Origin of the sequence: Microcoleus sp. PH2017_28_MFU_U_A (assembly GCF_020738035.1) — a bacterium.
GTDB lineage: Bacteria > Cyanobacteriota > Cyanobacteriia > Cyanobacteriales > Microcoleaceae > Microcoleus.
Genome location: NZ_JAEQCX010000038.1, coordinates 56880 through 97433, shown reverse-complemented (window position 1 = coordinate 97433; position 40554 = coordinate 56880). Strand labels below are relative to the sequence as shown.

The following is a 40554-nucleotide window of genomic DNA, read 5'->3' as shown; positions in this document are numbered from 1 at the left end:
TCACTTTAGTTATACGTGAGCATATTTTTGCGAACCTTCAGAGTGATGCTATGGCCGAGAGTACATAGATAATGCTTTTTGTCAATGCGTAAGTCCTAGCTACGTTAAAAATCTAACACAAAGCCGTCCTAGAAGGACGGGGCTTTAAACCCAAGTTTTTGGTAAAGCGAAGCTAAAACCTATTTGTTCGGTACGAGTGCCTCAACCCAACCTAATTTCTAAGAGGCTTTTCCCGTTTGGCGAAAATCTTGTTTAACAAAAACCCAGGTCTCATCCCCATGCCTGAAGTTAGCGGATGTTAGTTGTATACTCCTTAACAAGGCAGCAGTAGAGTGCGTCACACAAGAAACTGGAAATATCCGAGAAAATGTGAGGCTACGGGGCACCCTACAATACTCCCTCTCGGGAGACTGGTGCAGCGCCAGCAGCCAGGATTCAGGAAACAGCAGTAAAATTGCTCCTGAGTTGAGAATTTCAGACGGACATCACACACTCGGCAAGATGAAACTGCGTCGGAAAACACTATCAATAGTTGGCATTACCATCGCTGGACTGACTGGCATTCTCTATGCAGCCTCCTCCAGCATCCTTTTGGGCAGCCTTGTCAAAGCAGAGGAACAAGAAGCCACACAGGTTGTCAAGGGAGTGCTCAGCGTGTTCGGGCAAACCGCAGACGACTTCAACTCGCGCTTTGCTGACTGGTCTGCGTGGGATGACACCTACACTTTTATCCAAAACCGCAACTCAGAATTCATTGCCTCGAATTTAGTTCCAGAAGGGCTGAATAATTTGAGAGTTCATCTAGCCATATTTGTCAATACTTCTGGCAAAATAGTTTACGGTACGGGTTTAGACAGCGACAAGATGAAACTAACGCCTGTTCCAGAAGCATTAAAAGAGCATATTTCTCTCAACGACCCGCTGTTGCAGCACCCCAACGCCAAAAGCAGCCTCGCTGGTGTCCTGCTGCTGCCCTCAGGGCCGATACTGATTACTTCCCGGCCAATTCTCACTACAAAAAGCACCGGCCCGATTCGGGGCACGCTGGTATTCGGGCGCAATTTCGATGCTGCGGGCATTGAGAAGCTTTCTAAAATTACTCGGTTGCCGCTGATTGTACACAGCGTTAATGAAGCTCATTTACCGGCTGACTTTCTGAAAGCGCGACACAAACTGTCGGGAAAAAAACCGATTTTTGTGCGTCCTGTCAGCGAAGATTTGATGGCAGGTTATGCTTTGATCCGGGATATTTACGATCGACCGGCGCTACTTCTACGGGTGGATATGCCCAGAGAAATCTACCGCCAAGGTCAAACCAGTTTAATGTACCTGCTGGTGTCTGTAGGGTTAGCGGGAATAGGATTTATCGGCTGCACTCTGCTGCTGATTGAGCGTTTGGTGCTGTCTCGGTTGAGCAGTTTGGCGAAAGCAGTTAACCGCGTCAGCAGCAGCCAAGACCTCTCGGTGCGACTGCCGGTCACGGGCGCAGACGAGTTGGCCGACCTTGCCCATACTATCAATGGAATGCTCGGGACGATCGCGATCGCCGAAAGCGAACAACTTGAGGAAAAAGCCCGCTACCAAGCCGTAGTCGAGCAAGCTACAGACTGCATTTTCCTGTGGGACGCTCAAACCAAACGCATTTTAGAAGCCAATACAGCCTTTAGAAACTTGCTCGATTACAGTCTTGATGCAATTTCGCAACTGAGTGTTTACGATATCGTCGCCTATTCCAAAGACCTAGTTGACCGAAATATCCTGTTCCTGCTAAGAGAGAAACAACTCAGAATTGGCGAAGTTCTCTACCGCCGCCGAGACGGTTCCTGCGTGGATGTGGAAGTAAGCGCCAGCCTGATTTCCTACGGCGGCCGCGAGATTATTTGCACTGTTATCCGCGACATTACCGAGCGCAAGCAAGCCGAAGCCGAACTCCGAGCCTCGGAAGAACGCTACAGACTTTTGTTTAAAAACAACCCCCATCCGATGTGGGTTTACGACTTAGAAACTCTGGAATTTATAGCCGTCAATCACGCTGCTGTAGAGCACTACGGGTACACTCGCCACGAATTTCTCAACATGACCGTTGCGGATATTCGTCCGCGCCAAGAACTGTCCAGATTGCTAGAAGATATATCCCAAGTAGATGCCGGAATTGATTTTGGGGGTGTGTGGCAGCACCAGACAAAAAACGGCACAATTATTGATGTAGAAATTACTTCTTATACCCTGATATTTGACAGCAGAAATGCTGAATTAGTGCTGGCTCACGACGTAACCGACCGCTTGCAAGCCGAGGCAGAACTTTACAAAGCCAAGGAAGCAGCAGAAGCAGCTAATTTCGCGAAAAGTCAGTTTTTGGCTAACATGAGCCACGAACTGCGAACTCCTCTGAATGCGATTATCGGTTACAGCGAGATTCTGCAAGAAGATGCTTTAGATATTGGCGAAGAAGACTTTGTGTCGGATTTGGAAAGAATTCACAATGCAGGCAACCATTTACTCGGATTGATTAATGATATTCTGGATTTGTCGAAGATTGAAGCAGGTCACGGGGAACTTGAATTAGAAACTTTTGACGTATTCGAGACAATTAAAGATGTAGTAAAAACTGTTGAGCCGTTATTTTTCCGAAACAACAATCGCCTGAATGTTGAATGCGATCCTAATATTGGCCAATTGCATTCCGATAAAACTAAGTTAACTCAAATTTTATTTAATTTGCTCAGCAATGCAGCGAAGTTTACTCAGCAAGGGATTGTTACACTCAGCGTTAAAAAAAATCAAAATGACGAGAATAGTTGGGATGTTGAAGAGTTAATTTTTAATTGTACTGATACGGGAATTGGGATGACTCCGGAACAGCTAGAAAAGTTATTTCAACCTTTTACGCAAGCTGATGCTTCGACTACCCGCAAGTACGGAGGTACGGGTTTGGGTTTGGCTATAGCGCAGAAATACTCTGAGATGCTGGGGGGAGAAATTACTGTTAATAGCGAGTTAGGCAAGGGGTCAACTTTTACTCTCATGTTGCCGACACTATTGTAATCTATCCCAATACGTTTGGATTACTGTGATATTAATAAATAAAGGTACGTTGTTGGGGTTGAGCCTCCTTTATACCTGTAGATCAAAGAGGGCTTAAGCCCAACAACGTACCTAATTTGAAATCATTTGAGACCCAAAATGCTCGTCCTACTTCGCATCAGCAGGGATCAAAACTTTGTCAATTACGTGAATAACGCCGTTGCTAGCTTTGATGTCAGCTTTCACAACATTAGCGCCGCTAACAGTAACTTTGCCTGCGGCAACTACCACCTTCAGCGAGCCGCCTTCCACACTTTTAACATCGCCGGATTTGAGGCTGGTAGATAAAACTGAACCAGAAACAACGTGGTAAGTCAAAACCTTAACAAGTTTGGCTTTATTTGCTGGTTTGAGCAAATCATCCAAAGTTGCTTTTGGCACAGCAGCAAATGCCGCGTCTGTCGGTGCAAAAACAGTGAAAGGCCCTTTTCCTTGGAGGGTTTTAACTAAATCTGCGGCTGTCAAGGCTTTAGTCAATGTCTTAAATTGAGCGTCGCCAGATGCAATAGCGACAATATCCTTAGTAGCGGCTGTTGGTGCTGGTGAAGTGGTTGATTTCGGTGAGGCTGTTGGTGCTGGTGAAGCAGCAATTTTCACATTTCCTGCAACTTGTTGAGTTGGTGTTGTATTGCTAACAGTTGTGCTGGAGTTGATGTGAGCCCAAGCGGGGAAACCAATCAACGCACTAGCGCCGATTACTCCTGCGAAACCTGTGAGTTGTTTCATCCAGCTAGGTAAATTTTGATTTTTCATTGTGCTTGCTTTTCCTTATGACAATAAAACGGTGAACGTGAATTGTTATGTTAGCCAAATTTCCGCAAAAGGTAAGGTTGCCAAAGGCACTCGGTAGAGATAAAATGAGCTGGGATTGTCGATCGACTAAAACTCCCTTACTATAGCGCAAGCTCAGGTAAAAAGAAGCTCAACCGCTAAATCTGTAACTCAAAACCTCAATCACCGAACCTGTTTGCGGTAAGTCAGCAGATTTGACCGAAATCGTGTCGTTATTCGATCGGCGTATCGATGTACCATCCATTAGGCCCAAGAATTCATCTAGCGATACTAAATCGCACGCAGCAGCATCGGCGGCTTGGGTTTTGAAGTGTGTGGGAATCACCATTTTCGGTTTGAGCAGTTGCACAGTTTGCTTCGCTTCCGCCGGAGTGTAAGCTTTCGGCCCTCCGCCCACGGGAATTAGCAAAATATCCGGCCGCCCGATTAAGATTTGTTCTTCAATGCCGATCGGGCCAGCGACTCCGCCCAAGTGTAAAATCTTAACACCGGCTTGCTGCCAGAGCCAAGCCACATTCACCCCAAACCGCCTTCCTCCCTCACGGTCTTTCTGCGTCCGAATCCCTTGAATCCTGAGCCCGTTAGACCTATAAGTGCCCGGTTCGTACAAAAGGCCGGGATTGCCCGAAAATCCGTCTACCGCCCCTTCATCAAGCAATCTGCTGCTAATCAGAATCAAATCTGTGGGGACTTTAGGAGAACGATAGCCTGCCGTACAGCCCAGGGGGCGAAAAGGATTCACCAGCACCCTCGCACCGCCACCGGCAAACAAGAAGCAAGTGTGCCCTAACCACTGAACCGACAAAGAACCAGCAGTTTGAGCTTGATAGCTTTCCCATCCAGATGGCAAACCAGTGAAGAAAGCCGCTAGCAAACCCGTCTGTGCGTAACTTATTAATTGTCGCCGTTTCATCTTTTTGGTTGCGGTTATCGGGTGTTGGTCGTTTGTTGTTATATCACAAAATGCCGCCAGGTGCGAAATGTGCGATCGAGTTTTCCCGTAAGGTTCCCATTGCCTACTCTACAAATCCAGAGAAACTCAACTCTCAACATAAGCAAATCCACTTGATTAAACGTAAAATACGGCTCGCATTCAAGCTGAGTGTGTATGTATGTCTTTCTTCCTTCTTCCTTCTTCCTTCTTCCTTCTTCCTTCTTCCTTCTTCTTAAAGCCGTTCCAAAAAATTCCGCAATAATTGCTTTCCCGAAGTAGTCAAAATACTTTCCGGATGAAACTGTACGCCTTCAATGTGTGGATATTCCCGATGACGCACGCCCATAATCGTGCCATCTTCCACCCAAGCCGTAACTTCCAAAACTTCTGGACAACTCTCTTTTTCAATTACCAAACTGTGATAGCGAGTTGCAATCATCGGCGATTCTACACCTACAAAAACTCCGACTCCTGCGTGTTCTACCTGAGAAGTTTTGCCGTGCATCAATATCGGTGCGGAAACAATTTTGCCACCGAATACTTGACCAATACTTTGATGTCCGAGACACACGCCTAAAATTGGTAGAGTCGGCCCCAATTCTTCGATCAATTTCAGAGAAATCCCCGCATCTTCCGGCCGCCCTGGGCCTGGAGAAATTACTACTGCTGCGGGTTGCAATCGGCGAATATCTTCTAAATAAATTTGATCGTTGCGGTAGACTTGGACTTCTTTTGCTACGGGCAACTCAGCACCGAGTTCTCCTAGATACTGTACCAAATTGTATGTAAAACTGTCGTAGTTATCGATGACTATAATCACGGGTTAAATTGGATTTTAGGTTTTAGATTTTAGATTGACTCGCTGCCTGAATGCAAGAGTTGGAATATTTTAGATAGATGCCCAAGATTAAAATAGCTCCAATATGTAGGAATAAAACCAAAAATCTCAAGTTGGTCATCTAAAACCTAAAATTTAGCTTGCCCAATCAAGTTTACTAACGGACGATCGCAATTTGAACAACTACCCATAACGGAGGAAGCAGCAGTGCAGCAGCGACAATCGCCGCAGCCATTGCGGATACCAGAACGGCTCCGGCAGCGCAGTCTTTGGCAATTTTGGCGAGTTCGTGGTAAGATTGCCCGACGGTTAAGTCTACCACTGATTCGATCGCCGTGTTCAACAATTCCATTGCTAAAACTATACCAATTGTGACGCCGATCACTGATATTTCTACAGGTTTGAGGTGCAAAAATAGTCCGAGTCCGATCGCCAAAGTTCCTATAACAGTGTGAATCCGAAAATTGCGCTGAGTTTCAAAAGCATAGGTTAGCCCACCCCAAGCATACCGAAAACTCGTAGCTAAACTAGATGCGATTTTCCAGGAAAGCTCTCGCTTGTATTTCAAGGCTTTTTTCGGCTCGTGGACTGTAGGCATGGCAGAATCTGGAGGCACGATCGCAAACGGTGGGATGTTTGATGAAATTGACGGTTGATCTAGTGGCATAAACAACCAACTTTAAGTTACAGAGATTAACGAAAGCTAGACTTTGAAAATTTCCTTCATCAAGTCTAGTTAACTTTCCTAAGTTTTTACTAAAGTTTTGGTATGATTTCAGAAAGTTATGTTTGGGTTGACATGATTGGTTAAGTCACCATCAACGTCAGTTATGCTGTTTGGATCTCAAGTCCGATCGCCCGCAGCAGTGTTTCTTGTCGATCGAGCATTTGAGTCAGACTTTCCTCATCCGGGTGATCCCAGCCCAAAAGATGCAAAAAACCGTGGGATGCGAGCCAAGCTAGTTCAGTCTTTAGGGAATGTCCTTGCTGCTGGGCTTGTCGCTTCGCTGTGTCGATCGAGATGATGATATCACCCAAGTATAGGGGTTCGGATGACTGCATTTCCTCTCTTTGAGGACAGTCTACCTCTAATGCGGCGAAAGCTAGTACATCGGTCGATCGATCTTGTTGGCGGTACTGGGCGTTGAGGGCTTGGATATCGGCATCGGCGGTTAAACGCAGACTGACTTCGTAGCCGGGGGCTTCTGGCACATCTGCTTGCTGGTTTTCTAGCCAAACGCTAAACCAATTTTCCCAGGTTTGGGCGGCAATCTCCCCGCTGGGTTGATTCTCCGGGAGGTTGTCAGCGTCGGCGAACCCATAACAGTCTTCGACGTTCACCTCAATTATCATTTTTTGGTTCTTTTGTCAAGGGATGTATTGAATTTTTTGATAAGTGAAAATTGGGCGGGCTAATCGACTTTTTGCTTTTAGCAGGAAGATTACAATAATCTGTTCAAGATTGCAATGGGTCGATCGCACGATCGGATCGAACCCCCCGGTATTTAACCCGCTTTCTAGTGCGTGAGTGTCTGTATCGACGCGGTTTCAATCGGTATTCTAAGAGTTGAAATAGCGATCGAGAAAAGCCAAACCGACGAGTACGCCCAAAAGTCCAGCCGCCGTCAAAGCAAAATGAAATAGAGAAGTCGCCCGCTTGCGAACCATATTCCGCATGGCTAGCTTGACATAACTCGGTGGAGGTGCATTGTTTGTCGGGGCGATCGGGGTTTCGGGGGCGGATTCTTCGGAGGTTGTTGGCGAGGGAGGTTGAGTCATAGCGGTTATTTTAGAAGGTTAACACCAGAGGCTGCGGAGGACAGACTCGCCACGATGTTAACAAATTTGTAACGTTTTGTGTAGATTTTTTTAGCTTTCGGATGGCAGGAGGCTGGTTTCGCGCAGCAGAGAATCGGCCCAAACAGCATCGGATTCTGAAAGTGCAGGGACTAACTGGGCCGTATAATCGAGGGTAATGTCATAGGCGGCGCGATCGTACACTGTATTCAACAGCGCCTGTAAATCTACCATTGGTTCCACATCGCCTGCGCGCAAAGGCAACGGAAAACAAGGGATCGCATCTGGTAGATTAAATAAGTATAAATCGGCGATCGGTCTTTCATTGCTCCGACTCACCAAAATTCTATAACTCGCTGCATTGTCATTGTCAAAAACCGGGAGAGGTTCCCAACCCCGCAACAAGTCAATCTCCACAAAATTAGTCCGACTTCCCAACACCTTATCCCGCTTTTCCTCATACATTTCACGCCCTTTTCCAGATGGTTTATTAGCGTGTAAAAGCACCTCAATTACTGTCACAACTTCCTTGGTCGCCATATCTATCACCTCCAAATATCCTTGTTTCACCTCCTCATACATCGCTAATCTTACTTTCAAAGGTTCAGTAGTTCGTGTGGCGACAGCTACATTAGATGTACTTGAATTTCTAGGAATCGGATTGTGCTGGATCGAAACATCAGGAATCCCAACTAACAGCGATTGTTCTCCCTTGATTTCATAAATTCGCTTTTCAATTGCCACTCGATACCTCGGCACCAGTTGGGGAACTAATGACTCTTGAAGCATACTAATCAGCGAATGATGAACTTCTGGCCAAAAGTCAGGGCTTTCTAAATAAGGATTCATCCCTGGAAATGGATTAGGCATTGATTTAACTCCTGTTGATTGACTTACTTAGGACTTATGCAGGGGTGGCTAGAAACCGGGTTTTTCCTTTGAATATCGATACACCATCCAGAAATTGCGAAAAACCCGGTTTCTTTGATTTTAATGCGAACTACCACTGTTATCAACCTCTCACTCCCATCTCCCGCAACCAAGCATCAGCCCAAACAGCATCCGGTTCGGCAAGCGGCGGCACGGGTTCGGCGGTATAATCGATTCTAAAATCATAGGCGGCGCGATCGTACACTATATTCAACAACGCCTGCAAATCTACGATCGGCTCAACATCACCTGCACGCAAAGGCAACGGAAAACAAGGAATTGTATCGGGTAAATTGAAAAGATACAAATCCCCCAAAGGCTTTTGATTTGCCCGACTCACCAAAATTCGATAACTTGCCTCAATCTCATTGCCAAAAACTGGTAGAGGTTGGTAACTTCGCAGCAAGTCAATCTCTACCAGATGACTGCAACTACCAAACACCTTTTCTCGCTTTTTTTCGTACATTTCGCGCCCTTTACCAGGACGTTTGTTGGCGGGTGACAGCACTTCAATTACCGTGACTACCTGTTTAGTTTCTATTTCGACTACCTGTAAATAAGTTTCTTTTAATTCCAGCGGTAAAGGTATTGTTACCTTCAAAGATTTGGCGGGTGGAGCGGCGACAGCAACATTAGAATCACTCTCGGTTCTTCGAGTCGGTGTCTGCTGTATTGTGACATCGGGAATGCCAATTAGTAAAGCATCTTCGCCACTGATTTGATAAATTCTTTGTTCGATATCTACTAAATATTTAGGCAGTAGTTGCGGAGTTAACCAATCGGCTATTGCCACTATCAACCTATTATGAACAGAACTCCAAAAGCCAGGACTTTCTAAATAAGGATTCATCCCCGGAAATGGATTAGCCATTGATTTAACTCCTGTTAACTTACCTAATTCTACTATTTTAGCTAATGAATTATAAAAACGCAGACAATATCAAGCTATCATCTGCGTTAATCTGCGTTAATCCGCCGACCTCTGCGGTTAAACTCCCCTAAAAATTCCCGTAATTACTAATAGCAGACTGCAACCTTGCGATCGCCTCATCAACCGAAATCGCCCCCAACTCCCCAGAAGCACGAGTCCGAATATTCAAACTATTCGCCTCAACCTCCTTAGCACCCACAACACACATCACCGGAATTTTATCCTTCTCAGCATTGCGAATCAACTTACCCAAACGTTCGCTACTCTCAACTTCCGCGCGAATATTCAGCGCCTTCATCCTCGCCTCCACTTCCTTAGCAAACGGCAAAAACTCCTCGCTGACAGGCAACAACCGCACCTGAATCGGCGCTAACCATATCGGAAAATCCCCCGCATACTGTTCGATCAAAATCCCGATCAAACGCTCCAAAGAACCAAAAGGAGCGCGGTGAATCATCACCGGACGCTGGCGAGTGCCGTCTTCAGCAACGTATTGCAAATCAAAACGTTCTGGCAAATTGTAATCTACCTGAACAGTTCCTAATTGCCATTCTCTATCCAACACATCTTGGAAAATAAAATCGAGTTTCGGCCCGTAAAAAGCCGCCTCCCCAATTCCCTCAAAATAATTCATTCCCAAAGTTTCCACCGCGCGGCGGATGGCACCTTGCGCTTTTTCCCAAGCTTCATCGGAACCGATGTATTTATCTAAATTTTCTGGATCGCGGAAACTCAAACGCGCCTTAAAGTTTTTCAGTTGCAGACTCTTGAATACTGACAGAATTAAATCGACCACACTCAAGAATTCAGCATCCAACTGTTCCGGCGTGACAAACAAGTGGGAATCATCAACCGTAAAGCCGCGCACTCTGGTTAAACCGCCCAATTCTCCCGATTGTTCGTAGCGGTAAACTGTGCCAAATTCTGCTAAGCGCATCGGCAATTCCCGATAGGAACGCAGTTCGCTTTTGTAAATTTGAATGTGAAACGGACAGTTCATTGGTTTCATTACAAAACCCTGTTCGTTTGCCGCCGCTTCTGCATTTTCTGCCATTAGCGGAAACATATCTTCTTTGTATTTCTGCCAATGTCCAGAGATTTTGAACAAATCGACTCTGGCGATGTGCGGTGTCACTACTTGCAGATAGCCGCGTTTGATTTGTTCTTGTTTCAAGAAGTCTTCTAAAATACTTCTCAAAATAGTGCCTTTGGGCGTCCACAAAGGCAAGCCGGGGCCGACTGGATCGGCAAAAATAAACAAGCCTAATTCTTTGCCTAATTTGCGGTGATCTCGCCTTAAGGCTTCTGCTTTGCGGTGTTTGTAGGCTTCCAATTGTTCGGGAGTTTCCCAAGCTGTGCCGTAAATTCGCTGCAATTGAGCTTTGGTTTCGTCGCCGCGCCAATATGCTCCTGCTAGGCTTTCGAGCTCGATCGCCCTTCCATTGATTTCACTGGTATTATCCAAATGGGGCCCAGCGCACAAATCCCACCATTCGTCACCCAAATGGTACAGAGTAATCGGTTCGATCAAACCTGCCAAAATTTCTAATTTGTAAGGTTCGTCGATCTCCTTGATGCGCCGTTCCGCTTCCTCGCGGCTGACTTCTTCCCGAGTTACAGGCAATTTGCGGTTAATGATTTTGATCATTTCTTTTTTGATTGCCTTGAGATCCTTTTCGGTAAAAGGTTCTGGGCAATCAAAATCGTAATAAAAACCATTTTCAATCCAAGGGCCGATTGTGACTTGGGCCTTGGGAAATAATTTCTGTACCGCCATCGCCATAACGTGGGATGTCGTGTGGCGAATTTTTTTTAGTTGTTCCGACTCACTCGTGCGGGGCAACTCTATCTTAACGGACTCTTCTGGAGCGTTCATGGATTCTGAGCTAGACATCGGCTGAATTATCAATTAATTTAGTTGCACTTGCTTCTATATTACTCAGGTTGGGACAGCAAGCGCCGACTTCCGGCTGGGGAACTGTTACAGGAGTGCTAACTAACCGTAGGGTGCGTCAGCGGGGCAAAGTCTTTAGTCTGGGGTAGTTACATTCAGCCCGCTGACGCACCCTACAATAATTTAATTTTTAGGTACGTAGTTGCGCTTGGGCGCTCTTTCTTTGATATATGAAAGAGCGCCCAAGCGCAACTACGTACCTTATACCTTTAATGTGACAGTTGCGTCCAGGACTGACTCACCTGCTAATTTTTGTGAAATTATTGAATTTTTGTTAAAAAAAATGTTACAGTTTGTAAAGTACATTTAAGGTTAGAATAGATAAATAACCCAATTTTAATCAATGCTTAACTCCAATTTGCCAGAATCAGAATTGCTCAAATCCCTACTGGAACCGCTGTTAGAGGATTTTAAATACTGGTTCGAGCGATCGGCTACTCTCTTAGAAACTGAGGAAATTCATTTTCTGAGCGGCGACGATCAATCCGACTTGCTGGCGCGAGTCAAACAGGCTCAGCAAGAAGTAGGCGCGGCTAAAGCTCTATTTCAAGCAACCGGAGGGCAAGTTGCAATTGAAACCGCAGCACTCATGCCGTGGCATAGACTGCTCGCCGAATGCTGGCAAGTATCGGCGCGCTTTCGGAAAGAGCAGTCAGCTCGCCCTGGAAAATAAAAAGGCAAGTTCAAGTTCAACCCGCAGTCAAATTCCCAACCTTGGGAAATGTCGCGTCCACTTGACAAGCTCAAACAGATTTCCAGTTAATAAGTTATCAGAAAATAGGGTTTAAAACCCCGTCGTTTTAGGAAGTTTTTATTTCCAAAAAGTTCTAAAAGTTTCCCAAATAGTACCCTATACTACAAATAGATACAGGTAGAATAACCGCTAGCACAAATGGATAACCAAACCCAAAACGACTGGCTAGGAAACAATAATGTCTCGTGGGTGGCGAAAACCACAAAAACATAGCTAGGGTAGCCATCGTGCACCCATACCAGAAAACTCAAAATCTTAGTAGTTAGATGTACCGTAGGGCATACGGAAACAAAGGGAATAATCCCTTAACGCTTGGGGAGACAAGCCCTCTGGGACTATTCAAATTAGGCTCGAAGCTTCGTTCAATTGGACGGGTTTTTGGTTTAAATATTGCCGAAGGGATGAATAGTTTAAAGGTATGTCAGTGAACCAAGAATCCCCGCGTTTACGCCCGGGAGTGTCAATACTTGCTGAAACACTTTTGTAAATTGCTGTGTGGCTATCAGAGCCCGGAGGAGAAAATAATGTTACACCTGCTTTATATTTTAGCTTTCACCGTTCTTGCCTTTTTGGCCGTCAGTAACTTAATCCGCAGTCTAGTCACCGTAGGTATGGAGTCCCAGCGCCCCCAACAATTCAGGGCAAATAATCGCTACGCATCCTATCCTCGCTCTCAAGCCGTACCCCATCCAGAACTGTTAGACGAATACGGAAATATTGTTAACGAACCGCTATTAGTGATGCGTTCGCTGACTGTCCAAGACGCGCGCGAACAATTAGATGCTCTTTACAAATCATCTCCCGGCGGCAGTGACGAAGGCGGCGAACTAGCCTGATTCGATCGCGTTGCCAGCATTTATACTTACGGGCGATCGCCCTAAAAAAATAATTGGCCGTTAGTTTCTCGCTAACGGCCAATTTGTAGTTAGTTTTGAGAGATACTTAAAAGGGATCGATCTCAACTGATTGTCGATCGCTCCTGTTTTGTCATCGGCAAATAGTGGGTATAAACCCACCACGACCGCGATGTTAATGCCGCCAATAATATTCTTGCCGCAGGGCTTGCGGTTAAAGTCTGTGGAGCGAACGTAAGGCCGGATAGGCATAAGTCTGATGGCAGTTGCTTTGAAGCAGAAAGCTCCTGGAAGTGATTCTTGGAATCCCCGCACCTTCTAGGTCGGGGAGGATGTCAACGGCAAAAATGCACGCTTAAAGCTAGATGATCGTCCCAATTTCGCTACTGGCAGAACTTCTGCAAGCTTTGCCCCAACTGCGGGCACAAATTTATTTCAAATCTTCCATGACAGCGCTGTCTCACGCGATGGAAGACTTGGTTTTGGCGGGTTCCGACGACGAACCCCTAGTGATTGCCAGCTTTCAGCGAGAGCGCTTCTACCGCCAAGAAGCTCACCGCTACCGGCGCATTGCCGATCGATCCTCTCAGGTATACGTGCTGGCTGCACCGGAAACTGAGTTTAAAAATTCCTCGGAATGTCACGAAAATGTGGCGTTTGCAGCGGAAGATGCCTTAAGTAAAGAGTGGCACTTAGTGGTGGTTGGGCAACATTACTCAACTTGTCTGATTTGTCAAGAAAAAATTGTGCCGATCGACAACCAAGACGAGCGCAGCCCGCTGTTGATGGATCAAGCTCGCCGATTTGAAGGAATTTGGACATTCGACAGAGAGGTAAGCTGCAAAGCTGCCGAATTGTTGCTCGATAAAATTGTCAAATATCGCCCGGAATTGGCCGAAAAGATCGATCGAGCGCGCACAACTTACAATCTGGGCAAAAAACCCAAAAAAACGCGGAAATCCGCCGCAGACAAAGCGGCAAAACCAGCGAAAAGTGCGTCAAAAAACTCAAGAATTCCCAATCCCAAATTGAGCGACGCTTTTGCCGAACGCTTAGTCACCTACTTGCAATCAGGTCAGCACAAACTTCTGAAAGCATACAGCGCGATCGCCGCCCAAGAACGCAAAGAACGCCTGATCAACTTAATTACAACGGCAATGCGGCAGTCTCTCAACCCGCAAGAAATCGTCGAAGTCGCAGTCTCTGAACTGGGAACAGCCCTGTCAGCAAGCCGCTGTTTGATTTATCGGTGCAAAGCAGCAGATGCGGCGGTCAAAATCGATCGCGAATTTTTGCGTGCCGGCGCTACTTCTGTGCTAAACGAGACTTGGCCGTTGCAGGAAAATCCCATATTTCGGGACGCGGTAGCGCGACAAGAGCGAGTTTACATCCAAGAGACAGCACAACACCCGCAGATTGTCAATACAAAATCCCTGGGCGAAATTGTCAAAAATTGGCAGATTGTCTCTTGGTTAATAGTGCCGGTGCTTTATCAAGGGCGGGTTTTGGGCATGGTGGAAATGCACCAATGCCGATCGACTTCGCCTTGGGAAGAAGACGAAATTGCTCTCGTAGAGGCGATCGCCACCCAACTCGGAGCAGCCTTAATTCAAGCCGAAACCTACGCTCACTTAGAAGAACTCAACCAACAATTAGAAGCATTAGACCGCACTCGCAGCAATCTAATTGCCATCACAGGCCACGAACTCCGCACCCCACTTTCTACCATTCAAGTGTGTCTAGAAAGTTTGAACTCCGAGCCAGATATGCCCCAAGAATTGCGGCAAATCATGTTAGAAACAGCCCTCGGAGATGCCGATCGAATGCGGAAACTCGTCCAGGATTTCTTAACACTTTCTCACTTAGAAAGCGGGCGAGTTAAATGGAATGTAGAATCGCTGACGCTGCAAGAATGCGTTGACTTGGCCCTCAGCAGCGTGCGATCGCGCGGCGGAGTCGATCGACAGTTACCCGAAATTATCGCCGAAGTCTCCGCAGAATTGCCCTTAGTGCAAGCAGACGGCGAATGGTTAGTGGAGGTGCTATCCAAACTCCTAGACAACGCCTGCAAATTCACCACACCCCAGGGAAGCGTCACAGTGCGCGCAAAATGCAACGGTTCTCGCATGGTGGAAGTGCTCGTAGCCGATACAGGGCGGGGAATAGAGGCGAATAGTTTGAAAGTAGTGTTCGATCGATTTTATCAAGAAGAAGGAGCATTGCGGCGCAGCGCCGGCGGCACCGGTTTGGGATTAGCAATTTGCAAACAAATTGTTGCCGGCTGGGGCGGTAAAATTTGGGTAGATTCCCCAGGAAAAGACCGAGGAAGTGAATTTCACTTTACCATTCCAATTGTTTAGAAGACCGGGCGGTTTCAACCGCCGTCCGATGTTCAACCTGCGGAGGCAGGTTTCGTTTGTGTAGACGCGGTTTCAACCGCCGTCTGATCCCATGACGAATGACGAATGACGAATGACGAATGACGAATGACGAATGACGAATAACCAATAACCAATAACCAATAACCAATAACGAATAACCAATAACCAATAACCAATAACGAATAACCAATAACGAATAACCAATAACCAATAACCAATAACCAATAACCAATAACCAATGCCCCATGCCCCATGCCCCATGCCCCATGCCCCATGCCCCATGCCCAATAACTCCCCTAAATCGGAAGACCAATCACAAACTCTGTTCCGCCTCCTACCGAAGACAAACATTCCAAAGTTCCCCCATGTATTTCAGTGACTATCTGATGGCAAATAGACAGTCCCAATCCCGTACCTTTACCTTCTGCTTTAGTTGTAAAAAATGGCGCAAACATTTTTTCTCTGACAGATTCCGGCATTCCCATTCCATTGTCAGCAATCTGAATCACAATTGTATCGATGATTTCCAGTTTTTGCTGGCAAACACCCACGGTAGAAATCATAATTATATTGGGATTTTGTTCAATTTCTGCGTAGGTTTTGCCCGCGTTGAATTCTTCCACAGCATCGATCGCATTAGCAATCAAATTCATAAATACTTGATTTATTTGCCCGGGATGGCATTTTAATGTTGGCAACTCACCGTAATGTTTAATGATTTTAATTGCCGGTCTGTTGTGCTTAGCCTTGAGGCGGTGAGATAAAATCATTAAAGTAGTTTCAATGCCTTCGTGGATGTCAACTGCTCTTTTTTCCTGACTGTCGCTACGGGAATAGTTCCGCAGAGATTGCATAATGTCGCGGATGCGATCGATTCCCATCTTCATGGACGCCGTAGTTTTGGGCAAGTCGGCTAATAGATATTGTAGATCGATCGATGCAATTTCCTGTTCAATTTCTGCTCCCGGTTCTGGAAAGTTTTCTTGATAAATATTCACCAAGTTAATTAAATCACCAATATATTCTTGAACGTGGTGCAAGTTCCCAGAAATAAAGCCAATAGGATTGTTCACTTCGTGGGCTACTCCAGCTACCAGTTGTCCGAGTTGAGAGATTTTTTCAGTTTGAACTAATTGTGCTTGAGTTTGTTGCAGTTCGATCAATATGGCTTCTAAATTTTCAGCTTTCTCTCTCAGTTGAGCTTCTGATGTTTGTAAAGCTTGTTCCGCTACTTTGCGCTGGCTGATATCGCGAATGATTGACAAAGCGTGGGGTTTCCCTCTGTATTCAAAAAACTTTGCTCTTACCTCAATATCGAATTCTGTACCGTCTTTTCGCAGCACGACAGCTTCACAATAAAATTCTTGGTGCAAGCTAACGGTTGTCATAAACTCATCGAATAAATGTAGGCACTTTGGGTGCAGGAGATCTAAAGGACTTAATCTCAAGAATTCCTCCATAGAATAACCGTACATTTCGCACATTACCGGGTTTGCTGCCGCAAATTTTCTAGTCTCCAAATCTATTAAGATAAGTCCGTCTGCTACACTTTCAAAAATACTGCGGTACTCCTCTTCTTTTTGAGCGAGTTCGGCTTGAGATTGTTGCAAGTTTTGTAGGGATTCAGTTAACTGGCGGGATTTATCTTGTTCGCTAGCGTAGGAACGCGCATTTGCAATAGCAATTGCTGCTTGTGCGGTCAACATTTCCAAAAGTGTCAAACCTTCGTCAGTGAAGGCTCCAGCGACCAAGTTATTTTCTAGATAAACTATACCGATTGACTTTCCTTGATAGACAATTGGCGCGCACAAAACTGACTTCGGTTGCTGATGCTGAATGTATGTATCGAATTGGTAAAGTGTTTCTTTAGTTGCATCGATTAGTACCAGAGGTTCCTGAGTTCTTGCTACATAATTGACGATAGAAAGAGGGACTTTGTAGTTATTTTTGACTGGGTGGAATTCTTCAAATATTGCATAATTATGCGGGTCGCTATCCGACACTTCAACGAACAAGTATCCGTCTCGTTCCAAAAGAATACACCCGGTTTGAGCGCCTGCATTTTCTAAAATAATATGCAGCAGTTTTTTTAACAATTTTTCTAAGACGATTTCGCTAGAAATAGCCTGAGAAGCTTTGATTACTGTTTTCAAATCAAAAATATTGGCATCAGTGGCGGTAGTCGCAGTTGTATTTATAGCGATCCGATCGTCGCTGATTTTGTTAAACCAATCTGGATGAGATTGTTCTAGTTGATGAACTTTGGCGGTTGCACCCCACTCGACATAGCAAAAACGGGCATCATTGAGATAAATTTTGGCGAGATTGGCACGATTTTGTGTTATATAAAATCTGGCAGCTAATTCATTGGCTAGGGCAGCATTTTGGACGAAGCCATTTTTGAGGGCGGAGGCGATCGCCCAATCATAATGTTGTGCTGCTGTATGGCTGTCTCCTGACAACCTCGCGATTTCTGCCTGAATTAATGAATATTTGTGCAGATAATTTGCAGGACAGTGTTCTGCCAAATCTCGAAAATTCTCCAGACTAATAGTGAGCTGTTTTCGGTATAGTTTGTACTCGGTATCATTGGCGTTTGTGCAACCAGCAGCTAGGGCGATCGCGTGATGGAACCGAAAAACCGGGTTGACAAAATGACCGGCACCGCCTTTCAAAAATTCCGCGCCGAAGAGAGCATATTCTAAGGCGCGATCGACTTCGCCAAACCAATTAGCATGGGTGAGCTTGTAAAGATAGATGACAAAAGCAGTGGTAAGATCGGCTGAGGATTTGGCAAATTCTAAAAGCTGGTGTTCGTCGATGAAGGTTTCCGGCTCTGGGTAGGTTTCTGGTGAGCTAGTCAGTTGGGCGATCGCATTTTTGGTCAGCAAGTGATAAGCTAGCATATTGCGATCGACCTTTGAAAGCGCTGGAATAAATTGATCGGCAATTTCTGTAGCTTTGCTCAAAGACTCGTTGCCAAAAAAGCAGACCCATAGATAATTAATCGAAGCATATCCCGACCATTGATAAGCACCTGTTTCTAAACCGCTATTGAAAGCTTTGAGCATAAAAGGCTTGCATTCATCGATATATTTCATATAATGTAAAGTTAAAGCCCCCCACATATGAAAAATACAAGTACCTAACTCTTTATTGTCACAGCCTTCGTAGAGATTGAGCGAGAGTTCTCCGGCGGCGCAGCCCGCCTTGATTTCGCGATATTTGTTGACCAAAGTAAAGGCGTACAAAGTGTAACCAAAGGCGGAAAATGGTGAATTCCCGTACAGAATGCTTGTTTGTACAAACTTCATCGCGCAGAGATATTGAGCGTTGGGACTGGTAAAATAGGCGATCGGGAAAAGTTCTTTCAAAATTCGATGAGCTGCTAGTTGTAGCGAATCGGTAAGTTTGGGTAAATCTGCTAATATATCGATCGATCGCCCGATCATCCTCTTCGTCTCTGCTAATTCTCGGGCTAGAAATTCATCATCCGGGTAAGGTTCAATCTCAACCCCCAAAGAATTTAACGTTTCAATCCCTAACTCATAAGCGGCAGATAAGTCATTCTTCATCCGCAGACAAGTTATTTGCAATTCTGCGATCGCACACTGTTCTAACAAAGTATGAGTTTTGGTCAGAATCCGGTCAAAAATTGCTAAAGCTGCATCATTGTTACTATTTAAATATTCTGCTTCACCCAGCTCTAAATTTAGCGCAAAACTCAAGCTATAATTATCTTGCCAACTTGAGACAGGCAAACAGTCGCACCCAGCTTGGAAAAAAGTAAGCGCATCTTCAAAAGCCGAAGCAGCTTTAGCAGTTTTACCTGCTTGTAAATTTAATTGTGCTAATTCATAAAGTTCTTCAGGATTAGCAATGAATTCGCGAGCAAAGTTCAAATGATTAACAATATCAAAAATCTGTTCTTGACGTTCAGCTTCATTGCTCCCCTCCAACAACAAACGTCCCAGCTTCCAGTGAACTGATTGTTTTTGGGACTCAGGAATCATCACATAAGCGGCTTGTTGAACCCGATCGTGCAAAAAATTGTAGCGCAATTTGCCAATTATTGGAGCCAACTTTTCTAATTCCCATTGCTCAAATACTTGTGGTACTAGATAGGCGTCATCTACAGGCAAAATCAACCCTAATTCTAGCGCTTCCCACAAATATTGTGCTGTTTTAGTCAAAGATTGTTCGCTCACTACTGATAATATATCCAGATTAAATTCGTTGTTTATACAAGCAGCTAATTGTAAAATCGTCTGACTTTGTTCAGATAAATATTGAATTTTATGAGCCATTAAATCAACTACATTTTCGGAAATATTTTGCTGTTTGATTTCTTGGGTGTCCCATTCCCATTCTGCAAGTTCTATATTAAATATCAGAAAATTTTCTTGAGACAGTGACTTCAATAACTGCTTTAAAAAGAAAGGATTTCCCTGAGTTTTTTCGAGCAGCAATTGTGCCAAGGATGCGACTTTTCTAGGAGAACAGTTTAAAGTGTCAGAAACTAATCGATTTACTTCATAAATTGCCAAGGGTTCCAGGTGAATATTGGCGATCGCAATTCCTGCGGCCCTCATTGCCTCATTTGCCAACATAAAGGGATGGCTCGGACTTACTTCGCTATTTCGATAAGCAAGAATAAGCAGGAAGTAAGGATTTTCTTCGGTGCAGTTGTGTTGATACAAATTAACGCTTCCAGCATCCATCCACTGACAGTCATCGAGAAACATTACCAAAGGATGTTCGGCTGTTGCAATTGCTTGGACAAACTTCTTCATCACTCCGTTGAAGCGGTTTTGAGATTCAATAGCACCGAGTTCGGGTACGGGAGGTTGTTCGCCCAAAATCAATTGTAACTCCGGGATAGCATCGATCGCAATTCGAGCATTTTTCTGCAAAGCGTTGAGTAGTCTTTGTCGCCATGCTACTAGCTGAGTTGGGCTTTCCATCAAAATTTGCTGCACGAAGTTACCCATAGCTTGAGTGAAACAAGCGTAGGGAACATTCCGCTTAAACTGGTCGCATTTACCAGATATAAAATAGCCACGTTGCCGCGTTATATCACGGACAATCTCATGAACTAATGCAGATTTGCCGATGCCGGAATAGCCACTGACTAGGACAATTTCACCGCTGCCTTTGCAGACACGATCGAACACTTCTAATAATTGTGCTATTTCTGTGTTTCGTCCGTAGAGTTTCTGAGGAATTGACAACTGACTCAGGGCATCTAGTTGTCCGGGAATAAAGTTAGAAATTGTCCCTGAATTCTTTATTTGATTTTGGCAGCGTTCTAAATCTGCTAATAATCCTGTGGCAGTTTGATATCTAAGTTCGGCATTTTTTGCCATGAGTTTTGCCACAATTTGGGTCAAAACTATGGGAATTTGTGGGTTGAGTTGTTGCAGGGGAACTGGTGGTTTGGCTATGTGACAGTGTACCATTTCTAACGGGTCACTGCTGGTAAATGGTAATTGTCCTGTCAGTAATTCGTAAAAGGTGACGCCGAGAGAGTAGAAATCGCTGCGGTAGTCGATGGAACGGTTCATGCGCCGGGTTTGTTCGGGGGACATATATGCCAGGGTTCCTTCTAGGCGATCGGAATTTTTTGAGTGTGTTTGTTCTTTTCTCAACCGCGAAGCGATGCTAAAATCAGCAAGTTTTACTTGCTTTGTTTGGGGATTTATGATAATATTATCCGGTTTAATGTCTTTATGTATGATTTGATTTTGATGCAGCAATACTAAAGCTTTTGCCAAGGATACGGCTATGTTTAAAAAATCGGCAATCGATAATTGGTAATGCGTGGCATTCGCCTCTAGATTGTCGGTTTCGGGCTCGGCTAATTCTGGTTGATGTTCTAAGTTTTCGATCCAATATTTCAGGGATACCCCTCCGATATCTTCTAATACTAACACTAAGCAAAAAGGATGGATTTCGAGTCGATAGACTTTGATGACATACTCTGAGTCGATATGTTTTGTGATTTGATATTCGTGTTTTAAACTGGCGCTCTGTTCTAGGGTCGGGCAGTCGGTGTTTAAGACTTTGAGAATGACTAATTGTTTTTCTGCTGTCGATATGGCTCGATAAATAACTGTGTTAGTTCCTTGGTGAATCAGCTCTTGTAAGTTGTAACCAGAAATCCCTGAAGCTGGCAGCATAGTAGATTTTCCCAGTTGATTATAAATCAATGCCGAATTAATTAGAGAATGGCACATATGGAACCCCAATGAATGGCGGGCGATCGCTACTTTACAAAGCCGCAGGTTGCAGCGATGTATCGAACGATCGCACAATTTTAAAATTACTTACGTATTTAGCAGGTGTTTGTTTTAAGAGGTCTAGCGACCTAGAAATTGCAACTCTTAATTTTTTTATGGTGGAAGTGTTACAGCCTTTAAATGAAATCATACAGCATCCCACCATCATTGTAAATGACTTTATTAAATTTTAATAATAAAAGTTAGGGCGTAGATAAATAGCTGCTCGCGGGGCGTTGGGGAAAGCAATTGCAGGATTGGGAGATTTCTGGATATAACAAAGAATCACAGAAACACTTGGTTTTTACACTTGCACAATCAATATGATTGTAGGTACACATTGTGGACATTACCGAGGACTTTAATATCATTTGAGCGTACAAGCTGTGGATATTACTTAGCTATAAACTATTTTTGTAGGCAGTTAGTAATGTAGATCAAAAAAACTTGCGTAAAAACTCGGTTTTTAAAGAAAATATTGGTTCGCTGGCTGGAATAAAGTTAAGAAGTTTTCAAAGCAGAACTCGCCTCCGCTGCTATACCCCAATACCGTTTACTTAAGACCGCCCTGGGGGTAAAACCTATGAAAAATAGATACGGAGATTGCTTCGTTCCTATCGAAGGACCATCTTAAGTAAACCGTATTGTGCTATACCTCCTCTCACCCCGCGAGATAGCTTTTACAGGTGATGCGACCCGGCGGTGTTGGGCCTTAGGATCGAAAGTATCAAAGCAGATTCAGGACGTGCTTGCGTCTTAAACCCGGCTTTTAGGCAAAATAAAGGGTTGGGCGGCAGAGCACTACCGGGATATTGGGAGCGTTAAGTCGGAAGGGCCACAAGTCTGGAAAGGGCTTGCAGTCGATCGAATCTGTTGAGACACGGGCGGGCGTCAGTGTTGATTCGTGAAAAGTTGAGGATGCCCATATTTCGCCCGGAAAAACTTTTTTGCGATCGGAATACTCAAACCTAGAGGAAAATCAATATGTCATTTACAACCAAGATGAAATCTACCCAACAAGCTATTACTAAGCCACAACTGCAATTAGGTTCTCAAGGTCAAGCGGTATTGGAACTCGAACAAATGTTAACCAAGTTGCGGGTTTACCGGCAGCCTGTAAAAGGAATTTTTAACTCATCAGTTGAATTTGCTGTGAAACTGTTTCAGTATCGGGTTTTCTTGTCGCCGGACGGCATTGTCGGGCCGCTGACTTGGCAGGCCCTTTATACTGAAGCTCCTGTGAATATGCCGGTACTTAAATTCGGCAGTTCTGGGGAAGCAGTCACTACTGTTCAAGAAGTTCTGACCATTTCCCAGCACTATCGGGGCTCTATTGACGGTCAATTTGCCACTTTGACTGATCGGGCTGTTAGCGCATTTCAAAAAAGCTTTGGGATCGAGGCCGACGGGATTGTCAACCAAGAAACTTGGACTGCTTTGAGTCAAATTCCGCGCGGCTATGACCCTAATTGGTTCTTGACTTAGGGTTAGGTGCTGCTCGGTAATATATGGGCAGATTTGTGCGATCGCGTGTGAGGAATTGGGCAATGTGCGATGCTTTGGGTGCCCGACCAGTACCCGAAGCATTACATTTTTTTGAGATATTTTTTCGGGATTTGTGCAGAGAGAGTTCTGTTTTATAACTTTGGTAAAAATTACAAATTATCAATTATTAATTACTAATTCCTAATTATCAGAAAAGATCGATCGCCCAAAAACTGTTAACTTTCCTTACAATTTCGATAACAGGGTACAGTGGCGATGATAGGATGCCGTAAAAATCCTTTGGATATATCTATGGCAGAAGAACTGACTGGACAACCCCCCATCTTCGGCGGCAGCACCGGCGGCTTGCTGACCAAGGCGCTAGTTGAAGAGAAGTATGCTATCACTTGGACTAGCCCCAAGGAACAAGTGTTTGAAATGCCTACAGGTGGCGCTGCGATTATGCGTCAAGGCGACAACTTGCTGTATCTGCCCCGGAAGGAGCAGTGTATCGCTTTGGGCGGCCAGCAACTGCGGGCGAAATTCAAAATCTCGAACTACAAAATCTACCGCGTTTTTCCTGACGGTTCTACTGAGTACCTGCATCCCAAGGATGGCGTGTTCCCTGAGAAGGTGAACGAAGGTCGTGTTGCTAATGGTAGTGTCCCTCGCAATATTGGCAGCAATCCCAATCCGATCAAGGTGAAGTTCACAGGTAAGAAGACCTACGATCCTTAAGCGATCGATCTATTGCTGAGCAAAACATAAGTAATATTGCTTATTTGGGACTCAGTTAAGACTGATCCCCCTAGCCCCCCTGATAGTCGGTGGGGACATGAGCATTCTCTTTCGTCTCCTTCTTAAAAGGGGGGACAAGAGCATTCTCTTTCCTCCCCCGACTATCCGGGGGATTGAGGGGGATCTGGCCTCGGAGAAAAGCGAGATTTATCAAGGGTTTTAGGGTTAAGTTGACAGGAATGGGCAGCGCCCAGCTTCTACTGCAAATATCAAATCTAATTAATAGTTAATCCTTAAATTAAAAATGAATGTCGCAATCAGGCGATCGCAGATTTCTGATATCGATGTTTGCGCTCGCATTAATTATGAAGCTTTTAAAGATATTTCCGATCGCCACTGCTTCCCTCACACAGATTTTCTGACGGTAGAGTTGGCGGCCGAAATTAGTCGGTTTTGGCTCGAAAATCCCTCGTATTTTGGCGTTGTAGCCGAGAATGACGGTGCGGTTGTCGGGTGCGGTTTTATGGATGAACGCAACCCGATTCGCGGTATCGGGCCCGTCAGTGTCGATCGGGCTTTTCAAGGCCGCGGTGCAGGGAGGGAAATAATGAAAGCCTTGCTGGAACGGGGACAGGATGCTGTAGGCATCCGTTTGGTGCAAGAATCTTTCAACATGGCCTCGCTGTCGCTGTACGCTTCTCTGGGTTTTGAGGTGAAGGAACCTTTCGTGTTAATGGAGGGGAAGTTTCGCAGCGTGCCGCAGTATGGGTTTGAGGTGCGGCCGATGGCTAGCGAGGATGTGGGCGAATGCGCGGCTTTGTGCGAAAAAGTCTGTGGGTGCGATCGAACTTCCGAGATTGAATACGCCCTAAATAATTATTGTCCGTTAGTTGCGTACCAGCAAGGTCGGATTGTGGCTTATACTTGTGCGATATCTGCTTTGGGTCACAGCGTCGCCGAAACCGAGGCAGATATGCAGGTTTTGCTCTTGGGGGCTGCTGCGTACAGTTCCGAAGATGTGCTAGCTTTTCACTTGCCGCTGAGGTATGGAAGTTTGTTTCGCTGGTGTTTGCAACAAGGGCTGCGCGCCGTCAAGCCGATGGCGGTGATGGCTGTTGGCGAGTACCAATCGCCGGAGGGCTGTTGGTTTCCGTCTTTTGTTTATTGATTGTAATTAAAGTTAGTATAGCAACCGCCATTCAAGGTATTGACATAAAGCACCTCATGAAGAGACCCCTGAGATCCCCAAGCGATCGCTCTCCAATTTGATTCCTGTCAACTGTCAACTGTCAACTGTCAACTGTCAACTGTCAACTGCTATATATGATATTTCCCGATTTCTCACAATTTTCGGAACTGGCGAAACAAGGCAATTTTGTACCCGTATATCAAGAATGGGTGGCTGATTTGGATACGCCTGTGTCTGCGTGGTATCGGGTTTGCGCCGGTCAACCTTACAGTTTTCTGCTGGAGTCGGTGGAAGGTGGGGAAAAACTCGGGCGTTATAGTTTGTTAGGGTGCGATCCGCTGTGGATTTTGGAGGCTAGGGGCGATCGCACAACTCAAGTTTACCGCGACGGTTCCGAAAAAGTATTTACGGGCGATCCGTTTGAGGCTTTAACCGAGTGTTTGCAGCCTTACAAACCAGTGAAATTGCCGCAGTTACCGCCGGGAATTGGCGGGTTGTTCGGTTTTTGGGGTTACGAGTTAATTAAGTGGATTGAACCGCGAGTTCCAGTGCATCCGGCGGGCGAGAATGATTTGCCGGATGGGTTGTGGATGCAGGTTGATAATTTGCTGATTTTCGACCAGGTGAAACGGAAAATTTGGGCCGTCGCCTATGCGGATTTGCGCGAGACAGGCGTTGATTTGGCCGAGGCCTATGGGGCAGCGTGCGATCGGGTTTCTCAGTTAGTAAATAAGCTGAAATCGCCACTTTCACAACAATCTACTCTCCTAGAATGGACTCCGCCGAGTTACGGGCAAGATGCAAGTTCCACAACTGAAAATACAGAATTAGCTTACAGCAGCAATACCACCCGCGACAAGTATTGTGAAAATGTATTGAAAGCCAAGGATTATATCAAAGCGGGAGATATTTTTCAGGTAGTGATTTCGCAGCGGCTGGAAGCAGAATACACGGGCGATCCTTTTGCACTTTACCGCTCTTTGCGCCTGATCAATCCTTCTCCGTACATGGCTTATTTTAATTTTGGAGATTGGCAGATTATCGGTTCCAGTCCAGAAGTGATGGTGAAGGCAGAAAATACTGTTGACGGCAAAAGGATTGCAACTTTGCGGCCGATTGCCGGTACGCGCCGCCGGGGTCAAACTCCTCAACAAGACGATGCTTTGGCTGCTGAATTACTGCAAGATCCGAAGGAAATTGCGGAACACGTGATGTTAGTTGATTTGGGCAGAAACGATTTAGGCAGAGTTTGCCGCAGCGGTACTGTAAAAGTTGACGAATTAATGAAAATTGAGCGTTATTCTCATGTGATGCACATTGTGAGCAATGTAATCGGAGAATTGGCTGAAGATAAGACAGCTTGGGATTTGTTGAAAGCTGGTTTTCCTGCTGGTACGGTTAGCGGTGCTCCGAAGATTCGGGCGATGGAAATTGTGCACGAGTTGGAAGGTTGCCGTCGCGGCCCGTATTCTGGGGTTTACGGGTTTTATGATTTTGAGGGACAGTTGAATAGTGCGATTACAATTCGCACTATGGTTGTTCAATCGCAGGGCGGTGACAAACATTCGGTTTCTGTGCAAGCCGGTGCTGGTTTGGTGGCCGATTCTAACCCGGATATGGAGTATGAAGAAACTCTCAATAAAGCCCGGGGTATGTTGCAGGCTATTCGCTGTTTGAAGTAGCGAGTCTGGGTCAAAAATCTTGTCGATGTCGATAAGAGTCGGCGATTGAAATCGCGTCTACACAAACAATGTCCGCCTCCGCGGACAAAGAGAAGATAACGTAATTTTAACCGTCTGGTATTCAACCCGCGGAGGCGGGTTTTGTCTGTATAGACGCGATTTCAATCGCCCGGTCTTCTAATCTTAAAAGAGGGAAAGCGGAGGCGGGTTTTGTCTGTATAGACGCGATTTCAATCGCCCGGTCTTCTAATCTTAAAGGAGGGAAATATGAATTTTTATATCGTTGACGTGTTTGCCGAGTCAAAATATGCTGGCAATCAGCTAGCTGTCTTTTGCGGCGCGGGAGTTGCGGAACTCTCAGAGGCCGAAATGCTGCTGATAGCGAAGGAAATCAATTATTCGGAAACTACGTTTATTCGATCAAACCAGCCGGAAAACGGCGGCTATGACGTGCGTATCTTCACGCCCAAGAAGGAATTACCGTTTGCCGGTCATCCGACGTTGGGGACGGCGTTTGTGCTACAACAACAGATAATTGGCCAAAAGGTCGATCGAGTAATTCTCAATTTAGCCGTGGGTCAAATTCCTGTCACCTTTAATTATCGCAACGAATCCGCAGATATTTTGTGGATGCGACAAAACCCACCAACATTCGGTCAAGTTTTGCCAACCGAAACTCTCGCCAGCGTCCTAAATTTACAACCCGATGAGATTGAGACAAACTTCCCAATTCAAGAAGTTTCTACCGGAGTACCGTTTATAATTGTCCCGTTAAAAACCCTCGCAGCCGTCAAAAAAGCTCAAGTCAACTTAGATAAATATTTTGAATTAATTAATACCACAGAAGCCAAAGAAATTTTGATATTCTGCCCAGAAACTTACAGCGACATTAATGATTTAAACGTCCGAGTTTTCGCCCATTCCTTAGGAATTCCCGAAGATCCGGCGACGGGGAGTGCCAATGGCTGTTTGGCTGGATATTTGGTAGAATATACTTATTGCGGGGAATCAAAGATTGATGTGAGAGTCGAACAGGGTTATGAAATTGGTAGACCTTCGTTGCTGTTGTTGAAAGCTCAAAAAAATCAGGAAGAAATAGAAGTTTTGGTGGGAGGTAAAGTGGTGATGGTGGCGAAAGGAGAATTTATTTAAAACATTCAAATATAGCTTCCTATATAGGTTCGTAGTGAGGACTTTAGTCCTTATTTGTTGCGGACTAAAGTCCTCACTACAAACCTATTTTATTATAAACCCGCCCCGGTCTTCACTCTAGAAAACTTAATATTCCGCTCAAATTGTGAGATAGTACACATATAGAAGGATTGACTCACATGATGGTAAGTTCACTCATCGAATCCAGGGAAATTCAAGTTATTGAATCTCCCAGAATTTCCCTAGAAGAATGGATGGAAAACCCGCCTGACAGCACAGAATGGATCGATGGAGAATTAGTAGAAAAAAACGGCATGACAGCAAAAACTGGTCGGATTCAATCTCGGCTATCCCGCTACTGGGGAAATTACGCAATTTCCAGCGGACAAGGTGGAGAAGTTTACACAGAAACAGGTTGCCGTACAGTAGGGAGAGGTCGCTGTCCTGATGTTTCTTACTTGACACCAGAATTAGTCGCCCAATTCAATGATTTTACCATACTTCCTCAAAGTTTCCCGTTGATTGCTGAAATTATTTCTCCTACTGATAAAGCGGAAGAAGTATTTGCCAAAACCAATGAATACCTGCAATCCGGCTGTGAAGAAATATGGCTGGTACTTCCTGAGAGTCAGTGGATTGTTGTTGTCACTCAACAGCAGAGACTTTTATTTGCCAGAGGGGAAGTTGTCAGCACTCAAATAGTTTTGCCTGGTTTTACTATTGCCGTCGATGAGTTGCTAGCATAAAAAATGGGTTCAATTTAATTATTCCTAATCAAAATGGGTTAATATGAGGTAGCTCATATTCATTGCTCTGCGTTACTGGCATAGTGAAAGCATCATCTTTCTGAGAGACTTTCCAATGCTATCAACATTTTCGCGCACTTTAAATTTATCCTCTGATGCTTCCGAAGCTCTGCTTGCACTTCCATTAACCAGCTTGCTGGATTCACCGGAATTCAATCAAATCTTGGGAAGTCTGGATACTGCTTTGCTTAAAGAAAGTTTGCCTGCTGCTGGGGCTATATTATCCCAAAAACTCCCAGCTTTTTATGATTGGTTGCAAACAGAATTGGGAATTAAAAATGTCCCAGATAGTCCAGATCATGCTACAAAATGGGTAGTCGGTTTTCTGAAGAATCAAGAGAGTTTAACTGATTTAGTTGAGATGCACAAATCGATTCCAAGACTTGCATTAGATCGATCGATCCCTCGGTTAGTTAGCGCCTTTGATGAGGTTCAACCCACCGCCGTCAAGGAAGAGTGGGAAAAAGCGATCGCAGCGCTTTGTCTGGTACTCGCCGTCGCAGCGCGGGAAAATCAGTCACCGGGCGCATCAAAGGCTTTGGTAGGGGTTTAGGTGAAGCGGCTTTTTCGGAAAATTTGCAGTTGCGCGCGATCTCAACGACTACCGGCTTTTTCTTGTTGAGGACGATCGCATTATGCCGATTTAACAACAGCCACTGAGCCAACATTACCACCAGGACTCGCCTTTTGCGAAACTTGCCTTCAAAACGGGCCATTCGGACGATCGCCTCTTCGATTTTATACCACCAGTTTTTCCCTTTTTGGGAAATCACAAAAATCGTTCCCGGTATGTAATCGCCTCCATTTGCCCAGAAAGCATACCTTTCGCCTAAAGTAAAGTAGTGAAAAACATTGTTAGCGGTGCAAGTTTCAGCTAACTTTTCCGCAACGCCCAAAGAATTAAACGTTACAGTCGATCGAATATAATCCGGGTATTTTGCTACAATTTGCTGAGCAACTTTGCCGCCCAAACTTTCTCCGATGACATCCGCCGGATTTCCGCTGCGAAATTGCTGTTTTATCCAATCTATAGCGCCTACAGTTTCCGCCGCTTTTAACTGGCGTTGTACTTTGGCGATAAATACATCGGGTGTATCTTCCAAAACGCGATCGAAAGGATACCACGAACCGTATCCGCGAATCACGAGCACGGGCGGATTATTCCCAGAAACCGGAAGGCGACTTTCAGCATAAAAACCAGTGCGCGAGTCTTCAAACACTTTTTCTATGGTATAATTTCCATCAACAACTTGCCCCTCTGCGTGCCGAACATAAATTGACGGATTGCTGGGATCCTCAGTATCGTGGAGTTGGGGTTTGGCAAACTTTTCGTAGAGGGAATCTAGCAAGTGCCTTCCTGTAGGGCGATCGACAAAATCCAATTTTATTGATCCATACTAAATTAAAAACAATCTAAAAAAGGTTCGTAGTGAGGACTTTAGTCCTCAGGAAAAGAATGACTAAAGTCCTCACTACTAATACCAATTTAATGTGAAGTTGCACATATCTCGATCCCCCTAAATCCCCCTTAAGAAGGGGGACTTTGATCGGAATCTTGTCCCCCCCTTATTAAGGGGGGCTAGGGGGGATCGGATTCTATGCAACCTCATAAAAAATTGGCATAACCTTGTGCAATTCTTACAAAACTCGCAACGTGCTCGCAATACTATCGACTGCTTCCATCGCGCGAATTTCATCGAGTGCTTGTTGGAAATTACCTTCCCGAACATCGTGAGTCACGACAACAATTTCTGCTAAATCGCCGTGAATTCCCGTCTGCACAATGGACTCCAAACTAACTTGGTGGTTACCGAAACAAGTGCCGAGTTTGCCAATAACCCCGGGCGTATCCCGCGTCAGAAAACGCGCGTAAAACCGAGTCACAAGTTCCTGCATTTCTGCTATTTTGCAGTAGTGTTGGTGAGTGCAACTCAGCAAAGGATGGGGAATCGGCACAGTTTCGGTTTTCAGGATAGCAGCCACATTCAAAATGTCGGATACTACCGCGCTGGCTGTGGGCCCAGCCCCCGCACCGCGCCCGTAGAGCATCAATTGCCCGATCGCATCTCCTTCAACTAAAATTGCATTGTAAACGCCGTTCACACTAGCCAGCGGATGAGCTTTCGGCACAAAAGTAGGATGCACCCGAATCGAGAGGAGTTCCCCTTCTGCATCCCCATTATGCTCGGAAATTTTGCTAGTTTCTTGAGCAATAGCCAGCAATTTGATCGTAAATCCCAGCTTGTCGGCGTAGTCAATATCAGCCGCGCTAACTTGCCTGATACCTTCGCAGTGAATATCTGCTAAATTGATGCGTCCGCCAAAAGCTAACGAAGCTAAAATAGCAATTTTATCAGCAGCATCCCATCCATCCACATCTGCTGTAGGGTCAGCTTCAGCATAACCTAATTGCTGAGCGTCCGCGAGGACTTCGGCAAAGTCTGCACCTTCTGTCTGCATCCGCGTCAGGATGTAATTAGTTGTGCCGTTAACGATGCCGGTGACACTTTTGATGCGGTTTGCACCTAAAGATTGTTTGAGGGTTTGAATGACCGGAATGCCGCCGCCCACCGCAGCTTCTAGCATTACATAAACGCCTTTTGCGTTAGCAGCGTCGAAGATTTCATTACCGTAGCGGGCGATAACTGCTTTGTTGGCGGTGACTACGTGCTTCCCGTTGTCGATCGCTTTCAGAATGAGCGATCGCGCCGGTTCCAATCCGCCAATCAGTTCTACTACAATATCAATTTCCGGGTCAGTCGCGATCGCCTCTAGGTCAGTTGTCAGCACATTTTCTGGCAATTGTAAAGACCGAGTTCGAGAAATATCGCGCACTCCCACCCGATAGATTTCCAATTCCTGCAACAGCGGATGGCGCCCATCTGGGGAGAGCAAAATCTCTGCTGTTCCCGCGCCAACCGTACCCAAACCTAGCAAACCAATTTTGAAAGCCACGACTTTGACCCGTAGAAAATCACTTAATCTACAATCATTGTATGATAACCAGGCATTCATAGAATACCCACAGGCTCGACTTCTTTAAAAAATCAGACTCTATATCAGATCGCGTCCAATCAATCATTCCTAATAAAAACGGTTCGTAGTGAGGAATTTAGTCCTTTAATTATGAGGACTAAAGTCCTCACTACGAACCAATATGATTGTGATTGCTATCTTCAGAAAAGAGCTGACCAATTAATCCAGACGTTACATCAGACTTTGCATTGCAATTTAAAGTGCTGTATCCAGGTCTACCTCCAATTCTCGAAGCCACTGTTTCAATCTTTCTACGTGCTGCCTTTCTGCATTAACTTGCTGTTCTAGTTGCTGATTTTGCTGTTCGAGTTGCTGTAGATGTGCTTCTTCTGCTCGAATTAAATCTTCTACTATAGCAATCTTTGCAGGAGTCGTAATTTTTTTACCCCACCCCAACCCTCAGAGCGAGTTCGGGGAGGGAGTAAGAAATTTACAAATGATTTAGGATTGCTATAGACCAATACGGTTTACTTAAGATGCTACTTCGAGAGGAACGAAGCAATCTCCGTATCTATTTTTCATAGGTTTTACCCCCAGGGCGGTCTTAAGTAAACGGTATTGTGCTATGGACGAGATGGAATTAGTAGAAGAATTCAACTTTCATAGTAGGAATAAGAACCCAAGAACTTCTGAACCCAGGACAAGTCATGAAAGCAATGATTTTGAATAAATTAGGATTTTTAAGTGCACCATTATACATATTCGATAAATTTTTAGTAGGAAAAGCAACATCACATCTAATCGGAAAGAGAATATTGCCCGAACATCTAAGGAATGAAAATTTAATAACCTAGGCGACTATCCCCCCTTCGTCCTTACTGGAACAAAAATCGGGAAGCAAAGTTGCTTAAGTTATTCAGTTTTCATTCCCCAAACAGCGACGCACCAGACAATTCATAACGGGGATGAATAACCAGAATTTGGTATGAAACGATAGTTAAGCAAACAAGACAAACAGTTGTTTTGTTTACGAGTCTGCTCGCTATGGCTGGTGCGTCGCTGTCAGATTTTGGGTTTGTATTGAGGGATTTTTCTTTCTTCGACGCACCCTACGGCTACCTTCTATCTTCTACCTTCTACCTTCTACCTTCTACCTTCTACCTTCTACCTTCCATCCGTTACACAATCCGTTGCCGAACTTCCTTCATTAAAAAACCCGACACTGACAACATATTTAAACTTGTCAGTATCGGGTACAAAATCAACAAATTACCAACAAAAATTTAGGACTTTTTGCCAAAAACTTGTTCTTTCAAAGCTTGAATTTCTTGACCTAATTGTTGGCGGTTGGAAGAGCGCAGCAAATAGCGGTAGATAAACCAGGCGGTGTATCCGATACCAATTAGCTCGAATGTGGGTGCTAGCAGGGGGATGTCGTTGAGTTCGTCTACAATGCCCAAAAGCACTTTCAAAGAAACAATCGAGGCTAATATGACACCGACAACTGTCAAGGGACTTTTGTACTGCTCGTAAAAGCTGCCGATGTAAGCAGGAAACTCCGACAAAATTGAAATAATTTGTTCTTTGATCTGCTGTGTCTGATTTGGTTCTTCGGTAATGATGACTTTTGTGCTACCGCTCGAACTGTCTGCTTCATTTTCAGCAGGAATTTCGGTGATGATAACGGTTGTTTCTGGTTCGTTTGATGAAGTCATTTCTCCACTCGCAATAGTTTTTTGCTGATTGGCGGCAGGTATTTCAACTGCTGCTGCGGCTGTTTCAACTGCCGAAATATCGACTGCTGAAACCTCCGTTCCGACTGTTGAAACAGCCGGTGTTTCGACTGCTGTAACTTCCGCTGCTGGTTCAAGAGTCGGCGTTTCGACTGCTGTAACTTCCGCTGCTGGTTCAAGAGTCGGCGTTTCGACTGCTGTAACTTCCGCTGCTGGTTCCAGAGTCGGTGTTTCGACTGCTGTAACCTCTGCTGCTGGTTCTACCAAAGGCGTTTCGACTGTTTCAAGAGTCGGTGTTTCGACTGCTGTAACCTCTGCTGCTGATAGCTCAACCGCCTGTGTTTCGACTGTTGAAACCTCGACTGCTGGCTGTTCCCGCTCGGAAATTTCGGCGGGAGTTTCGGCTTTGGGTTGTTCTAGGCTAGGAGTTTCGGCCGCAACACCAACTGCCGGCAAATTCAAGTTGCTAATGGCATCAAGCAAGCGGGTTTTAGCCGTCCCCCGCTGGTGAAGGATTACCCAAGATTCTATCAGGTCGGGGCCGTGCATTGCACCTGTCAGAGCGGCTCTGAGCGATCGCATAATCAGCCCTTTGTTAAGATTTTTCTCTTTACTGAGCTTTTTAGTGATTTTCTGAGCTTCTGCTGCTATTAGGGTGGGATGACTTTCCAGAGCTTCTTGAACTGCTTGTAAAGCCTGTGCAGCGCCTGATTGCTGCAACTGTGCGAGTGCTTCTTCTTCGTATTCCAAAGTTGGCAAGAAGAACAACTTGCACATACCGACAGCATCGGTTAAGCGAACGAGACTCGGTCCGATTAAAGCAGCTATTTGTTCGAGCCAAGGGCGATCGGCCTTAGAATCAAACTCATAACCGGCTTTCTGCCAATAAGGTATCAGCAAATCTGTCAATTGCGGCACAGGCATCTTGTGCAGGTATTGACCGTTAAGCCAATTGAGTTTATCCCAATCAAATTTTGCACCGGCTTTGTTGACTCGATCGAATGTAAAGACTGCCGCAGCTTCGGACAATGTAAATATTTCTTGCGTAGAATCCGGCGCCGTCCAACCCAGCAAAGTCATGTAATTGACTAAAGCTTCGGGGATGTAACCCATATCTTTGAAGTCAGAAATCGAGGTAACGCCGTCGCGTTTAGAAAGTTTTTGCCCTTGCGCGTTTAAAATCAGCGGTGTGTGGGCAAATTCTGGGATTGTCGCGCCCAAAGCTTCGTAAAGCAATATTTGTTTCGGAGTATTCCCGATGTGATCTTCGCCGCGGATGACGTGGGTGATGGCCATGTCGATGTCGTCGGCGACTACGGCGAGGTTGTAGAGGGGCTGGCCGATGAGGCCGCCGCTGGATGCGCGGGCGATTACCATATCGCCGCCGAGGTCGCTACCTTTCCAGGTTACGGTGTCGCGCACCATGTCGTTCCACGCGATCGTGCGATCGTCATCAATGATAAACCGAATCACAGCTTGCCGCCCTTCTGCTTCAAAAGCTGCGCGCTGTTCCTCCGTCAGGTGGCGGTGGCGGTTGTCGTAGCGGGGGGCCTGTTTGTTGGCTTTTTGTGCTTCCCGCATCTCGTCAAGTTCTGCTGACGTGGTGTAGCAGCGGTAAGCGAGTCCTTTGTCGAGAAGGGTTTGGACTGTTTGGCGGTAGATTTCCAGACGCTGGGACTGAAAACTCGGGCCTTCGTCCCAGTTCATACCCAGCCAGGTGAGTCCTTCGAGGATGTTGTCGGTGTATTCGCTTTTAGAACGTTCTACGTCTGTGTCTTCTACCCGCAGGATGAATGTTCCGCCTTGGTTGCGGGCAAACAGCCAGTTAAATACGGCGGTTCTGGCGGTACCGATGTGGAGGTTTCCGGTGGGACTGGGGGCTAGACGGACTCTGACGTTCATTTATCTTTTTGCTTTTAGATTGGGGGCAATTTACTGGTTGGGGGATTTGCTGTGGCTGTGACTACAAATTTTATTATATTTTGTTGCCGCCTTAAAAATTGTGTTTGCCAGTTGGTTTGCCTGGAATTGCTCGATAAATAGGCTAATTAGCGATCGGGCGAAAGTCTCGGGCTTTTTGAGCAGACGGCATCTTGACGATATTAGCATTGTCGGCGCCCAAGACTGGATTGACCTTTGGGCCTATTTTTTAAAGCAGGAATAACTGCGGCAGGGATGCGGTCGGCGCGCCCGATAATTATTAATTCTTTTGACACTCCCCACCGATGAATCGGGGGGATTCTTCTCTCAAAGGCACTTAGGAATGAAAATTTAATAACTTACACTTTGATGATTGTTGTGGGATGGGCGTCCCGCCCGTCCTTTCTGCACGGGCTCTCCCCCCCATCCCACAAATTTGCTTAAGTTATTTAATTTCTATTCCTTATCTAGCCCGATATTCCTATGGACTCCCGACAGTACGCCTCCCGAAGCAATTTGACTCACGGGCTGTCCAACCGCAAGGATACCTCGATTTCTAATCACCTGTGCTGCTGCTACATCTCTGTGGGTCGTATACCCACATTCAGGGCAAGAATGAACCCTGACATCTAGGCTTTTCTTACCAGTCAAGGTTCCACAATTAGGGCAGGTTTGACTGGTATAGTTCTTGTCTACTTGGGCAAAATACACCCCACGCTTCCAGCACACATGAGACAGGATGGAAAAAAATTGACCATAAGCTGCATCTAAAGTATGTTTACCAAACAACCCCTTAGCCCAAGCCTTAAAATTGATATTTTCAACAAATATCATGGACGCTTGGTCGCACAGCCGATGAGCTAATTTATAATGCCAATCCTTTCGAGTATCGCTAATTCTTTGATAAATTTGAGCAATTTTTCTTTGAAGCTTTAGCCAGTTATTAGACCCTTTTCTCTTATGCTTTAATCTTCGTTGCAGTAATTTCAACTCGCGGTGAAGTGCATTAAAGAATCTCGGTCGATTTACCAATTCTCCATCAGAGGTTGCCAAGTATTTATCTAGTCCGATATCCACACCTAGATGATGTCCCGACGGGAGAATGTCCGGTATATTTACCGCTAACCGATAAGTCAGCATTACAAAATAACCAGAAGCCTTTTTAACTACTCTAATTTGCGCCAGGAGAAAACCCTCTGGTACAGGCCTAGACATCTTCAACCTGACCCAACCAATTTTTGGCAGATTAACCCGTCCATTCTCCACTGCTGCATCTTTGACAGCCGGAAACACAAACGAGCGCAGCCTTTTTTTAAAGCGTGGAAAACCATGTCCTCGATCCCACATTGCCACAAATGCCGATTCTAACACCTTTAATGTTTGCTGCAACACTTGCGAATGCGGAACCTTTAATTCGGAATAAATCTTCTTAGCTCTTGCTAGATTTTTACACTGACTAGCATAGGTAGGTCTAGGTGTGTCTGGTGAGATGATATATTCACCAACTATCGAACAAGCATTAACAGGAGACTTGCGAGAATTTACCCAATCCTTCCGTTCTCTCAAGGCATAGTTATATACCTGACGACAAACGTTTAACCAAGTCTCAAATATTTCGACTTGGTGTTTATTAGGTCGAAGTTTGTACTCGTGAGTTACTGTTAACATGAATCTATGATATCATTTTTTGATAAAATAAGCGTGCTAGTTTATAAATTTGACTGCGAGAAACAGCCTGGTAATCGTTTCTCTTGCGACTCAAGTCTGGGCCGCGTTCATCCCCATGCCTGAGCCTGAAGTCAGCGGCTTTCCGCTCGTCTTCAGGTAAAATGTTTGTGTGCGATCGCCATTAAAATAAATTTCCCTATGTCTACTGCTAAAACTGAATTTCCCGAATCTGTTGAAATTAAGCCATCTTGGCAGATTGAGCTTTTGTACGACGGTGAATGTCCGCTGTGCGTGCGGGAGGTCAATTTCTTGAAAAAGCGGGACGCGGGCCGAGGTTTGGTGTCGTTTGTGGATATTGCGGAGGATGACTACAACCCCCAAGCCCACGGCGGAATCGACTACGAAACGGCGATGGGCCGGATTCACGCGGTGTTACCCGACGGTACGGCAATTAAAAATGTTGAGGTATTTCGGCGGATCTACGAGATTTTGGGGATTGGTTGGGTCTATGCTGTGACTAAGTTGCCGATTGTTGGGGCGATCGCGAATTGGCTGTACGGAATTTGGGCTGATTGGCGGCTGCCTTTGACGGGAAGACCGGACTTAGCAAGTATTATGAGCGATCGAACTGCGCGGATCGAGTGCGAAATTGAAGGTCGCTGTCGGGCAAAGTTGGAATAGAGTTAAATTGAGTAAGTGCGATCGACCGATTTGCAGATTTCAACAGAAACAAACTGCAACTAAGATTAAAGATTGATTGCTACTAAAAGCAGGGGGAAAAATGGAAGACGCAGGATATACAGTCTTCATGGGCTTCGGTGGTCTTTGGGTACTCATGGGAATTGTCGCTGTGACTTTCCTGTTCAAATCGGACGGTCAAAAACTTAAGTTTGGTAAATGGGGACTGCTAGTGGCTATTCCGATCCTAGTGCCGATCGCCCTGGTTTTGACATATCAGATATTCCGACCCTTTATTATCCCACACCTTTGAGTCGATCGTCCGTGGGAGAAAGGAATTAGTTAAATTAAGTTAAGTATTATTCATTTTCGGGCGATCGCAACTGCTCCCTCACCCATACTCGCAAAGCGTCAATTATAGTCATATCATCCTCCGTCTCGGCCATCTGCAAAAATTGAGTGATTATTTCTGAAGAAACAATCGGAAAAGTGGCACTACATTCACAGATTACATATTCTCCGTTCTGAAATTGAAAAAATTGTACAGTCTCTCCGAGATATCTCCAAATTTCAGGAACTCCCAGGTTTTTGTAAATACTAAAGCGATTAGTATATGGACTGGTAAGATCGACTTCAATGATTAAATCTGGTGGCGGGTCAATTGATAAGTTAATTTTTCTGCCACGAATGCGATCGACATTTTGGATATAAAAACAGGAATCTGGTTCGGCACCTTGTTTTAAATCTTCACGATTGAGAGTTGTCGAACCAAATCCCTTACGTTTCAACTTTAATTCATCGCTTAAAGTAGTCACAAACTGTTTTAGCAAACAATTAACAGTTTCATGCAAATCTGATGGCATGATAATTTCTAATACTTCTTGAAAATATGAAAACCGCGAAGACCTGTTGTCTCCAGCTTCTGCTAACAAGCTTTGGTAAGTCTGCCAACTGATACTAGATAGTACCACCCGTTGTGTGGTTTTTTCTGGAGAGGGATGAATGAGCGTCGCAGTCATGTTTGCCTCCTGCTTAATCCAGAAAAAAGTTTATTACAACCCTAAACTTTCGAGAGAACGGGACAGACGGGGCTCGAACCCGCAACTTCCGCCGTGACAGGGCGACACTTCCAGATCAAGTGTTCGCCTGCTTTCAACTGTCCCTGCACAACAAAAAATCTATCTCACCCTGACCGAAAAGTCAAGAGTCAAGAAAAAATATTTCAACGTCGTGCTTATTTGCTCCACCCAGTACCGCTGCATAGGGGTCATTCGGTGGCTCGTGACGAATCGGCATCGGGGTACCCCACCACTCAGCATCCTCAAAAAGCTCAGGACGTTTGTCGTAGTAATCCCGCCAGCAATCTGGATACCATTCCCAAGCTTTCCAAAAGCCATGAGGAATGATCGATCGTTCTACCACATACCCATCTAGATCCGAGCAACGAGGTCTCTCAAACCAGCTCCATTGAATTTCGCAAGGTGACGCCCAGCCGTGCTCCCACATGGTGAAAAAAGTATAGTCAAAATCATAACCAGGGGCAACAGGGACTTCAACACGAACTCCATCAAAAGGTAAATCAATAGCGGGGGCAAAACCTTCTTCGTCTGATACACCAACCCTAATATATTTAACAATGCGATTCTCATTTCCATTGTCGTAAGAAAACATATCCAAGTACACAGGCAACTCAACTGCCTGAATTTGATCATCCCTACACCACCCAAAAACTCGATCCTCGTCTTGATAAAGGGAACCTTTTTGGAATCGCAATTTAAGCCATGCAGGCAACTCCTCAAATTCTTTCAGAATTCCAGGAACCAACATTAAATCTGTTGCAGACGCATCATTCAGCAATCTCATAATCATTGTTTTGGCTGAACTCCTTGAACCCCTCGTCGTGACCGGGTTCAAATATCTTTGGATACCCCATTTCAACTTTCGCTCAAACATAAAGAAACAAGGAGCGACCTTGCAATTACGCTGTTAATTTAAGTCAATATCTTCATCAAGCTCATCAAAATCTGGGTCATCCTTGGAATAAGCCCAAGCATGATCACAAGCATTACAGGTGTAAAATCCATAATCTTTGTCGAACTTAATATCCACCGATCCACATTGCGGGCATTGAATATCTTTTGTCAACGACCCTTCTTCCATTTGTTATTTGCCTCCCTAAATAACTACGGATTGATAGTGATTTCTAGCAGACTCGTAGCGCTTATCGCTACCAGATTTAGCAACCCCCCATATCGCCAAAATAGCAGCATTCTGAGATAGTCCGCTACGCTTACAGGCAACCACCACCGCACGCACTTCGGGGGTCAATGACTGCGTTGGATCAGGAAACTCCCAATTTTCCGGAATCGGGTTGACTGCGTTGTATTTCCGGTGCAGCAAGGATTCCAGGTGGTGAATAGGTTGGTGGAGAGGCGGTGGAGAGGTGGTGGAGACTGGTGGAATCTCCACCACTGACTCAGTGGGATAATCTGTAGCAAATGATTCGAGAAATATTTCGCAATCCCCAAAATGATCCACATCGTCAATCAGCGATCGTGCATCAGGAATAGAAACATCAATTGGTACAGAATTGGGTGATTTAAGTTTGCCTTGCCCCGAAGGCTTCCACCCGTCTTCAGAGTCCTTATCTGGTACGGCGGTCAGCAACAAGGTAATAGCACCGGACTGTTTAAACAATTCCGACAAATTTTTCGCCTTGAACATTGCCTGAGTATCAGTCTGAGCTGTAACAAGAGGAAAAACCTTTCCCTTCCTGGCCGCTATAAAAAGCTTTAGCCAAAAAGTTTGCAAGATATTTTCAACCTCAGTAGGCGGCAAGATTAAAGCCAAAAGAGGCTGCCACTCACCTATCTCCTCAAGGAGTAAGGTGATAGGAAAATGATGGTAAGTTCCCTCATCATCATTCTGATATTCATCGTATCGCTTGGATAAAATCTCAAGAATTTTATTCAAGCCATCCAGCAAGCTTTTCGCCCGTTC

Annotated in this window: 34 protein-coding genes, 1 tRNA gene and 2 pseudogenes (1 of these 37 cut by a window edge); 14 read left to right on the top strand and 23 right to left on the bottom strand. The window is 45.2% G+C overall.

The window, feature by feature from the left end:
• Nucleotides 1-369: 369 nt before the first annotated feature.
• Nucleotides 370-3045 carry a CHASE4 domain-containing protein gene (locus JGK14_RS08270; protein WP_293182823.1) on the top strand — a complete coding sequence of 892 codons (2676 nt, stop codon included), beginning with the start codon at nt 370-372 and terminating at the stop codon, nt 3043-3045.
• Nucleotides 3046-3192: 147 nt separating this feature from the next.
• Here the strand turns inward: JGK14_RS08270 and JGK14_RS08265 are convergent, their stop codons facing one another.
• From JGK14_RS08265 to thrS, 9 genes are all read right to left on the bottom strand, one after another.
• The gene (locus tag JGK14_RS08265) at nt 3193-3837 is read right to left on the bottom strand and encodes a fasciclin domain-containing protein (RefSeq protein ID WP_293182825.1); all 645 of its coding nucleotides are present in this window, start codon (nt 3835-3837) and stop codon (nt 3193-3195) included.
• Nucleotides 3838-4006: 169 nt separating this feature from the next.
• On the bottom strand, nt 4007-4789 hold the full coding sequence (locus tag JGK14_RS08260; protein ID WP_293191333.1) for an MBL fold metallo-hydrolase: 783 nt from the start codon (nt 4787-4789) through the stop codon (nt 4007-4009).
• 253 nt (nt 4790-5042) lie between these two features.
• Nucleotides 5043-5630, bottom strand: coding sequence for an anthranilate synthase component II (locus tag JGK14_RS08255; protein ID WP_293182829.1), 588 nt, complete (start codon nt 5628-5630; stop codon nt 5043-5045).
• Nucleotides 5631-5805: 175 nt separating this feature from the next.
• Entirely contained in the window at nt 5806-6315 is a 510-nt protein-coding gene (locus JGK14_RS08250) for a diacylglycerol kinase family protein (protein ID WP_293182831.1), read from the bottom strand.
• Nucleotides 6316-6476: 161 nt separating this feature from the next.
• On the bottom strand, nt 6477-7001 hold the full coding sequence (ybeY, locus tag JGK14_RS08245; RefSeq protein WP_293182833.1) for an rRNA maturation RNase YbeY: 525 nt from the start codon (nt 6999-7001) through the stop codon (nt 6477-6479).
• Between the two features lie 207 nt (nt 7002-7208).
• Nucleotides 7209-7427 carry a DUF3285 domain-containing protein gene (locus tag JGK14_RS08240; RefSeq protein WP_293148240.1) on the bottom strand — a complete coding sequence of 73 codons (219 nt, stop codon included), beginning with the start codon at nt 7425-7427 and terminating at the stop codon, nt 7209-7211.
• A gap of 90 nt (nt 7428-7517) precedes the next feature.
• Nucleotides 7518-8315 carry a DUF4058 family protein gene (locus JGK14_RS08235; RefSeq protein WP_293182837.1) on the bottom strand — a complete coding sequence of 266 codons (798 nt, stop codon included), beginning with the start codon at nt 8313-8315 and terminating at the stop codon, nt 7518-7520.
• Between the two features lie 142 nt (nt 8316-8457).
• Nucleotides 8458-9246, bottom strand: a complete 789-nt coding sequence (locus JGK14_RS08230) for a DUF4058 family protein (RefSeq protein WP_293182839.1) — start codon at nt 9244-9246, stop codon at nt 8458-8460.
• Nucleotides 9247-9373: 127 nt separating this feature from the next.
• Entirely contained in the window at nt 9374-11200 is a 1827-nt protein-coding gene (gene thrS, locus JGK14_RS08225) for a threonine--tRNA ligase (RefSeq protein WP_325314946.1), read from the bottom strand.
• A 403-nt stretch (nt 11201-11603) separates the two neighbouring features.
• On the opposite strand from thrS, the gene JGK14_RS08220 reads away from it, so the two are divergent.
• Together JGK14_RS08220 and JGK14_RS08215 are read left to right on the top strand one after the other, a co-directional pair.
• Nucleotides 11604-11933: a DUF2605 domain-containing protein gene (locus tag JGK14_RS08220; RefSeq protein ID WP_293182843.1), complete on the top strand. Its 330-nt coding sequence runs from the start codon at nt 11604-11606 to the stop codon at nt 11931-11933.
• A 605-nt stretch (nt 11934-12538) separates the two neighbouring features.
• A complete protein-coding gene (locus tag JGK14_RS08215; RefSeq protein ID WP_293148252.1) occupies nt 12539-12850 on the top strand; it encodes a DUF2973 domain-containing protein in 312 nt (103 codons plus the stop codon).
• 60 nt (nt 12851-12910) lie between these two features.
• Here JGK14_RS08215 and JGK14_RS34025 read toward each other — a convergent pair whose 3' ends face one another.
• A complete protein-coding gene (locus JGK14_RS34025; RefSeq protein WP_442921440.1) occupies nt 12911-13120 on the bottom strand; it encodes a hypothetical protein in 210 nt (69 codons plus the stop codon).
• Nucleotides 13121-13233: 113 nt separating this feature from the next.
• On the opposite strand from JGK14_RS34025, the gene JGK14_RS08205 reads away from it, so the two are divergent.
• The gene (locus tag JGK14_RS08205) at nt 13234-15228 is read left to right on the top strand and encodes a DICT sensory domain-containing protein (protein ID WP_293213377.1); all 1995 of its coding nucleotides are present in this window, start codon (nt 13234-13236) and stop codon (nt 15226-15228) included.
• A 32-nt stretch (nt 15229-15260) separates the two neighbouring features.
• On the opposite strand, the gene JGK14_RS08200 is transcribed toward JGK14_RS08205, so the two are convergent.
• Together JGK14_RS08200 and JGK14_RS08195 are read right to left on the bottom strand one after the other, a co-directional pair.
• Nucleotides 15261-15524 carry a hypothetical protein gene (locus JGK14_RS08200; RefSeq protein WP_325314945.1) on the bottom strand — a complete coding sequence of 88 codons (264 nt, stop codon included), beginning with the start codon at nt 15522-15524 and terminating at the stop codon, nt 15261-15263.
• Nucleotides 15525-15545: 21 nt separating this feature from the next.
• A complete protein-coding gene (locus tag JGK14_RS08195; RefSeq protein ID WP_325314944.1) occupies nt 15546-21428 on the bottom strand; it encodes a trifunctional serine/threonine-protein kinase/ATP-binding protein/sensor histidine kinase in 5883 nt (1960 codons plus the stop codon).
• 1083 nt (nt 21429-22511) lie between these two features.
• Between JGK14_RS08195 and JGK14_RS08190 the strand changes: the two genes are divergently transcribed.
• The 7 genes from JGK14_RS08190 (at nt 22512) to JGK14_RS08160 (ending at nt 29132) form a co-directional block, all read left to right on the top strand.
• A complete protein-coding gene (locus tag JGK14_RS08190) occupies nt 22512-23012 on the top strand; it encodes a peptidoglycan-binding domain-containing protein (RefSeq protein WP_293182851.1) in 501 nt (166 codons plus the stop codon).
• 312 nt (nt 23013-23324) lie between these two features.
• Entirely contained in the window at nt 23325-23750 is a 426-nt protein-coding gene (locus tag JGK14_RS08185) for a photosystem I reaction center subunit II PsaD (RefSeq protein WP_293182871.1), read from the top strand.
• 304 nt (nt 23751-24054) lie between these two features.
• Nucleotides 24055-24918 carry a GNAT family N-acetyltransferase gene (locus JGK14_RS08180; RefSeq protein ID WP_325314943.1) on the top strand — a complete coding sequence of 288 codons (864 nt, stop codon included), beginning with the start codon at nt 24055-24057 and terminating at the stop codon, nt 24916-24918.
• A gap of 155 nt (nt 24919-25073) precedes the next feature.
• Entirely contained in the window at nt 25074-26621 is a 1548-nt protein-coding gene (gene trpE / locus JGK14_RS08175; protein WP_293182855.1) for an anthranilate synthase component I, read from the top strand.
• 267 nt (nt 26622-26888) lie between these two features.
• Nucleotides 26889-27773 carry a PhzF family phenazine biosynthesis protein gene (locus JGK14_RS08170; RefSeq protein WP_325314942.1) on the top strand — a complete coding sequence of 295 codons (885 nt, stop codon included), beginning with the start codon at nt 26889-26891 and terminating at the stop codon, nt 27771-27773.
• 179 nt (nt 27774-27952) lie between these two features.
• Entirely contained in the window at nt 27953-28519 is a 567-nt protein-coding gene (locus JGK14_RS08165) for a Uma2 family endonuclease (RefSeq protein WP_325314941.1), read from the top strand.
• Between the two features lie 115 nt (nt 28520-28634).
• The gene (locus tag JGK14_RS08160) at nt 28635-29132 is read left to right on the top strand and encodes a hypothetical protein (protein WP_325314940.1); all 498 of its coding nucleotides are present in this window, start codon (nt 28635-28637) and stop codon (nt 29130-29132) included.
• Here the strand turns inward: JGK14_RS08160 and JGK14_RS08155 are convergent.
• The 3 genes from JGK14_RS08155 to JGK14_RS08145 form a co-directional block, all read right to left on the bottom strand.
• A complete protein-coding gene (locus JGK14_RS08155; RefSeq protein ID WP_325314939.1) occupies nt 29026-29961 on the bottom strand; it encodes a hypothetical protein in 936 nt (311 codons plus the stop codon). The genes JGK14_RS08160 and JGK14_RS08155 overlap by 107 nt on opposite strands.
• A 256-nt stretch (nt 29962-30217) precedes the next feature.
• Nucleotides 30218-31534, bottom strand: coding sequence for a homoserine dehydrogenase (locus JGK14_RS08150; RefSeq protein ID WP_293191318.1), 1317 nt, complete (start codon nt 31532-31534; stop codon nt 30218-30220).
• A gap of 276 nt (nt 31535-31810) precedes the next feature.
• A complete protein-coding gene (locus JGK14_RS08145) occupies nt 31811-32011 on the bottom strand; it encodes a hypothetical protein (RefSeq protein WP_293191316.1) in 201 nt (66 codons plus the stop codon).
• A 169-nt stretch (nt 32012-32180) separates the two neighbouring features.
• Between JGK14_RS08145 and JGK14_RS34020 the strand changes: the two are divergent.
• Nucleotides 32181-32400, top strand: a pseudogene (locus tag JGK14_RS34020) (DUF4277 domain-containing protein); the annotation flags it as partial.
• Nucleotides 32401-32838: 438 nt separating this feature from the next.
• Here JGK14_RS34020 and JGK14_RS08135 read toward each other — a convergent pair.
• From JGK14_RS08135 to JGK14_RS08125, 3 genes and pseudogenes are all read right to left on the bottom strand, one after another.
• Nucleotides 32839-33270, bottom strand: a complete 432-nt coding sequence (locus JGK14_RS08135; protein WP_325314947.1) for a CAAD domain-containing protein — start codon at nt 33268-33270, stop codon at nt 32839-32841.
• A gap of 498 nt (nt 33271-33768) precedes the next feature.
• A pseudogene (gltX, locus tag JGK14_RS08130) lies at nt 33769-35190 on the bottom strand (glutamate--tRNA ligase); the annotation flags it as partial.
• A gap of 474 nt (nt 35191-35664) precedes the next feature.
• A complete protein-coding gene (locus JGK14_RS08125) occupies nt 35665-36876 on the bottom strand; it encodes an RNA-guided endonuclease InsQ/TnpB family protein (RefSeq protein WP_293223654.1) in 1212 nt (403 codons plus the stop codon).
• A 198-nt stretch (nt 36877-37074) separates the two neighbouring features.
• Between JGK14_RS08125 and JGK14_RS08120 the strand changes: the two genes are divergently transcribed.
• The gene (locus JGK14_RS08120; protein WP_293179508.1) at nt 37075-37557 is read left to right on the top strand and encodes a thiol-disulfide oxidoreductase DCC family protein; all 483 of its coding nucleotides are present in this window, start codon (nt 37075-37077) and stop codon (nt 37555-37557) included.
• A gap of 100 nt (nt 37558-37657) precedes the next feature.
• Entirely contained in the window at nt 37658-37867 is a 210-nt protein-coding gene (locus JGK14_RS08115; protein WP_293191312.1) for a hypothetical protein, read from the top strand.
• A 46-nt stretch (nt 37868-37913) separates the two neighbouring features.
• Here the strand turns inward: JGK14_RS08115 and JGK14_RS08110 are convergent, their stop codons facing one another.
• The 5 genes from JGK14_RS08110 to JGK14_RS08090 form a co-directional block, all read right to left on the bottom strand.
• Nucleotides 37914-38573, bottom strand: a complete 660-nt coding sequence (locus JGK14_RS08110; protein ID WP_325314937.1) for a Uma2 family endonuclease — start codon at nt 38571-38573, stop codon at nt 37914-37916.
• 58 nt (nt 38574-38631) lie between these two features.
• Nucleotides 38632-38717: transfer RNA gene (locus JGK14_RS08105), tRNA-OTHER, on the bottom strand.
• Between the two features lie 37 nt (nt 38718-38754).
• Entirely contained in the window at nt 38755-39417 is a 663-nt protein-coding gene (locus JGK14_RS08100; protein ID WP_293213901.1) for a hypothetical protein, read from the bottom strand.
• Between the two features lie 123 nt (nt 39418-39540).
• Nucleotides 39541-39714 (bottom strand): hypothetical protein, encoded by a 174-nt coding sequence (locus tag JGK14_RS08095; RefSeq protein WP_293213903.1) that lies wholly within the window; start codon nt 39712-39714, stop codon nt 39541-39543.
• A gap of 15 nt (nt 39715-39729) precedes the next feature.
• Nucleotides 39730-40554, bottom strand: the 3' portion of a protein-coding gene (locus tag JGK14_RS08090; RefSeq protein ID WP_293213905.1) for a hypothetical protein. It continues 804 nt past the right edge of the window; 825 of the gene's 1629 nt are visible here — the last part of the coding sequence; its start codon lies beyond the right edge, outside the window — the gene reads right to left on this strand; it ends in the stop codon at nt 39730-39732.

Bases quoted from the DNA above. Each gene is read 5' to 3' on its own strand.
- JGK14_RS08265 (WP_293182825.1), bottom strand. From the start codon at position 3,837: ATGAAAAATCAAAATTTACCTAGCTGGATGAAACAACTCACAGGTTTC.
- JGK14_RS08260 (WP_293191333.1), bottom strand. From the start codon at position 4,789: ATGAAACGGCGACAATTAATAAGTTACGCACAGACGGGTTTGCTAGCG.
- JGK14_RS08250 (WP_293182831.1), bottom strand. From the start codon at position 6,315: ATGCCACTAGATCAACCGTCAATTTCATCAAACATCCCACCGTTTGCG.
- ybeY (WP_293182833.1), bottom strand. From the start codon at position 7,001: ATGATAATTGAGGTGAACGTCGAAGACTGTTATGGGTTCGCCGACGCT.
- JGK14_RS08240 (WP_293148240.1), bottom strand. From the start codon at position 7,427: ATGACTCAACCTCCCTCGCCAACAACCTCCGAAGAATCCGCCCCCGAA.
- JGK14_RS08235 (WP_293182837.1), bottom strand. From the start codon at position 8,315: ATGCCTAATCCATTTCCAGGGATGAATCCTTATTTAGAAAGCCCTGAC.
- JGK14_RS08230 (WP_293182839.1), bottom strand. From the start codon at position 9,246: ATGGCTAATCCATTTCCGGGGATGAATCCTTATTTAGAAAGTCCTGGC.
- thrS (WP_325314946.1), bottom strand. From the start codon at position 11,200: ATGTCTAGCTCAGAATCCATGAACGCTCCAGAAGAGTCCGTTAAGATA.
- JGK14_RS08220 (WP_293182843.1), top strand. From the start codon at position 11,604: ATGCTTAACTCCAATTTGCCAGAATCAGAATTGCTCAAATCCCTACTG.
- JGK14_RS08215 (WP_293148252.1), top strand. From the start codon at position 12,539: ATGTTACACCTGCTTTATATTTTAGCTTTCACCGTTCTTGCCTTTTTG.
- JGK14_RS34025 (WP_442921440.1), bottom strand. From the start codon at position 13,120: ATGCCTATCCGGCCTTACGTTCGCTCCACAGACTTTAACCGCAAGCCC.
- JGK14_RS08205 (WP_293213377.1), top strand. From the start codon at position 13,234: ATGATCGTCCCAATTTCGCTACTGGCAGAACTTCTGCAAGCTTTGCCC.
- JGK14_RS08200 (WP_325314945.1), bottom strand. From the start codon at position 15,524: ATGGGGCATGGGGCATGGGGCATGGGGCATGGGGCATTGGTTATTGGT.
- JGK14_RS08195 (WP_325314944.1), bottom strand. From the start codon at position 21,428: ATGCTGCCAGCTTCAGGGATTTCTGGTTACAACTTACAAGAGCTGATT.
- JGK14_RS08190 (WP_293182851.1), top strand. From the start codon at position 22,512: ATGTCATTTACAACCAAGATGAAATCTACCCAACAAGCTATTACTAAG.
- JGK14_RS08185 (WP_293182871.1), top strand. From the start codon at position 23,325: ATGGCAGAAGAACTGACTGGACAACCCCCCATCTTCGGCGGCAGCACC.
- JGK14_RS08180 (WP_325314943.1), top strand. From the start codon at position 24,055: ATGAATGTCGCAATCAGGCGATCGCAGATTTCTGATATCGATGTTTGC.
- trpE (WP_293182855.1), top strand. From the start codon at position 25,074: ATGATATTTCCCGATTTCTCACAATTTTCGGAACTGGCGAAACAAGGC.
- JGK14_RS08170 (WP_325314942.1), top strand. From the start codon at position 26,889: ATGAATTTTTATATCGTTGACGTGTTTGCCGAGTCAAAATATGCTGGC.
- JGK14_RS08165 (WP_325314941.1), top strand. From the start codon at position 27,953: ATGATGGTAAGTTCACTCATCGAATCCAGGGAAATTCAAGTTATTGAA.
- JGK14_RS08160 (WP_325314940.1), top strand. From the start codon at position 28,635: ATGCTATCAACATTTTCGCGCACTTTAAATTTATCCTCTGATGCTTCC.
- JGK14_RS08135 (WP_325314947.1), bottom strand. From the start codon at position 33,270: ATGACTTCATCAAACGAACCAGAAACAACCGTTATCATCACCGAAATT.
- JGK14_RS08125 (WP_293223654.1), bottom strand. From the start codon at position 36,876: ATGTTAACAGTAACTCACGAGTACAAACTTCGACCTAATAAACACCAA.
- JGK14_RS08120 (WP_293179508.1), top strand. From the start codon at position 37,075: ATGTCTACTGCTAAAACTGAATTTCCCGAATCTGTTGAAATTAAGCCA.
- JGK14_RS08115 (WP_293191312.1), top strand. From the start codon at position 37,658: ATGGAAGACGCAGGATATACAGTCTTCATGGGCTTCGGTGGTCTTTGG.
- JGK14_RS08110 (WP_325314937.1), bottom strand. From the start codon at position 38,573: ATGACTGCGACGCTCATTCATCCCTCTCCAGAAAAAACCACACAACGG.
- JGK14_RS08100 (WP_293213901.1), bottom strand. From the start codon at position 39,417: ATGAGATTGCTGAATGATGCGTCTGCAACAGATTTAATGTTGGTTCCT.
- JGK14_RS08095 (WP_293213903.1), bottom strand. From the start codon at position 39,714: ATGGAAGAAGGGTCGTTGACAAAAGATATTCAATGCCCGCAATGTGGA.